The following is a 56,201-nucleotide window of genomic DNA, read 5'->3' on the forward strand; positions in this document are numbered from 1 at the left end:
GGGGGGCTGCATCGGTCTTGGTCACGGGCATGGCTCTTTCCATGGGAACGGTCATTGCCGGTTCAGTCTGGGGACGGCATGTGCGTTTGTCTACGCCATTGGGACAATTCGCCTCAGCTCGATCGGCGGGTGCAGGCCGCCCCGCGCCCGGGCCGAAAGGCCGCCACCCGGACCGGGGCGCCTGCCCGTTTGCACCGGCTGCGACCGGGCACGAAGCCCGTCGGGCGAAACGCGTGAAGGACCCGCATTTCAAAGGCCTGTCGGATCTTGCGACGATCGGTCGGATTTTCTTGATTTGCTCCTGCGACGCTGCGGCATTTTCGGGTATGCTTTCCCCAACGTCAGTCTCCATGCGGGGGTCGGGCGGTGTCACTCCATTTCACGAACCCGGGATGCTCACGAAATCAGAATATGCACCCGCATCGGGACCAGCGGCAGAGGGGACCAGCCGGATGACTCAGTCTGAACCCGTTTGCCTCGTCGTCGAGGACACAGCTTTCGACCGGATGATCATGGAGCGGAAGCTTGCCGCCTATGGCAAGTCGATTCAGGTGCGCTTTGCCGCCACCCTCGCCGAGGCACGGCGCTGCCTCGACAAGGAGCCGATCTCGATCATCTTCCTCGACAATTCCCTTCCGGACGGGAAAGGTGCGAATTTCGCACTCGAACTGTCCGCCCATCGCAGCTGGAGCCGAATCCCCGTGGTCATGGTCAGCGACTGGCCCTCGCCCTTCATGCGCGCCAAGGCCAAGGCGGCCAATGTCGTCGCGATCTGGACGAAGACGGAATTCACGACCCTGACCGTCGCCGAGGTGCTGCGCTCGCGCGGTCTGATGGTCTAGCTCTCCGGTCCGGGACGCCACGCCGCGGCTGTGCGCCCCCCTGCCCTGTCGGATGGCGCGAAAGCTCCGGGTCACCGTCAGGTCCGGCGTCCCGCGCCCGCCTCCCCAGGCCGGGCCGGAAGGACGTCCCCGAAAACCGGCGAAAAGAGTGCCTTCAACCTGCGCTTCGGTCATTGCGTCCTCTGCGGGGCCACGCTAAAAGACCCGACGACGCACCCGTAGCTCAGCTGGATAGAGTGTCGCCCTCCGAAGGCGAAGGTCACAGGTTCGAATCCTGTCGGGTGCGCCAGACGCCATTTGTTACATTTCGGAATTTGGCGATACGCCCCGCCAGCAACCACCTGGCATAGCAGCCTGTTCTCATTGGCTCCGGGCCTCAAGCCGGTCTTTCAGGGCCTCCGGGATCAGCCTGATGTTCCCGCGCTTGAAGGACGTGATGGCGGCCCCGGCCTCTTTCAGCCAGCGATGGAGGGTCGGTCGGCTCACGCCGAACATCGCCCCCTGCATCCCTCGCTCGGACGTGGATCGGTCGCTGGGTGCGCTCAGTCATCGCTTCGCCCCGGCATCCCGTCCCGCGTCCTGCCGTCGAGCATTCTGCCCGCGGTACGCTTGCCGACGCGGCGCATGACATGGACCCTATCACCATGAAAACCGCAAAGCCTCCTGCCAGGGTCTCCTGCCAGGTCGAGCCACCGCGATTTGCCACGGTCCACATCGTTTTGCTGTAGTCGACGCGAAAGTCTGGGGCGTCTCGCTCTCGATCGGGTGCCGCTTCCCATTCACCCCACTGCCTGAGAAAGAAGGCCGCGCCCGCCGCCTGCCATAGGCGTCGCGGTTGCGGACCGCGACGGAGCGCCTCCCGGCGCGATCCACGTCGCGGGGGCGCTGTCGGGATGGACGCCCGAGGCCTTCCTGCGCCATGCCGCACCGGTGGCGACCGAAGCCGCCCGGGCCATCAACGGCAGCCTCCAGCGGAACGCCCTGCAGCCCATCCCGGACCGTCTTGCGGACGCGAGGTCCCGGCGACCGCTCTGCCCAGCCATCCGCCTCGGCACCAGCGCCTGGAACGCCGCTGCCGGGGATCTGGCATTCGCGTCAGGCCTTGCGGATCACCCATTCGACACAGGCGCTTGGGACCGACTTCGTTCCGTCGCCCGCGCCACGCGATGCCGACGGCGGGCGAGGGCGAGGGTCGCCTTGCCATTTCCTGCGACCAGATCGAGAACGCGCGCCCGGGGGCAGGACCCTGCTCGATGCGGATCGCCGGCGGCGGCGGCGACGCATCCAGCGGGGGAGCGGGTCCGGCCTTCGCGGCGATGGACCCGCGGGGAAGCCGCGTGACGGCGCCCCCGCGGCCAAAGCGGCGCCGCGCCAGCCGGCCCCGGTCCGGCGGAAGGATCAGGTTCCCGCCCGGGGACCGGATCGAGCCCGGGCCCGCTGGCAAGACTGCGCCGGGCGTTGGTGGGCAGAGACATCACATCGCCGGGGCCTGCCGTGCAGACCTGACCGTTTTCAAGCCCGACGCGCATCGCGGCTTCGGTGACGATGTGATCCGCGATCGCGTGTTTCGGCCCCTCCGTGAACGGGCGGCAACCGGTCGGCGAGATCCGGGCGAGGATCGCCCCGGGCGCGGTCGGAGCGCCTTTCGGAAAGACGCCGTCCGCGAGATCGGCGGATCGGACAATCGCCGTCGGCGGATCGGATCCCATGCCTGCGGCTGCACCGGTCTGACCCCTCACCCCAGCGCTTTCCGACCTGCCGCGATGCCCCGCATCGGATGGCGTGGGACTGTCGCAGGACGCCGCAGCGGCCCCGGCGCCGCCTTGCCCCGGCGTGCTCCCGCTGGCGTGAGGCGCCTGTACCGGCCTAGCTGCGTCGGCCGCGCGGGCCGCCCCGACGGCGGGCGGAGGGTTCCTCGGCAAGGCCTGCGCGCAGCACGGCCGTCATCGGATGGTCGGGCGCATCGGGGCCGTATTCGGCCAGAAGCCTGCGCAGCGCGCGGCTTGTGTCGACCGTCTCGGGCAGCCCCAGCGCCCAGTCAAGAAAGATCGAGCGGCATTCCGAGGGGCCGATGCCCTCGATCCGGTAGGCTTCCCGGATCAGCCCGCGCGGGTCGGCCAGTTCAATCCGCATCCCCGTCCTCCTGCGGGCTGCGCCCGATCACCGCCTCGATCACCCTGGCCGCCGCAGCGCGCCGGTCGTCCAGCAGGGCCGCAAGCGCCCCGGCATCGGCCAGCCCCGTGCCCCGCAACAGGAAGGCCCGTCCGCTTTCGCCAAGGCTGCAAGGGTCGAGCGGCAGATCCGCGATCAGCTTGGCCGCGCCCTGCACCTGGCGCTGCAGCCGGTAGGAGGCAATCAGCGTCTGCGCCTCGGGGGCCTCGAGCCAGCCCGCATCGACCCCGGCATCGAGCTGGTCGGGCACCGAGGTCGCGGGGTGGGCGGCGATCAGCGCCGCGGCCGAGGCGATCAGTTCGATATCCTGGCCCCGGCCCGGCCCCTGCTTGCCGTCCCAGGCCGATTTCGCGGGCTTGGCCTCGGCCAGCCGCCGCCGCATGTCGACAACGCCCGCCACGGTGCGCGCCACATCGGCCTTGTCGCGCAGCAGCGCCTGACGAAATGCCTCGACCTCGGCGCCAAGCGCGCTGTCGCCCGCCACCGGCCGCGCGCGGGTCAGCGCCAGATGTTCCCAGGTCCAGGCCTCGTCGCGCTGATAGCTGCGAAAGCTCTGCAGCGAGGTCGCGACCGGCCCCTGATTGCCCGAGGGCCTGAGCCGCATGTCGACCTCGTAAAGCCGGCCCTCGGCCATCGGCGCGGTCAGCGCCGTCACCAGCGCTTGGGTCAGCTTGGCGTAATAGGCGCGCGAGGCCAGCGGGCGGCGGCCGTCCGAGGCCTCGACCCCGTCGGCATCGTAGATCACGATCAGGTCGAGATCGGACCGCGAGGTCAGCGCCCCTGCCCCCAGCGACCCCATGCCCAACACCGTGGCTCCCTTGCCGGGCGGCGCGCCATGCTTGGCGGCGAACTGCGCGACGACCTTCGGCCAGAGCGCGGCCAGAACCGCCTCGGCCAGATCGGCATATTCGGCGCCCGCGGTCTCGGCATCGATCAGGCCGCGCAGGAAATGGACCCCGATCCGGAAATGCCATTCCTTGGCCCAGGCCCGCGCGGCATCGAGCTGGGCCTCGTAATCGCCCAGCGTTCCGAGCCGGTCGGCCAGCGCCCCGGTCAGCGCCGCGCGTCCCGGCCAGGCCTCGAAGAAACTGCCGCCGATGACCGCGTCCAGCACCCGGGCGTTGCGCGACAGGTACTGCGCCAGTTCCGGCGAGACGCTGGTGATGTCGATCAAGAGGTCGATCAGATGCGGGTTGGCCTCGAACAGCGAGAACAGCTGCACCCCCGCTGGCAGGCCCGCGAGAAACCCGTCGAAGGCGGCGAAGGCCTCGTCGGGGCGCGGCGCCTTGGTCAGGCGCGAGAAGAGATCGGGTTTCAGCCGGTGGAAGATCTCGCGCGCCCGCGCGGTGCGCAGGCAGGGATAGCCGGGCCAGCGTTCGACGATCCCGGCCGCGGTCTCCGGGATCTCGGGCAGATCCTCGGCGGGCTTTCCGGGGGCGAAGAAGCCTTCGGTCAGGCCCGCGACCCGGCGCAGCCGCGCGGCCAGCGCGTCGCGCCAGGGCCCGGTCTCGGCCGCGCCGCAGAACCGCGCGATCCGCTCGATCCCTTCGGGCGAATTCGGCAGCAGATGGGTCTGGGCGTCGTTGACCATCTGCAGCCGGTGTTCGACCTCGCGATGGGCGCGGTAGTCCTCGCTCAGCGTCCCGGCGATCTCGCGCGGGACCCAGCCCTTGTCGGCCAGCCGCGCCAGCCCCTCGACCGTGCCCCGGGCCCGCAAGTCCGGGTCGCGCCCGCCCGCGATGATCTGCCGGGTCTGGGTAAAGAACTCGATCTCGCGGATGCCGCCCTGCCCCAGCTTCATGTCATGGCCTTCAAGGCACAGCGCCCCATGCAGGCCCTTGTGACTGCGGATCCTCAGCCGCATGTCATGGGCGTCCTGGATCGCCGCGAAATCGAGATGCTTGCGCCAGACGAAGGGTCTCAGCCGGTCGAGATAGGCCCAGCCGGCCTGAATATCGCCCGCGCAGGGCCGTGCCTTGATATGGGCCGCGCGTTCCCAGGTGCGCCCGAGCGCCTCGTAATAGCGTTCGGCCGCCTCCATCGACAGACAGACCGGCGTGACCGAGGCGTCGGGCCTCAGCCGCAGGTCGGTGCGGAAGACATAGCCCTCGCCCGTGGCCTCGGACAGGATCGCGGTCATCCGCCGGGTGATCTTGACGAAGGCGCTGCGCACCTCGTGGAAATCGGCCTCTTCGAACCGGTCCTGATCGAACAGGCAGATCAGGTCGATGTCTGACGAATAGTTCAGCTCATGCGCGCCCTGCTTGCCCATGGCCAGCGCCACCATGCCGCCCGCCGTCCCGGCATCGGCCTCGGTCAGACCTGGCAGCTTGCCGCGCGCGATCTCGGCCGCGACCAGCCGCCTTATCGTCACATCGACGCAAAGATCGGCGAAATCGGTCAGCGCGCCCGTCACCGCCTCGAGCGGCCAGAGCCCGCCCAGATCGGACAGCGCGATCAACAGCGCCGCGCGGCGCTTGGCCTGGCGCAGCCCGGGCTTGAGCGCGTCGAGCGTGAGGCCCCGGACCTCGTCCAAGAGCGCCGCGAAGACCGGTTCGGGCGTGCCCGCCAGCAGGTCCTCCAGCCAGTCGGCCTCGCGCGTCATCAGCCCCCAGAGATAGGGGCTGCACCCGGCCGTGCCCTCCAGCAGGGCGCGGATCTCGGGCGGCTGGGCGGCGAAGCGGTCGGCCGCCTCGGCGGCGCGGTCGGGCTCGTAGGCAAGGGGCGCGCGGGTCAGTCGGGATGCGAAGCTCATGGCCGAGTGATGCCGCGCGCGGGCGGCCCGGTCAACGGGGGTTGCACCGGGCGGCGGCGGTGCCGATAGTCCGCGCCGACCGAAGGAGGACGCGATGTCGAAAAGCCTGAACCGGGTGCGCGCGGCGCTGGAAGCGGCGGGGCTGCCCGCGGACATCCGCGAGCTGGGCCAGACCCGCACCGCCGAAGAGGCCGCGGCGGCGGTCGGCTGCGACCTCGACCAGATCGCCAAGTCGATCATCTTCCGGGGCGAGGACAGCGGCACCGCGATCCTGTTCCTGACCGCGGGCGGAAACCGGGTGTCGGACGCCAAGGCCTCGGCGCTGGCGGGCGAGCCGCTGGGCAAGGCCGATGCCGCGCTGATCCGCGCCCAGACCGGCTTTGCCATCGGCGGCGTCGCCCCGGTCGGCCATCTGACCCCGATCCGCGCCTTCCTCGACCCGCGCCTGCTCGAGTTCCAGACCGTCTGGGCCGCCGCCGGAACGCCCCGTCATGTCTTCCCGCTCGACCCCCATGTCCTGCCCGGGCTGACCGGCGCCGAGGCGGCCGACTTCACGCTTTAGGCGCTGCGACGCCGGATCATCGGCCCCGTGGCGAACAGCCGCTTGCGGGAGCCTGCCTTTCCGGCTGACACTCGTGCCGAGGACCGGGCGGAAGGGGGACCCATGGGCATCACGGCACCCGATTTCACCATCGGCATCGAGGAGGAATACCTGCTGGTGGACCGCGAGACCTGCGCGCTGGCGCAGGCGCCGAAAGGGCTGATGGAGGCCTGCGCCGCCGATCTGGGCGATCAGGTGACCCCGGAATTCCTGCAATGCCAGATCGAGGTCGGCACCCGGGTCTGCCGCACCGTGGCCGAGGCCCGCGAGGACCTCAGGCGGCTGCGCGCGACGGTGGCGCATCACGCCGCAAGCTACGGGCTGGCCCCGATCGCGGCCTCCTGCCATCCCTCGGCCGACTGGCTGGACCAGCATCATACCGACAAGGACCGCTATAACGATCTGGACCGGGCGCTGGCGGCGGTGGCGCGGCGGATGCTGATCTGCGGCATGCATGTGCATGTGGGCATCCCCGATCCCGACCAGCGCATCGACCTGATGGCGCAGTTTTCCTATTTCCTGCCGCATCTGCTGGCGATGTCGACCTCGTCGCCGTTCTGGAAGGGGGTCGATACCGGGCTCGCCTCCTACCGGCTGACGGTGTTCGACAACCTGCCCCGGACCGGGCTGCCGCCGCGCTTCGAAAGCTGGTCCGATTACGACCGCTCGGTCGGGGCGCTGACCCGGCTGGGGCTGATCGAGGACGCCACCAAGATCTGGTGGGACCTGCGCCCCTCGGCCCGGTTTCCGACGCTGGAGACCCGGATCTGCGACATGTGCCCCCGGCTCGATCACACGCTGTCGCTGGCCGCGCTGATCCAGTGCACGCTGAGGATGCTGTGGCGGCTTGCGGGCGAGAACCTGCGCTGGAGGGTCTATGAGCGCTTTCTGGTGGGCGAGAACCGCTGGCGGGCGCAGCGCTATGGCGTGTCCGAGGGGCTGGTCGATTTCGGCCGCAAGGAACTGGTGCCCTTTGCCGACCTGCTGGAAGAGCTGATCCAGCTGGTCGAGGCCGATGCCGCGGTGCTGGGCTGTCTCGACGAGGTGAATGCCGCGCGCGATGTCATTGCCCATGGCACCAGCGCCGAACGCCAGCGCGCGACCCACAAGGCGGCGCTCGCCGCGGGCCTCGACCGCGAGGGCGCGATGCGCGCCGTTGTCCAGGGGCTGATCGAGGAATTCGGCGCCGATCTCTGAGCGCATGCCGTGAAACGCCAGACGGGCACCCCTGACGGCGCCCGCCCGGGAATACGGCGCGCAGAAGACCGTAATGATCGATGCGACCTGTCTGAAGGCGCACCGCACAGCGACCAGCATGGCCGCGAAAAAGGGGTGTGTGCCCGCCTGATCGGGCGGAGGTCGAAGATCAGAAAACGATCCGGGGGATCGTTTTCCCGAGAACGGGCGGGCTGAACTCCACACTGCACGTCCTGGCCGATGCGAAGGGTCGCCCGATCCTGTTCCACTTGGCGGGCCGGACCTCGGACGCCATCGGGCGCGGGCGCTGCCGTCTTTCATCCCGCAGGCCGGGACGCTGCGCGGTGACCGGGGCTAAGATGCCGACTGGGTCCGCAACGCCCTGATCGACATGGGCATTTTGCCGTGTATCGCCTCCCGCATCGGTCGCAAGGTTCCGATCCCGCACGCCGCGAACCTCTGCCGCCTGCGCCACGGGATCGAGACCATGTTCGCTCGCCTGCAGGACTGGCGGCGCATCGCCACCCGCTGCGACCGCTGGCCAATCCTGTTCCTCTCGGCCTGCGCCCTGGCCGCGACCGCCATCTATCGGGTGTGAGACCTGACTCTGGCGGCTGCGAAATGGACGCCAAGGAAATCTCTGGCGCAGACGCTTGCATGACCCCCTCCCCGGTCGCTAACTAAACGGGTGTTCATTTCTTTCGCGACGGGGGAGCGGCGATCATGGATTTTGCGCTGAGCGAGGAACAGACGGCGATCTTTGACATGGCCTGCGATTTCGGCGCGGACCATGTCGCGCCCCATGCCCGGAAGTGGGAGGCCGAGGGCACGATCCCGAAGACGCTCTGGCCCGAGCTGGGCGCGCTGGGCTTCGGCGGGCTCTATGTCCGCGAAAGCTCTGGCGGCGCGGGGCTTTCCCGGCTGGACGCAACGCTGGTCTTCGAGGCGCTCAGCACGGCCTGTCCGGCGGTCGCGGCCTTCCTGTCGATCCACAACATGTGCGCCAAGATGATCGACGCCTTCGGGTCGGACGAGATGCGCGCGCGGGTGCTGCCCGAGGCGCTGTCGATGCAAACGGTGCTGTCTTACTGCCTGACCGAACCGGGCTCGGGCTCGGACGCCGCGGCGCTGAAGACCCGCGCGGTGCGCAGCACCGACGGCTGGGCGCTGACCGGCACCAAGGCCTTCATTTCGGGCGGCGGCTATTCCGACGCCTATGTCGTCATGGCCCGCACCGGCGAGGCCGGGCCGAAGGGCATTTCGGCCTTTCTGGTCGAGGACGGGCGGCCGGGGCTGTCTTTCGGCGGGCTCGAGGACAAGATGGGCTGGCGCGCCCAGCCGACCCGGCAGGTGCAGTTCGACAATTGCACCATTCCCGCGGCCAACCTGCTGGGCGAGGAGGGCAAGGGGTTTCGCTATGCCATGGCCGGGCTCGACGGCGGGCGGCTGAACATCGCGGCCTGTTCGCTGGGCGCGGCGCAGGCGGCGCTTGATGCGACGCTGGCCTATATGGGCGACCGGCAGGCCTTCGGGCAAAGCCTCGACCGGTTCCAGGCCCTGCAGTTCCGCCTGGCCGACATGGAGATCGAGCTGCAGGCCGCGCGCACCTTCCTGCGTCAGGCGGCCTGGAAGCTCGACCAGGGCGCGCCGGATGCCACCAAGTTCTGCGCCATGGCCAAGGCCTTCGTGACCGAGACCGGATCGAAGGTCGCCGATGCCTGCCTGCAACTGCATGGCGGCTACGGCTATCTGGCCGATTACGGCATCGAGAAGATCGTGCGCGACCTGCGCGTGCACCAGATCCTCGAGGGCACCAACGAGATCATGCGCCTGATCGTGGCGCGCCAGCTGCTGGAGGCGCGCGGATGAGCGAGATCGAGATCCGGAAAGAGGGCCGGATCGGCCGCATCACCCTGACCCGGCCGAAGGCGCTGAACGCGCTTGGCTACGACATGTGCCTGGCGATCGAGGCCGCGCTCGATGCCTGGGCGCCCGATCCCGAGGTCCGGATGATCCTGATCGACGCCGAGGGCGACAAGGCCTTCTGCGCGGGCGGCGACATCGCGGTGATGTACGAGACCGGCACCAAGGGCGATTACGCCTATGGCCAGACGTTCTGGCGCGACGAATACCGGATGAACGCCAAGCTCTTCGAGTTTCCCAAGCCCGTGGTCAGCCTGATGCAGGGCTTCGTGATGGGGGGCGGCGTCGGCGTCGGCTGTCACGGCTCGCACCGCGTGGTGGGCGAAAGCTCGCAGGTCGCCATGCCCGAATGCGGCATCGGCCTCGTCCCCGATGTCGGCGGCTCGCTGATCCTGGCCCGCGCGCCGGGGCGGATCGGCGAATATCTGGGCGTGACCGGCCGCCGGATGGGCCCGGCCGATGCGATCTTCGCGGGCTTTGCCGATTACTTCATCCCCGAGGCCGACTGGCCCGCGCTGACCGGGGCACTGGTCGAAACCGGCGACTGGGAGGCCGTCGACCGCGCGGCCCGGACCCCGCCGCCCGGCGAGCTGGCCGCGCTGCAACCCCGGATCGACGCGCTTTTCGCGGGCGAGCGGTTGCTGGACATCGCCAATGCGCTGACGGCCGACGGGTCCGACTTTGCGCTGTCGACGCTGAAGGTGATGGAACGCAACAGCCCGCTGGCCATGGCCTGCGCCATCGAGATGCAGCACCGGCTGAAGGGGTCGGACGACATCCGCCGGGCGCTGGCGCTGGAATACCGCTTTACCTATCGCGCGCCGGAGCATTCGGATTTCCTTGAAGGCATCCGTGCGGCCATCATCGACAAGGACCGCAGGCCGCGCTGGAAACATGCGGGGCTGGAGGCTGTGCCCGGCGCCGATGTGGCGCGCATGCTGATGCCGCTGGGCGAACACGGGCTGAAACTGGAGGAGGAACTGCAATGAAGATCGGGTTCATCGGGCTCGGCAACATGGGGGCGCCTATGGCGGCGAACCTCGTTCAGGCGGGCCATGAGGTGACGGGCTTCGACCTGACAGCCCCTGCCCCCGAGGGCGTCGCCATGGCCGAAAGCGCCGCCGCCGCCGCGACCGGCCGCGAGGTCGTCATCACCATGCTGCCGAACGGGCAGATCCTGCGCGCCGTCGCGGCCGAGATCCTGCCCGCGATGGCGTCGGGCGCGGTGCTGCTGGACTGTTCGACCGTCGATGTCGACAGCGCGCGGGCCGTGGCGGCCGAGGCCGGGGCAGCCGGGTTGATGGCCGTCGATGCGCCGGTCTCGGGGGGCGTCGGCGGCGCGACGGCGGGCACGCTGACCTTCATGGCGGGCGGCAGCGACGCGGCCTTCGCGACGGTGCGGCCGCTGTTCGACATCATGGGCCAGAAGGCGGTCCATTGCGGCCCCTCGGGCAACGGGCAGGCCGCCAAGATCTGCAACAACATGATCCTCGGCGTCACCATGATCGCGACCTGCGAGGCGTTCGCGCTGGCCGACAAGCTGGGGCTGGAGCGCGACAAGATGTTCGATGTGGTCTCGACCTCGTCGGGCTACAGCTGGTCCATGAACGCCTATTGCCCCGCCCCCGGGATCGGCCCGGCAAGCCCCGCCGATAACGGCTACAAGCCCGGCTTTGCCGCCGATCTGATGCTGAAGGACCTGCGCCTGTCGCAGCAGGCGGCCGAAGCCGCCGATGCCGACACGCCGATGGGCGCCCGCGCGACCGAGCTTTACGCAGCCTTCGTCGAGGCCGAGGACGGCGCCGGGCGCGATTTTTCGGCGATGCTGCCCCGCTTCGAGAAACGCGGCCGCGGATGAGCTGGCTTGCGCGCGCCGAGGGCCTCGCGGGCATCGAGCCGGGCATCGCCGCCCGGCTCGGGACGCTGCCGGTCAGTCCCCTGCCGAAGGGCAAGGTGCTGTTCTGCCCCGGCGAGGCGGCGCGCGGCTTCACCATCCTTCTGACCGGCCGGGTCGAGGTCTTTCTGATCGGTCCCACGGGCCGCGAGATCCTGCTTTACGCCATCGAGCCGGGGCAATCCTGCGTGCAGTCGACGCTGGGGCTTCTGGGCGGCGAGGACTATACCGGCGAGGCGGTCGCGGCCACCGGCTGCGAGGCGGTGCTGGTGCCGAAGGACATCTTCCTTGCGCTGATGGACGACAGCCCGGTCTTTCGCCGCTTCGTCTTCGGCGCCTTCGCGCAGCGGCTGCAATCGGTGATGGCGCTGCTGGAACGGGTGGCCTTCCAGAAGGTCGAAAGCCGCCTTGCCGCCGATCTGCTGGACCGCGCGGCGGATGGCGCGGTCCACGCCACCCATCAGGAGATCGCAACCCGGATCGGCACCGCGCGCGAGGTCGTCTCGCGCCGGCTCGACGCGCTGGCCCGGGCGGGGATGGTGCGGCTTGACCGTGGCTGCGTCACCATCGAGGACGCTGCGGGTCTGGCCCGGCTTGCCGCCGCCGACGGGGCCCGGTGATCCGTCAGACGTCTGGCGGCTGGGTGACACAGTCACAGACGGGCCGGGCGGGCCGGGGCAAACTGGGGCCATCCTGTCCGGGGCTGCCGGACGAGTCGGACCCACCCATCGGAGGACCCATCCATGACCACGCAATCCCTGCTTTCGAAGAATGTCGGCGGCATCGACCGCATCCTGCGCATCGTCATCGGCGCGCTGATGGTGATCGCCGCGCTGCTGGGCTACAGCAACTGGCTGCTGATCGGTATCGTGCCGCTTGCCACGGGGCTGATGTCGACCTGTCCGCTCTATTCGCTGATCGGGCTGAACACCTGCAAGAAAGACTGACAGGCCCGCAAAGACGACAGCGGCAGGGCGCCGGAGCGCCCTGCCCTTTGCCAGTCCGGTAGCGGTTCGGCGCCGAAGCGGCCGGAGTTTTGGGCACCGCTTTGACCCGTCTGCCCGCGCGGGTGTCTTGTCCCGAGACATAACCGGAGACCCCGCAGGCGTCCGATCCTGCTGGCGGCCCCGGCCGCCTTCGCCCTGGCCCGTGCCGTCGCCACCGCCTTGCCGGGGCATTGCACGCCGGGCCTCGCCAAGAAAAGCCCGACCTGCGTTCCCCATGGTCAGGCCCGCAAGGGCGCCGAGCCTGGCCATGGCATCGTTGCGGGTTCTCCGGTCGACGGTCGCTATCGCCATCTCGCCGATCCGCGCCGCCACCGGCTCGACCCGCAGGGCAGCTATTGCGTGCGCGACGACGGCTGGGTCGTGCGCGTCGATCCCGAGACCCGCAAGGCGCTGAACCTGATCGGCGCCACCGACGCTCTGGTCAACTGACCCCTGCCGTCCGACCTGTCGGCGGAAACCGGCGCATCGCCCAAGACCCGCCGACGGAGCCGGAACCGGGCGCCGTACCGTCCCCGGAACGCCGATCATGGAGGACAAGATGCGACTTCTGACGACCGGGCTCGCGGCGACGATCACCCTGACCGCCGGGCTGAGCCTGGCACAGGCCCAGCCGCAGGGCTGCCCGCCCGGGCAAGCGATGAAGACCGGTCAGTGCGCCCAGGACCAACCGCGGGGCCAACCGCGGGGCCAGCAGCCGCCCGGAAAGGGCGAACCGCAGGCCGGGGCACAGCAACAGACGGTTCCCGGCGGCCAGCCGCCCGGTCCGGGCAAACCGAACGCCAAGCCCCAGCAGGGCCAGCCGGCACCGCAAGGCAAGATGCAGATCGGCGGATCGCCCGCCATGGGCCAACCCGGCCCGCGCCCGGCCCAGGGCGCCGGGGACCCCGGACAAGCGCCGCAGGGCGGCGAGATCCGTCCGGCGCCGATGCCGCAGGGCGTGGCGGTCGGCCGTCATGTGCCGAAGGACTTCCGGCCGATGCCGCATCCCGAACGCCACGGGCTCGACCCGAACGCGCGCTACTATACCCGCAATGACGGGATCGTGCTGAAGGTGAACCCCGACACGCTGGCGGTGCTGGGCGTCGTCGGCATGATCGCCGCGATGTCGAACTGACCCATGCCCCGCGCGCCCGTCCGGTGGCGCGCGGGGCAAGGCGCGGGGCAAACGGTCATTCGGCCGCGACCTGGCGCGGCTTCAGCATGTCCTTGAGATAGCGCCCGGTATGGCTGGCCTCGCAGGCCGCGACCTCTTCGGGCGTGCCCTCGGCCACGATCCGGCCGCCGCCATCGCCGCCTTCGGGGCCGATATCGATGATCCAGTCGGCGGTCTTGATGACGTCGAGATTATGCTCGATCACCACGACCGTATTGCCCTGATCGACCAGCTCGTGCAGCACTTCGAGCAGTTTCCGCACATCCTCGAAATGCAACCCCGTGGTCGGTTCGTCGAGGATATACAGCGTCCGCCCCGTGGCGCGTTTCGACAGTTCCTTCGACAGCTTCACGCGCTGCGCCTCGCCGCCCGACAGCGTCGTCGCCTGCTGGCCGACCTTGATATAGCCCAGGCCCACATGCATCAGCGCATCCATCTTCTCGCGGATCGAGGGCACCGCCTTGAAGAAGTCCTGCGCATCCTCGACCGTCATGTCGAGAACGTCGGCAATACTTTTGCCCTTGAACCGGATCTCAAGGGTTTCGCGGTTATACCGTGCCCCATGGCACGTTTCGCAAGTCACATAGACATCGGGCAGGAAGTGCATCTCGATCTTGATGACCCCGTCGCCCTGGCAGGCCTCGCAGCGCCCGCCCTTGACGTTGAAGCTGAAGCGCCCTGGTTTATAGCCGCGCGCCTTGGCCTCGGGAAGCCCGGCGAACCAGTCGCGGATTGGCGTGAAGGCGCCGGTGTAAGTCGCGGGGTTTGACCGCGGGGTGCGGCCGATGGGCCGCTGGTCGATGTCGATCACCTTGTCCAGATGCTCGAGCCCCTTGATCGTTTCGCAGGGCGCGGGCGTCTGGCGCGCCCCGTTCAGCCGCATCGAGGCCGTCTTGAACAGCGTCTCGATGGTCAGGGTCGACTTGCCGCCGCCGGAAACGCCGGTGACGCAGACGAACTTGCCCAGCGGAAAGCGGGCCGTCACCTCATGCAGGTTGTTGCCCGTGGCCTTGACCACGGTCACCGCCTTGCCGTTGCCGGGGCGCCGTTCGGTCGGCACCGCAATCTCGCGCGTGCCCGACAGGTACTGCCCGGTGACCGAGGCCGGGTCGGCCGCGATTTCCTCGGGCGTGCCGCGGGCCACGATCTGCCCGCCATGCACCCCCGCGCCGGGCCCGAGGTCCAGCACGTAATCGGCCTCGCGGATCGCCTCTTCGTCATGCTCGACCACCAGCACCGAATTGCCCTGGTCGCGCAGGTTCTTCAGCGTGGTCAGAAGCCGCCCGTTATCGCGCTGATGCAGCCCGATCGAGGGTTCGTCGAGAACGTACAGCACGCCCGTCAGCCCCGACCCGATCTGGCTGGCCAGCCGGATCCGCTGGCTTTCGCCGCCCGACAGCGTGCCCGAGTTCCGCGCCAGCGTCAGGTAGTCGAGCCCCACATTGTTCAGGAATCCCAGCCGCTCGCGGATCTCCTTGAGGATCGCGCGGGCGATCTCGTTCTTCTGGTTGGTCAGATGCTCGGGCACCGTCTGCACCCAGGCATGGGCCTCGCGGATCGACATCTGCACCACCTGGCCCACATGCAGCCCGGCGATCTTGACCGCCAGCGCCTCGGGGCGCAGACGGTGGCCGCCGCAGCTCTGGCAGGGGCGGTTGTTCTGGTAGTTCTCGAATTCCTCGCGGACCCAGGCGCTGTCGGTTTCGCGGTAGCGGCGTTCCATGTTGGGGATCACCCCCTCGAAGGGGCGCGTGACCTGATAGACCCGCCCGCCCTCGTCATAGCGGAACGGGATTTCCTCGTCGCCCGAGCCGCGGAGGAAAACCTGCTGCACCTTCGCGGGCAGATCCTTCCACGGCGTGTCGCGCTCGAACCCGTAATGGCGGGCGATGGCCTCGATGGTCTGGCGGAAATAGGGCGACTTGCCCTTGCGCCAGGGCGCGATGGCGCCGTCATAAACGGTCAGCGCCGCATCGGGCACGACAAGGCGTTCGTCGAAGAACAGCTCGACCCCCAGCCCGTCGCAATCGGGGCAGGCGCCGAACGGCGCGTTGAAGGAAAACAGCCGAGGCTCGATCTCGGGGATGGTGAAGCCGCTGACCGGACAGGCGAAATTCTCGGAAAAGACGATCCGTTCGGGATCGCCCTCGGCGGGCGCGGTTTCCAGCACCGCGATCCCGTCGGCCAGATCCAGCGCGGTGCGGAAGCTGTCGGCGAGCCGGGTCCCGATGCCCTCCTTCACCACGATCCGGTCGACCACCACGTCGATGTCATGCCGGAATTTCTTGTCCAGCGCGGGCGGTTCGTCCAGCTCGTAGAACTGGCCGTCGACCTTGACCCGCTGGAACCCCTGCTTGCGCAGCTCGATGAATTCCTTGCGGTATTCGCCCTTCCGGTCGCGGATGACCGGGGCCAGAAGATGGGCCCGGGTGCCGGGCTCCATCGCCAGCACCCGGTCGACCATGTCCTGCACCTGCTGGGCCTCGATCGGCAGGCCGGTCGCGGGGCTGTAAGGCGTGCCCGCCCGCGCGAACAGGAGCCGCATGTAGTCGTAGATCTCGGTCACCGTGCCGACGGTCGAACGCGGGTTCTTCGAGGTCGTCTTCTGTTCGATGGAAATCGCCGGGCTCAGCCCGCTGATATGGTCGACATCGGGCTTTTCCATCATGTCGAGGAATTGCCGCGCATAGGCCGAGAGGCTCTCGACATAGCGCCGCTGGCCCTCGGCATAGATGGTGTCGAAGGCCAGGCTCGACTTGCCCGAGCCCGACAGCCCGGTGATCACCACCAGCGCGTCGCGCGGAATGTCGACATCGACATTCTTGAGATTGTGCTCGCGCGCGCCGCGCACCTCGATCCGTTTCAACTCGGCCATCGTCGCCCCCGGGAATGGTGGGTAAGAAATAGGTGACCTTGGGGCGATCTCCAACCGGAAAATGAGAACAGGTCAGGAACATGCGCCATCGGGTGCGCTGCGGCCCCGTGCGCGCTTAACATTCGGGCCGGTCCCCCTATAGTGCGGCCGAATCTTTCAGGACAGGAGGGCGCGATGCTCAAATGGTTCGACCTCATGGCAAAGGTCTACCCCTATATCGAGGAGATTCGCGCCAAGGATGCCAGTGTCCATGCCGAGAAGGGCGAACTGGTGCTGATCGACGTGCGCGAGATCCACGAGGTGGCACGGTTCGGCAAGGCCAAGGGCGCGCTGCATATCCCGCTGCAGATGATCCGGCACAAGGCCGATGCCAAGAGCCCGCATTTCGACCCGGCGCTCGACCCGGCCAAGAGCTTTGCGCTTTATTGCGAGAATGGCAGCCGGTCGCTGCTGGCGGCGCGGATGATGAAGAAGATGGGCTATGACGACGTCTACAACATGGGCACGTTCCGCGAATGGCTGAACGCCAAGCTGCCGGTCGAGAAATAGGCCCATCCGACAGAGCGGTGGCGCCCCCCGCAGGACGGAGGGCCTGCCGCGGCCGGGCCTAGAAATGGATCGCCCGGTCCCAGGCATCCAGCACGGATTCGTGCATCATCTCGCTCAGCGTCGGGTGCGGGAAGACCGTCTGCATCAGGTCGGCCTCGGTGGTTTCCAGCCCGCGCGCCACGACATAGCCCTGGATCAGCTCGGTCACCTCGGCGCCGACCATATGTGCGCCCAGCAGCTCGCCGGTCTTCGCGTCGAAGACGGTCTTGACCATACCCTCGGGCTCGCCAAGGGCGATGGCCTTGCCGTTGCCGATGAAGGGGAAGCGGCCGACCTTGACCTCATAGCCCTTCTCTTTGGCCCGGGCCTCGGTCAGCCCGACGCTTGCGACCTGCGGGTGGCAGTAGGTACAGCCCGCGATGGACCCCGGCCTGATCGGGTGCGGCTTGCCGCCGGCGATCAGCTCGGCCACCATCACCCCCTCGTGGCTGGCCTTGTGCGCGAGCCAGGGCGCGCCCGCCACGTCTCCGATGGCATAAAGCCCCTCGACCCCGGTCCGGCAATAATCGTCGGTGACGACATGGGTGCGGTCGATCGTGACCCCCAGATCCTCAAGCCCCAGCCCCTCGACATTGCCGACGATGCCGACGGCGGAAATCACGGTATCGACCTCGATCTTCTCGGTCTTGCCGTTCTGTTCGACATGAGCGCCGACCGTGTCGGCACCGCGATCCAGTTGTTTGACCGTTGCCTTTTCGCGGATCTTCATGCCCTGCTTTTCGAACTGTTTCTTCGCGAAGGCCGAGATCTCGGCATCCTCCACGGGCAGAATCCGGTCCATCACCTCGACAACCGTGGTTTCGGCGCCAAGCGTGTTGAAGAAGCTGGCGAACTCGATCCCGATGGCGCCCGAGCCGATGACCAGCAGCTTCTTCGGTTCGTGCGGCGGCTGCAGGGCGTGCTTGTAGGACCAGACCCGCTTGCCGTCGGCCTCGAGCCCCGGCAGGTTCCGCGCCCGGGCACCGGTCGCCAGAACGATGGCCCTGGCGGTCAGCTCTTCGGTGCCCTTGTCGGTCTTGACCGAAACGCGGCCCTTCTCGGGCAGCGTGGCCTCGCCCATCACCACGGTGACCTTGTTCTTCTTCAGCAGATGCCCGACGCCCGAGGCCAACTGCTTGGCCACCCCGCGCGAGCGCTTGACCACGGCGGGCAGGTCATAGCCGATGCCCTCGGCCTTCAGGCCGAATTCCCTGGCGCGGTGCATCAGGTGGAACACCTCGGCCGAGCGCAACAGCGCCTTGGTGGGGATGCAGCCCCAGTTGAGGCAGATGCCCCCCAGATGTTCGCGTTCGACCACGGCGACGCTGAGCCCCAGCTGGGCGCCGCGGATCGCCGCCACATAGCCCCCCGGCCCCGCGCCGATCACGATCATGTCGAAGTTACGCGCGGCCATGGCGCCCCCCTGTTCCGGTTCCCGTTTTCTCTTGCGCGCGTGCGGCTTTCCCGAACCGACGCGCAGGACCGCCGCACCCGCGGGCGGGGCGACGGTGTAACAACCTGCGACGGTCGCCTCAGGCCGAGGCGCGCAACTCGTCCAGACAGGCGCCGTAGCCACCCCGCTCGAGGAAGGCGACCTCTTCCTCGGACGAGCCGCGATGCAGTGCGGCATTGCGGAACGGGAAGCGGCCGAAGCGGCGGATCAGTTCGCGATGGGCCTTGGCATGCAGGAGGTTGTCGGCACCGGTCTCGGGCATGCGGGTCAGCATCAGGCGGACGCAGCGGTCCTGGTCCATCAGGCATTCCGAATGCATCAGCGGCATGTAGAAGAACTGCCGCTCGGGCTCGGGGTAGCGCATGTCGAAATTATGTTCGATCGCCTGCTTGGCAGCGGCCCGGGCCAGCGCGTCGGTGGCGAAGGCGCGCCAGTCGCCGCGGAACATGTTGCGCGGAAACTGGTCGGTCAGGATCAGGAAGGCGAAGGCGCCCGCCGGGTTGGTCACCCATTCGTGCAACTCGCCGGAATGGGCCGCTTCCCAGTCGCCCTTGAAGCGTTCGGTGATGGCGGCATCGACCTCGGGATCGGCCTTGTACCAGCCCTCGGGGCCGACGTCTTCCATCCAGAACCTGATGATCTGTTCGCGGCGCGGCATCTGATCCTCCTCGGCCGTAGGCTGCCTGTTCGTGCTGGCCCGGATCGTTTCAGATTTGGCCGGGCGGTTCAAGCCGTCGAACCGGTCAGCCCGGCGTTTGTGCGGGGCCGCCGGGCGGTGGTGTTGGCTGGTCGTCCTGCGCGGCCTCGATGGCGATTTCCTGCGCCAGCTCGACCGCGACCGGCGTGGCCGAGGGCAGGACCGGCGCGTAGCTGCCGGTCTCGTCCACCGGCACCGGCGCGCGCTGGGTCATCCGGAAGGCGGTGAAGACCGCCAGCGAGGCCATCAGCACCGCGATGAAGAGGAAAAAGCCCAAAGGGCCGATGGCGCCCATCGCCCAGCCGGTGACCAGCGGCCCGACGATCGCCCCGACGCCGTTGAGAAACAGCATCCCGCCCGAGGCGGCGGCCATGTCCTCGGGCTGAAGGTAGTCGTTGGTATAGGCGATCAGCAGCGAATAGAGCGGGTTCGACATGCCGCCGATGACGAAGGCCGCAACCAGCAGGGCGCTGTAGCTGCCGCCGACCAGCATCGCGGCGCCCGCGGCGGCGGCGCCGGTGGCGGCGGCCGCAAGGATCAGGGTGCGCCGGTCGATCCGGTCCGACAGCCAGCCGATCGGGTACTGAAAGAGCAGCCCGCCCAGATAGATCGCGGCGACGAAGGCCGAGATCTCGGCCACCGACAGCCCCGCCTCGGACCCGAAGACCGAGGCCATCCCGAACAGCGCCGAGAACACGCCCCCCATCAGGAACACCCCGACCGTCCCGGTGGGCGAGGTGCGGATCAGGTCGCGCAGCTTCATGGGTTTCGCGGTTTCGAAGGGCGGCGTCGGGCTGACCGACAGCAGGATCGGCGCGAACGAGATCGACACCAGCACCGAGGGGATGATGAACAGGATGAACCCGCCCGGATCCGCGGTCAGCAACAGCCCCTGCGCCGCGACGATGCCCGCCATCTGGGTGATCATGTAAAGCGACAGCGCCTGCCCCCGCGTCTCGTTCGTGGCGGAGTTGTTCAGCCAGCTTTCGGCGGTGACATAGACGCCCGAGAAACAGAACCCGATCAGGACGCGCCCGATGGTCCAGGCGACGGGATCGGTCCAGGCCGGGTAGAGGATCAGGACGGCCGATATGAACGAGCCGAGCGCCGCGAAGACCCGGATATGCCCGACCCGGCGGATCATTTCCGGCGCCAGCCGCGAGCCCCCGAGGAAGCCCAGGAAGTAGGCCGACATCACGATGGACATCTCGAAGGTCGAGAAGCCCTCGATCCCGCCGCGGATCCCCAGCAGCGTGCCCTGGATGCCGTTGCCCACCATGAGCAGAAGAATGCCCAGCAGCAGGGCCCAGGAGCTGGCCAACACCTTCAACACGGAAACGTCCTTTCGAGATCTTGCGGTCTTGCGGTCTTACGCGGTCGGGGCGGAGGGGGGATGCCCCGGGCGACCGCTGTCCGGCCGGTCCCGACCCGGCGGAATCAGAAGCGACGCGTCGCCATAGGAGAAGAAACGATATCCATGTTCAACCGCATGAAGGTAAATTTTCCGGATAGATCCGACCCCCATCAGCGCGGAAACCAGCATCAGGAGCGTCGAGCGCGGCAGATGGAAATTGGTGATCAGCGCATCGGTCAGCCGGAACCGGTACCCGGGCCGGATGAAGATGTCGGTCTCGCCCCGCCAGGGCGCGATCCGGCCGGTCTCGTCGGCGGCGGTCTCGATCAGCCGCAGCGCCGTGGTGCCGACCGGAATGATCCGCCCGCCCGCCGCACGGGTGGCGTTGATCTCGGCCGCGGCGGTCTCGGACACCTCGCCCCATTCGGCATGCATCCGGTGGTCGGACACATCGTCGACCTTGACCGGCAGAAAGGTCCCCGCCCCCACATGCAGCGTCACATGGCTGAAGGCCACGCCCTTCGCGGCCAGCGCCGCCAGCAGCGGCTCGTCGAAATGCAGCGACGCCGTGGGCGCCGCGACCGCGCCCGGCCGCGCGGCCCAGACCGTCTGGTAGTCCTCGCGGTCCTGCGCATCGGCCGGGCGGCGGGCGGCGATATAGGGCGGCAGCGGCATCGCGCCGGCCTCGGCCAGCGCCGCGTCGAAGGCAGCCCCCGTGCAGTCGAAGGCCAGCGTCACGTCCTCGTCCCCGCGCGCCGCGACCTCGGCCGAGAGCGCGTCGGAAAACCGGATGCGATCGCCGGGCTTCAGCTTTTTCAGCGGCCTGGCCATCGCCCGCCACTGCCCGCCCGCCGCCGGTTCCATCAGCGTGACCTCGACCCGCGCCTCGGCCGGGCCCTGACCCGTCTGGCGCAGCCGCTGGCCCGACAGCCGCGCCGGGATCACCCGCGTGTCGTTCAGGACCAGACGGTCGCCCGGCCCCAGCAGATCGGACAGATCGCGCATATGCAGATCGCGGATCGTATCGCCCTCGGCCACCAGCAGCCGGGCCGACGAACGGGGCCGGGCCGGGCGCGTGGCGATCAGCGCCTCGGGCAGGTCGAAATCGAAATCGGAAAGTTTCATGGCGTCTCTTTAAGGGTCGGCGCCGGGCGACGGAAGAGCTCGCGGAACATGCCGGGCGTCAGGATCGACAGCGGGTTCACCCCGACCTCGGGATCGGCGGGATTGCCCTTCAGCGAGAAGTTGAAGCCCAGAAGCCCCTCGCCCTTCCGGGTCAGGACCGACCCGATGCCGTTGAACATGTAGACCGGCGACAGCACGCCCCGGAAATCCATCCGCTTCGAGCCGGTCAGGTAGACCCCCTGCAGCGACACCCCCAGCGAGGGTCCGATGGCGCTGCCCTCGCGGATCTCGACGGCGCCCGGCACCAGACGGAACCGCGCCTCGACATTGGTGAAGGCCAGCCCCTCGCCATCCAGCAGTTCCAGCAGGCCCACCACCGAAATCGCGCTGAGAAGTTCGACCATCACCGGCGTGCCGCCGACCCTGAGATTCTCGACATGGGCGGTGCCGTCGTAATGGCCGGGCGTGCCGGTCGGGTTCAGCACCAGATCGAGCGTACCGCCACTGGCGCGCCGGTAGATCCCGGCCGCCCCCAGCACCGCACCGGCATCGGAGGCGCGCACCCGCACCGCCATGCCCGCGCGCGCCGGAACCAGCGTGACCTCGACGGGTGCGGCCCCGGCGACCAGTCCGGTGATCTGGCCCGCGGTTCCGTTCAGCCGGCCCCGCACCCGGGTCAGCTCGATCCCGTCGCCGACCCGCACCCGGTCGAGTGCCACGGCGATCGCGCCTGCCCCCGCCCCGGCACCCCCGCCGGCAGCCCCGCCGAGCGGCGCCCCGGCCAGATCGGCGGTGCCCCCGGTGATCGCCACCGCCGGAGGCTTGCCCGCCCCCTGCCCGGTCAGCGTCACCGCCGCGTCGAGCCAGCCGCCCAGCCGCACCCGCGAGAACCGCGCCGCATCGAGCCCGCCGCCGGGCTTGATCGCGACCGTGCCCTCGGCGGCCAGACCCGGCGCCTCGAAGCTGAGGCCCTCGACGGCGGGGGTGTCGCCAAGCGCCGCCGTAAGCTCCAGCCGCCCGGTCCGGTCCGCCGCCTTCGACCAACGAAGCGCGTCGAGCCGCAGCCCCAGCCCGGCCAGATCCGAGGTCAGCGTCAGCGCGGGCGGCGTGTCCGGGGCCAGCGTCAGCGCGAAAGCCCCGCGCGCGGCGCCGCTCAGGCTGTCTTCGGGCAGGCCGAGACCGAAGGCCGCGTTGGCGCGTTGCGAAAGCTCGACCGTGCCGGTCACCTGCGACGTGCCGTCAGCCCCGGCGCCGGTCGGCTGGGTCCAGACCGCGCGGAGCGGCACACCGTCAAGCGCTGCCTCGCCCGAGATCGACACCGCGTCCTCATCGGCCCGAAACTCGAGCGCGGCGGCCTCAAGGCGGCGGCCCGGGACCAGCGTCTCGGAGACCGCATCGCTCAGGACCCCCTCGACCCGGAAGCCGATCTCGGTCAGCGGAAGATCGCGGATCAGGGGCAGCCTCAGCTCGGTCGAGAGGCGCGCGTGGCCCTCGGCCGGGTTCGCGGGCAGGGTCACGCGGCTGCCCAGCCGCACCGGCGGCAACCCGGTCAGCGCCAGCGCCGCCGGAATCGTGCCGTCGGTTCTCAGCCGGAACACGGCTCGGGCCGGATCTTCGGTGACGTCCGGCACCTGCAGGGTCGAGCCCGCCACATCCACCGTTCCGCCCTCGGGGGCCTCGACCGTGCCGCCCTCGACCGCGACGGTCAGCGTCCGGTCGTCGATCGCCAGATAGCCGCGCCCGTCGCGCAAGGGCGGCATCTCGGGCAGGAAGGTCACCTCGGCGTCGCGGATGCGCGCCCCGAGCGCGGCCCGCAGCGTTCCGTCGGGCGGTCGCCGCAGCCCCAGATGGGCGTCGTAAAGCTCGCCCGCCGACAGCGCGCGGCCCAGCCAGCGCCGCGCGCCCTTGGCGACCGTCACCGGCCAGAGCGCCAGCAGACGCCGGTAATCGACCCGGTCGATATCCGCGCTCATCGCCACATCCCAGCCCTCGGGCAACGCCCGTACGCGCCCCGCGGCGCGATAGGCGGCCTCGCCATCGGTCAGCACCAGCTGCCCGATCCGCGCCTCGAACGGATCGAGTTCGAACTTGATGTCGAGCGCGCCGCCGGAAAACGCCGCCGGGCGTTCGAAGACGCCATCGGGGTCGAGCCCGACCTCGCTGAAGCGGACCTGCGCCACCACCGCCTCGGGCCAGCCGCCCTCGGGCGCAACCAGATCGGCATGGCCTTCGCCCGCGAGCCGCAGGGCCGAGGTGTCGAGCGACAGCCGCCCAAGCTCGATCCGGCCGCTTTGCGCGTTGTAGGTGAAATAGCTTTGGGCCGAGTCGAACCGGATCGGCACCGCGCCGCCCGGCGGGGTCAGCGCGCCCCGCCCGATTTCCAGCGAGGCGCTGAGATCGCCGATCCGCCCGTCGGCGTCGATCTGGCTGCGGATCGCCCCCGAGATCGGCGCCTCGATCAGCTTGAGCGGCGCCAGCGCGGGCGACTGGGTGGCGATGTCGGCGGAAGGCACGTCCGAGAAGCTGGCCGAGAACCGGGCCGCCGGGCTGCCCTTCGACGAGGTGAAACCGAAGGCGAATTCCGAGGCGACGGGGGCCGAGCCCCGCAGCGAGAAGAAGGCCTGCACCGCGACCGTCTCGGCGGTCTGGTCCAGCGTCATCAGCCCGTTCTCGACCCGCCAGGTGCGGCCCGCCCGGGCATCGACATAGGTCAGCGCCAGCCCCTCGACGCTGACCGCGCGCAACGGCGCGAGCGCGGGCGTGTCGAAGGCGCGGTCGATCTCGTCAAGCACCTCGGCCACGCTGCCGCCAAGGCTGAACGGCGCCCCGGTGCCGCCAAGCGCAAGGTCTATGACCCCGTCGGCGCCGCGGCGCAGGGTGAGATCGGCGCCCGTCAGCGCCAGGTTGGAGACCTCGAGCCGCCGTTGCAGCAGCGCGCCCCCGTCGAGCCGCGCATCGGCCCGGGGCAGGCGCAGCACCTCGCGCCCGGCGGCATCGGTCAGCGTCACCCCGCCCAGATGCACCTGCGGGGATTCGCGGCGCGACAGGCTGACCCCCACCCGGTCGAGCCGCAGCACCAGGGGCGACAGACCGGCATTGACCTGCGCCTCGATCCGCGCGGTCGCCCAGTCGGGCAGCGTCACCGTGCGTTCGCTCAGCACCAGCGCCAACAGCCCCAGTGCGCCGGCCAGCATGCCAAGGCTGATCAGCACCCAGAGCCCGAAGCGCTGATGCGGATGCAGCCCGGAAGGGTCCGAGGGGGTGCCTGTGTCGCTCATGCCTCCGGGCGCCCCGCCGCAACGCGGCCCGCCCGCTCCTGTCTTGCCCGCCCGCCCGCGGCGGCTATTCTTTGCCCCGTCGCGCCACACCGTCGCGCTACACCGATGGCGCCCATCTGCCAACCCGTCCCGCCCGTCCTATCCGGGCCCCGAGGAAAGAGTCGACAATGACCGAGACCGGCCAGACCGCCCCCGATTTCACCCTGCCCCAGGATGCGGGCGACCCCGTGACCCTGTCGGCGCAGCGCCCGGCGCCGGTGGTTCTGTATTTCTACCCGAAGGATGACACGTCGGGATGCACGAAGGAAGCCGTCGCCTTTTCCGGCCTGCTGACCGAATTCGAGGCGGCGGGCGCGCGCGTCTTCGGCATCTCGAAGGACAGCGTCGTCAAACATGGCAAGTTCCGCGGCAAGCACGATCTGAGCGTGCCGCTTCTGTCGGACGAGGCTGGCGATGTCTGCGAGCGCTACGGCGTCTGGGTCGAGAAGTCGATGTACGGCAAGACCTATATGGGCATCGAGCGCGCGACCTTCCTGATCGACGACGCGGGCCGCATCGCCCGGATCTGGCGCAAGGTGAAGGTGCCGGGCCATGCCGAAGAGGTGCTGGAGGCGGTTCGCGCGCTCTGACCGCGCCCTGGCGGCGGTCGGTCGCGGCCGCCCGGAACCCACGGCGGGGCGGTGGGCGCCCCGTCCGGCCGGCCGGACCGCCGCCCCTTGCTTTCGGCCCGCTGGCCTGAGCCTGTCAGCCCCTGTGGCACCGCGGCGACAGGTCCGGATTATCCGGATCGAACCTGCGGGGGTAATGCAACTCTTGCGTGTCTATCGGCAGAATTTCGCCACCTTCCGCCTAAGTTTCACCCAAATGCCTGAAAAGGGCTTAAGAACCTTGCGACGGCACAGGGCTCTCAGTAGTCACGGGACAAAGGCGTCCCGGCTGCGGAGCGTCTGAACCGGACCTGAAACGGGCAGATGAGGCAGACATTGACGGCGCGATTCCTTCACCGCATCGATGTGGCGCTCGGGCGCTACCTTCCCGAAAAACGACTGTTCCTCCGGTCCGACGACAGTACGCGTTTCGTCCGGTTGTCGCCTCTGACCCAGGCGGCGGCCCTCTCGGGCACGACGGCGCTTGTCGCCTGGACCATGGTAGCTAGCTCGATCCTGCTGATCGACCAGGTGGGATCGGGCAATCTGCGCGATCAGGCCCGCCGCGAACAGGCGCTTTACGACACCCGCCTGAATGCCATCGCCGCCGAGCGCGACCGCCGCGCCCAGGATGTGCGCGAGGCCCAGGACCGGTTCAACCTCGCGCTCGACGAGGTCTCGAAGATGCAATCGGCGCTTCTGGCCTCGGAGGAACGGCGCCGCGAGCTGGAAACCGGGATGGCCGTGATCCAGAAGACGCTGCGCCGCACGCTTGCCGAGCGCGACGCCGCCCAAGGCCGCAGCCAGGAGCTGGCCGCGCAACTGGCCGGCGAGACGGCGCCCGCCGAAGGGCCGCGCCCGGTCGATGTCCAGCAGACGCTGGCCTTCCTGACCGGCGCGCTCGACCAGACCGCCGAGGAACGCGACCGGATCGCCGCCGACGCGGCCTCGGCCTACGACATGGTCCGCACCATGTCCTACGAACGCGAGCTCGACGCCGAACGCAACGACCAGATCTTCACCTCGCTCGAAGAGGCGCTGACGGTCTCGATGGCGCCGCTCGACAAGATGTTCAAGGCGGCCGGGCTGAACACCAAGTCCATCATCAACCGCGTCCGCCAGGGCTATTCCGGCATCGGCGGCCCGCTGACGCCGCTGTCGGTCTCGACCAAGGGCGCCGCGGCCGACCTGACCCCCGACGAGATCCGCGCCCGGGCGATCATGGGGCGGCTCGACGAAATCAACATGTACCGTATCGCGGCCGAAAAGCTGCCCTTCGCCCAGCCCGTCAAGGCAGGCTACCGGCTGACCAGCCCGTTCGGCGTGCGCGAGCATCCGACGCTGGGCGGCCGGCGGATGCATGAAGGCGTCGACATGGCCTCGGCCTATGGCACGCCGATCCATGCCACCGCCGACGGGGTGGTGGTCCGGGCGCAATGGATGTCGGGCTATGGCCGGATGGTCGAGATCCGTCACGAATTCGGGATCGTCACCCGCTACGCTCACATGTCGAAGATCCGCGTCGAGGCCGGCCAAAGGGTCTCGCGCGGGGACCGGATCGGTGATATGGGAAGTTCCGGACGGTCGACCGGCACCCATGTTCACTATGAGGTGCGCGTCGACGGGAAACCCGTGAACCCGATGACCTATATCAAGGCAGCCAGAAATGTTTTCTAAGAGCAGGATCAACGAGCCCGGGCCCAAGGCCGGCGAGGCCGAGAAGGCAAAGGCGTTCGAGGCGCCCGCCGCTCCCCGCCCCGGCGACAGCCCCCTCCCCACGCCGCCGCGCGCCAAGCCGCCGGCCTCGATGCTGTCTTCCGATCTTGTCGTCACCGGCAATCTCAAGACCACCGGCGATATCCAGATCGAAGGTACCATCGACGGCGACATCTCGGCCCATCTGCTGACCGTCGGCGAGAACGCCACCGTGCGCGGCGAGGTCGTCGCCGATGACGTCGTCATCAACGGCCGGGTGATCGGCCGGGTGCGCGGGCTGAAGGTCCGCCTGACCTCGACCGCCCGGGTCGAGGGCGACATCATCCACAAGACCATCGCGATCGAGAGCGGCGCGCATTTCGAAGGCTCGGTGCAGCGCCAGGACGATCCGCTGAACACCGGCAAGCGGGTGCAATCCGCCCCGGCCGGGCAAGCCGCGCAACCGCAGGCCCGCCCGCAGGGGACTGCCCCCGGCAAGCCCGGCGAGGGCGCGCCCAAGGCCTGAGACGAACCACGAGCTCCGGGGGGGAGGCCACAAGACCCCGCACCGACCGGACAAACGGGCGGGTGGGGTCTTGATCTCCGCAGATCGTCCCGAACGCGTCGGGTCCGATGCCCCGGAACATGAAACAGGATCGAAGGCCGCCCCCGCACGGGCGGCCTTTTCGTTGCGCCGCGCCCTGTCGGCCCGAGACCGGTTTCGAGGGTCCGCTCATCGCCGCCCGGCCCGGCAAGCGTCAGCCGCAATCGCATTGCGCCGCGCTGCGGGAAAACCCTTCGCAGGCCCTGCACTTGCAAAACGGCGCGGTTTTCGCCTCGGGCCAGCGGCGACGTCCTGAACGGACCTCGTCAGTCTCGCGTCGGAGGACATCCAGGAGAGCGCCGAAATCCCGGCATGAGGGACGCGGTCCGCGGCCAGACCCGACCGGCCTGTGCCGCGCGCCAAAGCCGATCTGCCCGACAGCGCCCTGACCGAAGACAGCAACGGCGGCCCCCGCGATCCGGGAGCCGCCCTCCTGTCCTCTGGCGGGCGTCACGGCACCCGCGCGGCGGGTCCGCCGGGGCGGATCACCAGCTGGTCAGCACCGCGCCGTGATACTTCTCGTCGATGAAGGCCTTCACCTCGGGGCTGTGATAGGCCTCGACCAGGGTCTTGACCCAGGGCTGGTCCTGATCGCCGTTGCGCGCCACGATGATGTTCACGTAGGGGCTTTCGGCCTTTTCCATCGCGATGGAATCGTCCCTGGGGCTGAGACCCGCAGCGATGGCGTAATTGGTGTTGATCACCGCGATTTCGGCATCGGCCAGCGCGCGGGGCAGCTGGGCGGCGTCCAGTTCGAGGAATTTCAGCCCCTTGGGGTTGTCCTGCACGTCAAGCGGGCTGGGCACCAGACCGGTGCCCTCGGCCAGGGTAATCAGCCCCAGATCCTGCAGCAGCAGCAGCGCGCGGCCGCCATTGGTGGGATCGTTGGGGATTGCCACGCGGGCCTTTTCGGGCAGCGCGGCCAGATCCTCGATCTTGTCGGAATAGACCCCCATCGGCGTCGTGATGGTGGTCGCGATCTCGACCAGGTCGAAGCCGCGATCCTTGATCTGGTTTTCCAGATAGGGGCGGTGCTGGAAGCTGTTGGCGTCGAGATCGCCATCGGCCAGCGCCTGGTTCGGCACGACATAGTCGGAAAATTCGACCACGTCGATATTCAGCCCGGCACCGGCGGCGACCTTGGCCACCTCTTCCATGATCTCGGCATGTTCGCCGGGCGAGACGCCGACACGGATATCATCGGCCATCGCCGCGGCGGCCGACAGGGCCAGGGCGGAAACGAGAGGGATCAGACGCAGCATGGAACGGTTCCTTTCTTGTCTGCGAACATTCAGTGGCCGCGGTTGCGCGGCGCGCGGCGGTCGACCCGGGCGGCGATCCATTCGCCGGCCGATTGCACGATCTGCACCAGCACGATCAGGATGACGACGACGGCCAGCATCACGTCGGGCATGAAGCGCTGATAGCCATAGCGGATGCCAAGATCGCCCAGGCCCTCGCCGCCGACCGCGCCGACCATGGCCGAATAGCCGATCAGGCTGACCACGGCGAGCGTCAGGCCAAGCGCGATGCCGGGCAGCGCCTCGCGCAAGAGCACCTTGCGGATGATCTGCAAGGGCGTCGCCCCCATCGCACGCGCGGCCTCGATCAGGCCCGCATCGACCTCGCGGATCGCGTTCTCGACCAGCCGCGCGATGAAGGGCGTCGCCGCGATGGTCAGGGGCACGATGGCGGCATCGGTGCCGATCGAGGTGCCGACCAGCGCCCGGGTGAAGGGGATGATGGCCACGACGAGGATGATGAAGGGCACCGAGCGCGCGGCATTCACGACAAGCCCCAGCGCCTTGTTGACGAGCGGTGCCGACAGCAACTCGCCGCGTTGCGAGGTGGCCAGGAACACGCCCAGCGGCAGGCCGAAAACCGTGCCCAGCAGCGCCGACACCGACACCATGTAAAGCGTCTGCAGCGTGGCCTCGACCAACAGCCCGATCAGGTTAGCCGACATAGCCCAGCACCTCCGTCGAAAGCCCGTGGCGGTTGAGATAGTCGCGCGCCTCGGGCCCACGCGCCGCGTCGATGGCGACCAGCAGGTTGCCGAAGGGCCGGGGGCCGATCTCTTCGATGGCACCGGCCAGGATGTTGATGGCGATGCCGCGTTCGGCCGTCATCCGCGCCAGCATCGGATCGGTCGCATGCGCCCCGGCAAAGGTGATGCGGACGATCTCTTCGGCCGGGCCGTGGGGCCGGGCCTCGGTCAAGCGGCCCGCGATGAAGCCCGGCAGGGTGATCCCGGTCACGCCCGACAGGAAGGACCGCGTCGTCGGATGCTGCGGCGTGACGAAGATGTCATAGGTCGCGCCCGCCTCGACGATCCGGCCCTGGTCGATCACCGCCATATGGGTCGCGATGTCGCGGACGACGGCCATCTCATGGGTGATCAGCAGGATCGTCAGCCCCAGATCGCGGTTGATGTCGCGCAGAAGCTCCAGCACCGTCCGCGTGGTTTCGGGGTCGAGCGCCGAGGTCGCCTCGTCCGACAGCAGCACCTTGGGTTGCGTGGCCAGCGCCCGGGCGATGCCCACACGCTGTTTCTGCCCGCCCGACAGCTCGGCCGGATAGCGGTCGGCCTGCGCCTCGAGCCCGACCCGGGCGATCAGGTCGCGGACCCGGGGGCCGATCTCGGCCGAGGGCACACCCGCGATTTCCAGCGGCAGGGCGATATTGCCATGCACCGTGCGCGAGGACAGCAGATTGAAATGCTGGAAGATCATGCCCACGTCGCGGCGGATTGCCCGCAGGGCCGCGCCGCGCGCCCGGCCGACATCGCGCCCGCCCACGGTGACGGTCCCCGTGCTGGGGCGTTCGAGCCCGTTGACCATGCGCAGAAGCGTCGACTTGCCCGCGCCCGACCGGCCGATGATGCCGCAGATCTCGCCCGGCGCCACGCTGAGCGTGACATCGCTCAGGGCCGTGACCTGCCCCTTCCCTCCACCGGCATAGGATTTGCCCACGCCTTCAAAGCTGATCGTCGCCCCGGTCATGCCGTCCCGTTCCGCTGTCACTGTCCGGGCTGTCGGGTGCCCCAAAGCCGCAGCGGACGCAACCCCACAGAGCCCCGGGCGCGCGAGAAAGCGGCCCCGAATGGCCGAATAAGAACCGCCTCCCGACGCGCCGTTGCCCGGGCCAAGACCATTCCGCCCGCCCCGGGGCCACAGGACGATCCGTTCCGCCCTGCCCGCCCCGCCCCGGACAAACGGCCCTGGCCCCCGGTCGGGCGCAGGCCCCGCCGCATCGTCACCCTGCCGGTTGCGGCCCTCGCTCCGCCCCCGAAGAACGCGGCAGGAACGCGGTTGAAATGCGCCGCCGGATCGTGTCCTTTGGCGCCGACCCTAAAGGAGAGACCCCGTGACCCTTCGGATGACGCGCCGTTCCGCGCTTGCCTGCGCCGTGGCTCTGACCGCCCTTCCCACCGCTGCCGCCGCCGAGGACGCCTGGCCCGCCGCGCCGCTTCATGTCTATGTGGGCTTCCCCGCCGGGTCCTCGCCCGACACGCTGACCCGGATCGTCACCGAGCCCCTGGCCCAGCGGCTGGGACAGCCCGTCGTGGTCGAGAACAAGCCCGGCGCGGGCGGGGTCATCGGCATCCAGCAGATGCTGGCCAATGCCGGCGACGGCCTCAGCTTTGCCACCACCATCAACGGCCCGCTGACCACGGCCGCGCGGCTGATGAAATCGACGGGTTATGACGTCGCCACCGACATCGCCCCGGTCACGCTGATTGCGACCTCGCCGCTGGTGCTGGCGGTCTCGGCCGGGTCGGACTTCACCGATGTGGAAAGCTTCGTCGCGGCGGCCGGGACCGAGCCCGAGTTTCTCAGCTACGGGTCGGTCGGCCAGGGGTCGGGTGCGCATCTGACGGCGGAGCTGTTCGCCGATGCCGCGGGCGTCAGCCTGCTGCACATTCCCTTTACCAGCTATGCCGAAGTGACCACCTCGATCGTCGGCGGCGAGATCGATGCGGGCTTCATGGCGCCCTCGGCCGCGCTGCCGCAGGTCGAGGCGGGGCGGATGCGGATGCTGGGCATCACCTCGGCCAAGCCCTTCCCGCAGGCCCCCGACGTGCCGGTTCTGGCCGGCCGGGCCGGACTGTCCGACGATTTCCGGGCCGAGCTCTGGAACGCCTTCATCGCGCCCGCCGGGACCGACCCGGCCATCATCGCGCGGCTGAACACCGAGATTGGCGCGATCCTTGCCGACCCCGAGGTGCAACAGAAGCTGCTGGCCATCGGCTGGCAGGCCGCGCCCGGCACGCCCGGGGATCTGGCCGACCGGATCGCGGCCGACACCGCCATGTGGGGCGCGGTGATCGACCGGGTCGTGGCCAAGCCCTGAGACGCGCGCGCCGATGCACAGGGACCCGATGCACAGGGACTGGCCCGATATCCTGGGCGGTCTCGCCCTCGCCGCGATTGGCGCGGCGGCGGCGGGCTGGGCGCTTGCGCAGTATGACATCGGCACCCTGCGCCGGATGGGGCCTGGGTTCTTTCCCGCCGTCCTCGGCGGGCTTCTGACCGTGCTTGGCCTTGTTGTCGCCCTGCCCGCGCTGCGCCGCCGGTCGGACGCGCCCGGCATCGAGCCGCTGGCAGCCCTTGCCGTGCTGGCCGCGATCCTCGTCTTCGGGCTCGGGCTTTTCCGGATCGGTCTTGTGGCCGCGACGGCGGCGGCGGTGCTGGTCGCCTCGCTTGCGGCGCCGCGTCCGGGCTGGGGCTGGCGGCTGGCGCTGGCGGCGGCCATCGCGCTGCTGACGGTGCTGGTCTTCGGGCTCGGGCTTCGGATGAGCCTGCCCCTCTGGCCGCGCCTGCCATGACGACCTGGGAGGGGCTGCTTTACGGCATCGGGTTCGCGTTGCAGCCCGCGGTGCTGATCTATTGCGTGATTGGCGTGGTGCTGGGCACCTTCGTCGGCGTGCTGCCCGGCATCGGGGCGATGGCGGCGATTTCGCTGCTGCTGCCGATCACCTATTACATCACCCCCGAAGCGGCGCTGATCATGCTGGCGGGGGTCTATTACGGCGCGCAATATGGCGGGTCGGTCGCCTCGATCCTGATGCGCCTGCCCGGAACGCCGCAATCGGCGGTGACCTCGCTTGACGGCTATCCGCTGGCGCGGCAGGGCCGGGCGGGCGTCGCGCTGTTCACGGCCATGGCCTCGTCCTTTGCGGGGTCGATGATCGGCATCGCGGTGCTGGTGACGCTGGCGGGGTGGCTGTCGCACGCGGCCACGGCTTTCGGCGCGGCGGACTATGCCGCGATGATGATCCTCGGGCTGGTCGCCGCCTCGACCATCGGGTCGTCCAGCCCGGCCAAGGGCTTTGCCATGGTGGTGCTGGGCCTGCTGCTGGGCTGCGTCGGCACCGATGTCAATTCGGGGGTGCAGCGGTTCACCTTCGGCCGGACCGAGCTTCTGGACGGCATCAATCTGGTGGCGCTGGCGATGGGTCTTTTCGGCGTGGCCGAGGTGATCGCGAATGTGCGCGACCCGGACCGGCAGGGCGTGACCGGAAAGATCGGCGGCCGCCAGCTTCTGCCCCGGCGCGACGACCTGAAACGGCTGCCGGGGCCGATGCTGCGCGGCAGCGCGCTTGGCAGCTTCTTCGGCGCCCTGCCCGGCACCGGTTCGACGCTGTCGTCCTTTCTGGCCTATGCGCTGGAACGCCGGGTGTCGCGTCGCCCCGAACGGTTTGGCGAGGGCGCCATCGAGGGCGTCTCGGCGCCTGAATCGGCCAATAACGCCGCCGCGATCTCGGCCTTCGTGCCGACGCTGACGCTGGGCATTCCGGGCGATCCGATCATGGCGCTGATGCTGGGGGCGCTGGTCATTCACGGGGTGCAGCCGGGGCCGATGATGCTGGAGGCCCGCCCCGAGATGTTCTGGGGGCTGGTCGCGAGCTTCGGCATCGGCAATCTGCTGCTGCTGGTGCTGAACCTGCCCCTGATCGGGATCTGGGTGGCGATGCTGCGCATCCCGTTCCGCTGGCTTTACCCCGCGATCCTGATCTTCCTGTGCCTCGGGGTCTATTCGGTGCGGGGCCTCTCGTTCGACATCCTGGCGGTCGCGGCCATCGGGCTTGCGGGCTACCTGCTGGCGCTGGCGCGCTTCAGCCCGGCGCTTCTGCTGCTGGGCTTCGTTCTCGGCCCGCTGATCGAGACCAACCTGCGCCGCGCCCTGCTGATCGGGCGGGGCGATCCGATGATCTTTCTCGACCGCCCCATCGCCGCGGGCTTCGTGCTGGCGACGGTCGGGCTGCTGGCCCTGTCGCTGGTGCAGGCCTGGCGGCGGCGGCGCGCCCGCTGAGCCCGAGCCGCGCCGCAAAACCGCTCTTTTTCAAACCCTTGCCCGCGCCGCCCGCTGCTCTTAACGGCATGATAAGGTTTCAGGCGCAGAAATCGGGGGCACGAGGCCGGGCTGTTCCCCCACCCCGACCGGCCCGAAGAGCCATCAGAAGGAGGCGACATGGACCGGGCTGCACGTCTGGAACAGTGGTATCGCAGGGTCTATCTCGAAGGCGACCTCGACGCCGTCGGGACGCTGTTCACCCCCGATCTTCAGGAACAGGGCCTGCTCCCGGGCCTTGCCGTCACCCCGGGCGATCTCAGCGTCTTCGCCCAGGCGATGATGCATCTGGTCGACGAGCCGTCCTTCCGTCTGGCCAAGGTGATCGAATCGGGCGACTGGCTGTCCGCGCTGATCGAGCTCGAGGCCCGGCGCCCGAGTGACGGGCAGCCGATCCGGCTGATCGGCCAGGTCATGCTGCGCTTTGAGGGCGACAAGGTGGCCGAGGCCTACAACTCTCTGGATTTCCTCGGGCTTTTCCTGCAGCTCGGGCTTTTGCCGAAGGACGCGCTGGAACTGGGCATGACCGGTCAGCGGCTGGTCTGAGGCCCGCCCCGGCCGGCCACCGCACGGCCTGCGCCGGGACAGTCTTGCCCGGACGTCCCGGCCACCTGACAGGGCCGCACCCGCGCCGCTCTGCGACTCTCCGGGGCTCTCCGGGGCGCGGGTTCCAGGGCAATTGCATCCGCCCCCTTCCCCTGCCCGTCGAATCCCCTATGCTGGGCGCAACACAACCCAGAGGTATCACCGCGATGTCCGACCGGATCGAGTATGGCAATCTGATGCATGCCGCCATGCGGGGTCTGATCCGCACGGTGCTGTCGGATGTCGCTGCCGACGGTCTGCCCGGAGACCACCATTTCTTCATCACCTTCGACACGACTCATCCCGAGGCGCAGATGGCCGACTGGCTGCGCCAGCGCTATCCGACGGAAATCACCGTCGTGCTGCAGCACTGGTACGACCATCTGTCGGTCGACGAGGACGGGTTCTCGGTCACGCTGAATTTCGGCGACAGCCCCGAGCCGCTTTACATTCCCTTCGATGCGATCCGCACCTTCGTCGATCCCTCGGTCGAGTTCGGACTGAGGTTCGAGACCCAGGACAGCGACGAGGATGAGGACGAGGACGACGACGGCCCCGAACAGCCGAGCCCCGCACCCCATGACGGCACTGCCGGTCCCGGCGAGGCGCAGGTGGTCAGCCTCGACAAGTTCCGCAAATAGGCCCGCCCGGATGATCCTGCCGGGTCGGGGGCATTGCTCCGGAGCCCGGCCCGGCCTATTAGCTGGACCGAATTCGACCGGAGGATTGCGATGACCGAAACCCGCACCGAGACCGACAGCTTCGGCCCCCTCGACGTGCCCGCCGACAAGTACTGGGGCGCCCAGACCCAGCGTTCGATCCAGAATTTCCCGATCGGCTGGGAACGCCAGCCGGTCGCGATCATTCGCGCGCTCGGCGTCATCAAGAAGGCCTGCGCGCGGGTCAACATGGCCCAGGGCGGGCTCGACCCCAAGCTGGGCGAGGCCATCGTTGCCGCCGCGCAGGAGGTGATCGACGGCAGGTTCGACGACAACTTCCCGCTGGTCGTGTGGCAGACCGGGTCCGGCACCCAGTCGAACATGAACGCCAACGAGGTGATCTCGAACCGCGCGATCGAGATGCTGGGCGGCGTCAAGGGCTCGAAGGACCCGGTGCACCCGAACGATCACTGCAACATGGGGCAGTCCTCGAACGACACCTTCCCGACCGCGATGCATGTGGCCATCGGCATGACCGCCCGCGACGTGCTGCTGCCGGGGCTGGAAAAGCTGCATGAGGCGCTGACCGCCAAGTCGGACGAATTCGCCGCGATCATCAAGATCGGCCGAACCCATACCCAGGATGCGACGCCGCTGACGCTGGGCCAGGAATTCTCGGGCTATGCCCGGCAGGTCGAGAAGGGCATCGCCCGGATCAAGGCCTGCCTGCCCGACATCTATGAACTCGCCCAGGGCGGCACCGCCGTCGGCACCGGGCTGAACACGAAGAAGGGCTGGGACACCCGCGTCGCGGCCGAGATCGCCGAGATCACCGGCCTGCCCTTCGTCACCGCCGAGAACAAGTTCGAGGCGCTGGCCGCGCATGACGCCATGGTGATGTTCTCGGGCGCGCTGAAGACGGTGGCGGCGTCGCTCTTCAAGATCGCCAACGACATGCGGCTGCTGGGCTCTGGCCCGCGCTCTGGTCTGGGCGAGCTGATCCTGCCGGAAAACGAGCCCGGGTCCTCGATCATGCCGGGCAAGGTCAACCCGACCCAGGCCGAGGCGCTGACCATGGTCTGCGCCCATGTCATGGGCAATGACGCGGCGGTGGGCTTTGCCGGCAGCCAGGGCCATTTCGAGCTGAACGTCTACAACCCGATGATGTCCTACAACGTGTTGCAGTCGATGCAGCTTCTGGGCGACGCGGCGGGGTCCTTCACCGACAACATGGTGGTGGGCACCAAGGCCAATACCGCGCGGATCGAGAAGCTGATGAAGGAAAGCCTGATGCTGGTGACGGCGCTGGCACCGACCATCGGCTATGACAACGCCACCAAGGTCGCCAAGACCGCGCACAAGAACGGCACGACGCTGCGCGAAGAGGCCATCGCGCTGGGCTTCGTCGATGGCGAGACCTTCGACCGGATCGTCCGGCCCGAAGACATGATCGGTCCGAAGGACTGACCCGATGACGGGCGGCGTGGTCAACCTGCGTCAGGCGCGCAAGGCCCGCGAGCGGGCGGCGAAGAAGGCAGAGGCCGACGAGAACGCCGCCCGGTTCGGCCGGACCAAGGGGCAGAAGGCGCGGGAAGAGCTTGATGCCGCCCGCGCCCGCGCCGCCCTTGACGGCCACAAGCGGACCCCGGACGACGAGGCATGAGCGGGCGGCCGGTCAAGCGGTCGCTGACGCTGAAGGGGCACCGGACCTCGGTGTCGCTGGAGGATGAATTCTGGCGCGCGCTGCGCGAGATCGCGGCCGAACGCGGGATCGCCATCAACGCGCTCGCCGCCGAGATCGACGAAAGCCGGGGGCTCGATGTCGGGCTGGCCTCGGCGCTGCGCGTGCATGTGCTGACCCATTTCCGCCGCGCCCTGGATCGGGATCGCGACCGGGATCGCGACCGCTAGGGCAACTGGCGCGGCACGTCTCTGGCGCAAGCAGGTCTGGGGGCCGAGCCCGACCCGGCGCCGGGCGCCGACCTGCGGCTCAGCTTTCGTCCTCGAACATGTCGCCCTGCGCGTCGTCGGTGTCGTCCTCCTCGGTGCCGGGCATCGGGCGGCTGTCCAGAAGGCCCGCGGCGCGCAGATCGCGCAGCCCCGGCAGGTCGCGGGCGCTTTCCAGCCCGAAATGATCGAGGAAGGTCTCGGTCACCACATAGGTCACCGGGCGGCCGGGCGACATCCGGCGGCGGCCGAAGCGGATCCATTCCAGCTCCAGCAACTGGTCGACCGTGCCCCGGCTGACCGAAACGCCCCGGATCTCCTCGATCTCGGCACGGGTGACTGGCTGATGATAGGCGATGATCGCCAGGGTCTCGATGGCCGCGCGCGACAGCTTGCGCAGCTCGACCGTTTCCTTCTGCATCAGGAAGCCCAGATCGGGCGCGGTGCGGAAGGCCCAGGACTCGCCCACCCGCACCAGATGCACCCCCCGCCCCTCATAGCGGCGGCGCAGCGCCTCCAGCGCTCGGGCGGCATCGCAGCCATGGGGCATGCGGGCGTTCATGTCGGCCACCCGCACCGGCTCGGCCGAGGCAAAAAGGATCGCCTCGACCATGCGTTCCTGCTCGCCGAGCGGCGGCGCCTCGAAGAGGCTGCCCTCTTCGTCGTCTTCCGGGCCGTCGGGCTGGGGCATCAGTGCGGTTTCCGCCGGATCTGGATCGGCTCGAAGGTGCCCGACTGGCGCAGTTCCAGCTGGCCCTGCTTGACCAGTTCGAGCGAGGCCGCGAAATGCGCGGCGGTCGCGGACCGGCGGCGGGCCGGATCGGCGTGCCAGCCTTCCGGCAGCCAGGTGACAAGGTCCACCCAGTCGCCCGCATAGCCGATCAGCCCCCGCATCCGCTCCAGCGCCTCTTCCATGGTGTAGATCGCGTCCCGGTCCAGCACATAGGGCCGGAAGTCGTCCTTGGTGCGGATCCGGGCATAGGCCTGCATCAGATCCAGCAGCGTCGCAGTGTATTGCACCCGCCGCACCCGTTCCACCCCTTCGGGGATGCCGCGCCCGAAGAAGTCGCGCCCCTTCCGGTCGCGCGCCATCAGCCGGGCGGCAACGCCCCGCATCGCCTCGAGCCGTTCCAGCTGGAAGGCGAGGTGCGCGGCCAGATCCTCGGCCGAGGGGCCGTCCTCGGTCGGGTCGGGCGGCAGCAGCAGCCGCGATTTCAGGAAGGCCAGCCAGGCCGCCATCACCAGATAATCGGCGGCAAGCTCGATCCGCAGGCTTTTCGCGGTCTCGACAAAGGCCAGATACTGTTCGGCCAGATGCAGCACCGAAATCCTGCGAAGGTCGACCTTCTGGGTCCGGGCCAGCATCAGCAGCATGTCAAGCGGCCCCTCGAAGCCGTCGACATCGACGATCAGCGCCTCGGCGGCCTGCCGCGCGGCGATGGCGTCGGGCGTGTCGGCGGTTTCGGGATCATGGCCCTCAGCCATGGGCGGCCTTTCCCAGAATCCCGTAAAGCTCCCCGGCGACAGCGGTCACGTCGATCGGCTGGGGCGGGCGACGGCGGGCCAGCGCGCGGGCCGCCCGGTCGGCGGCGGCGCCCGTCAGCGTGCCGCTGGCCTCGGCCACCTCTTCCATCTCGGCCAGATCGCCATTGCAGTGCAGCACCGCGTCGCAGCCCGCCTGGATCGAGGCGCGGGAGCGTTCGGCGATGGTGCCGCTCAGCGCCTTCATCGACACGTCGTCCGACATCAGGAAGCCGCCGAAGCCGATGCCGCGCCGGATCATCGCGATGGCCCTGGGCGAGATCGTGGCAGGCAGATCGGGGTCGATGGCGTCATAGACCACATGCGCGGTCATCGCCATCGGCATCCCCGCCAGCGCCTGGAAGACGGCGAAGTCGGTCACTTCCAGCGCGGTCCAGTTGGCCTTCACCCGCGGCAGGTGCAGATGGCTGTCGGCGGTGGCGCGGCCATGGCCGGGGATATGCTTGATCACGGGCAGCACGCCGCCCTCCAGCAGCCCCTCTGCCGTCGCCTTGGCACAGGCGATCACCGATTTGGGCTCGGTCCCGTAACAGCGGTTCTTCAGGATGTCATGGGTTTCGGGCCGGGCGATATCGGCAACCGGGGCACAGTCGACGTCAATGCCCAGCATCGACAGCTCGAAGGCAATCAGCCGCGCGCGCAGATACATCGACCGCGCCGCATGGGCCGGGCCCGCAACGGCGATCTGGTCCAGCGCGGGCGCCCAGGGACGCCAGTGGGGCGGGCGCAGCCGCTGCACCCGGCCGCCTTCCTGGTCGATCAGGATCGGCGCCTTGCGGCCCACCGCCTGCCGCAGATCGCGGGTCAGGCTGCGGACCTGCTCGGGCTCGTCGATATTGCGGGCGAAGAGGATGAACCCGAAGGGCCGGGTCCGGGCAAAGAAGGCCCGTTCGGTCGGGGTCAGAGAAGGGCCGGAACAGCCGGCGATGAAGGCCCCGACCCCGTGATTCACCGGGCCACCACCGGGATGCAATCCGCGCCCTCGGCCGAGACCGCCGCGCAGAACCGCCGGGCTGCCGCCATGTCGGCAAAGCCAGAGGCGCGCAGCCGGAAGAAGGTCTTGCCGCCGCGGTCGACGGTCTGGATCACCCGGGTCTTGTCGGTGAAGAAGCCCGAGAACCGGCGCTGGCTCGCGAGGCTGTCCCAGACCGCGCGCGCCTCGTCGCCGCTGTCGAAAGCACCCAGCTGGACCAGAGCTGTCCCCACCGCGACGCTCTCGGCGGCGATCTCGGTCGCGACAGGCGCGGTCATCGCGGCCCGGGCGGCGGCAATGGCGGCGCGGGCGGCAAAGTCCTCCTGCGGGCGGGTCCTCGGGCGCGGAGACTGGCGCAACGCCCCCGCGGGCAGCGGCAGAGCGGCCTCGGTCGCCCCCTCGACATCGTCCGCAGCCAGCGTTTCGGCGGCCGGACCGGCCGCGGCGGACAGGTCGTCGCCCTCAAAGAGCGCGCCGCCATCGGCATCGGGCACCGGCGTCGCGGCCCCCCCGACCGAGGCGAGGATCGGCGCGGCCTCGTCGGCCGCAGCATAGGCGGCCGCCTCGGCGGGCGGCGGCGCGATCACCGGGCGGTCGTCGCCCGCCAGATCGACCGGCGCCGGGGCCAGTTGCAGCATGTCGGCCGGCGGTCCGGCCTCGCCCAAGGCGGCCACGCGGTTGACCGCAAGCCCCTGATGTTCGGCCTGCCGCCCGCCCGGATCGTCGGGCGCGATCCGCATCGGCCCTTCGAGGGCGCGGATCACCGGCACCCCGCTGACATCGCGCATGACGACCTGGTAGCCCCAGGTCACAAGCCCCGCCATCAGGGTCAGCGAGACAAGACCGCCGGCCCAGTTCAGGATCGTTTTCGGAGAGGGCGGGGCATCATGCCCCCCCGACCCGCGCATTGCGTTGAAATCGATTTCCGCCATTGCCGCCTCGTTTCCAGGCGCGCTTGGCTGCCCGGTTCTGGTTCTTGCCTGTGCCGCTCCGGACGGATTGCGCCTTGTTTTTCAGCGCATTTCCTCGACCGGAGTAACGCCAAGAATACCAAGACCGGCGGAAATGACAACGGCCACGGATCGGGCCAATGCGATTTTGGCTTGACTTGTGGCCGCGTCGCCCTCCTGCAGGAAGCGCAATTCGGGCAGTTCGTTACCGCGGTTCCAGAGCGCGTGCAGATCCGAGGCCAGTTCGTACAGGTAGAACGCGACCCGGTGCGGTTCGTTGGTGCGCGCGGCGATCTCGATCAGGCGCGGCCATTCCGCGAGCTTCTTCGCCACCGCGATCTCGGCCTCGTGGTCGAGCTTCGTCAGATCGGCGGCAGCCAGCGTCGCGTCGTCTGTGGCAATGCCCGCCTCGGCGGCCTTGCGCAGCACCGAACACACCCGGGCATGGGCGTATTGCACGTAGAAGACCGGGTTGTCCTTGGACTGTTCCAGCACCTTGTCGAAATCGAAATCCAGCGGCGCGTCGTTCTTGCGGGTCAGCATGACGAAGCGGGTCACGTCGCGGCCCACCTGCTCGACCACGTCGCGCAGCGTGACATAGGTGCCCGCGCGCTTGGACATCTTGAAGGGTTCGCCGTTCTTCCAGAGCTTGACCAGCTGGATCAGCTTGATGTCGAGCGGCACCCGGCCCCCGGACAGAGCCGCGACGGCCGCTTTCATCCGCTTGACATAGCCGCCATGATCGGCGCCGAAGATGTCGATCAGCTGGTCGAAGCCGCGCTCGACCTTGTCGAAGTGATAGGCGATGTCGGGGGCGAAATAGGTCCAGGAGCCGTCCGACTTCATCACCGGCCGGTCCACGTCGTCGCCATGGGCGGTCGAACGGAACAGCGTCTGTTCGCGCGGTTCCCAGTCTTCGGGGGTCTTGCCCTTCGGCGGTTCCAGAACGCCCTCGTAGATCAGGCCCATGCCTTTCAGCCGGTCCAGCGCCGCCTCGATCTTGCCGGTGCCGTACAGTGCCTTTTCCGACGAGAAGACGTCCATCGTGACGCCGAGGGCGGCCAGATCCTCGCGGATCATGTCCATCATCATGCCGGTGGCAAACTCGCGGATCTCGGCCAGCCAGTCCTCTTCTCCCTTGTCGAGAAGGCTCGCCCCGTATTTTTCCTTCAGCGCCGCGCCGACCGGGATCAGGTAATCGCCCGGATACAGCCCCTCGCGGATCTCGGGTTCAAGCCCGTTGGCCTCGCGGTAACGCTCATAGGCCGAGCGCGCCAGCACATCGACCTGCGCGCCGCCGTCGTTGATGTAATATTCGCGGGTGACCTCCCAGCCGGCAAAGTCGAGCAGGCTCGCCAGCGCATCGCCCACCACGGCGCCCCGGACATGGCCCACATGCATCGGGCCGGTGGGGTTGGCCGAGACGAATTCGACATTGACCTTCTGGCCCTGACCGATGTCCGAACGGCCGAAATCGGCCCCCTGCCCCAGCACCGTCGCGACCAGCCCCTGCCAGACCGCAGGTGCAAGCCGCAGGTTCAGGAACCCCGGGCCCGCCACTTCGGCGGTGGCGATGCGTGGGTCGGCGGCCAGCCGCGCGGCCAGTTTCTCGGCGATGTCGCGCGGCTTCTGTCCGGCGGGTTTGGCCAGCACCATCGCGGCATTGGTCGCCATGTCGCCATGGGCGGCATCGCGCGGCGGCTCGACCGCGACGTTGGAGGTGTCGAGCCCCGCGGGCAGCTCGCCCGCGGCGGCCATCGCGTCCAGACAGTCGATCACCAGCGCGCGCAGATCGTTGAAGAGGTTCATGGTCGGTCCCTTTCCGGCTGGCGAGCGGTTTATCACGGACGCGCGCGGGGTCAACGGGCGCGGCCGCTCACGCGTGCTCGTGCCCGGGCGGGACCGGGCCGGACTTGACGGTCGGGCCGATCAGCCGCGCATGTTCTTCCATCGCGAAACGGTCGGTCATGCCCGCGATGTAATCGGCCACGATCCGCGCCAGCGTCGTCTCGTCGGGCGCGGCCGCCACATCCTCGCGCCACTTGGCAGGCAAGAGCGCCGGATCGCCCAGATAAAGCGGAAACAGGTCCTGCACGATCTTCGTGACCTCGGCCCGCATCTTCACCACCGGGGGCGCGCGATACATGCGGTGGAACAGGAAGGTGCGGATCTCGCGCAGCGCGGCGAAAAGCGCGGGCGAGAAGCCGATCACCGGACGCCCCAGCGCGCGCACCTCGGCGGCCGAACCGGGCGCGGCCCCGGCCAGCGTGGCCCGCGCGCCGTCGATCACGTCGCTGACCAGCACCCCGAAGAACCGCCGCAGCGCCTCGTGCCGCCGCCGCTTGGGATCGAGCGAGGGATAGGCCGCGTCGACCTCGGCGAAGCAGTCGGCAAGGATCGGCAGCCCCGCGAGTTCCTCGTCGGTGAACAGCCCCGCCCGCAACCCGTCATGCAGGTCGTGATTGTTGTAGGCCACGTCGTCGGCAATGGCCGCGACCTGGGCCTCGGCGCTGGCATGGGTGTGAAGTTCCAGGTCGTGGCGCGCGTCGTATTCGGCCAGCGCATAGGGCAGCGGGCGCGGCACCGGCCCGTTATGCTTGGCGATGCCTTCCAGCGTCTCCCAGGTCAGGTTCAGCCCGTCGAAATCGGCGTAATGCCGTTCCAGCCGGGTGACGATGCGGATCGCCTGCGCATTGTGATCGAAGCCGCCATAGGGCGCCATCAGCGCGGCCAGCGCGTCCTCGCCGGTATGGCCGAAGGGGGTGTGGCCCAGATCGTGGGCCAGCGCCACCGCCTCGGCCAGTTCCACGTTCAGCCCCAGCGCGTTCGCCATGGTCCGCGCCACCTGCCCCACCTCGATCGTATGGGTCAGCCGGGTGCGGAAGCTGTCGCCCTCATGGACCACGAAAACCTGGGTCTTGTGCATCAGCCGCCGGAAGGCGGAACAGTGGATGATCCGGTCGCGGTCGCGCTGAAAGCAGGACCGGAAGGCGCTTTCCTCCTCGGGGGAAAGCCGGCCGCGGCTTTCGGAAGGTCTGCATGCAAAAGGCGCCAGCATCTCTGCTCCGTCGCTTGTTCCCGTCAGGTGGGGTCATATATTCACTGGGGACCGGAATTGACATGAGGGAATTCGCGCAAGATGGACCTGACGCTTCCGCCCACGGTTACCGAGCGCGCCTATGCGCGCCTGTCCGAAATCGGCGCCGCCAGACAGGGCAAGGCGCTCCGGATCGCCGTCGAGGGGGGCGGCTGTTCGGGTTTCCAATATTCAATCACGCTGGATGCGCCCGCCGAGGACGATCTGGTGCTGGAGGGCGCGGGCGAAAAGGTCGTGGTCGATTCGGTATCGCTGCCGTTTCTGCAGAACGCGACCATCGACTTTACCCGCGAGCTGATCGGCGCCAAATTCGTGATCGACAATCCGAACGCCACCAGCTCCTGCGGCTGCGGCACCTCGTTCTCGATCTGACCCGTCCCGCGCGTCGGGGTCTGATCCGGCGCGCCCGGCAGGCTGGGACTTGACTTGAGGCGCCCGGCAGGTCGGGACTTGACTTGAGGCGCCCGGCAGGCCGGGACTTGACTTGGGGCGCCCGGCAGGCCGGGACTTGACTTGAGGCGCCCGGCAGGCCGGGACTTGACTTGGGGCGCCCGGCAGGCCGGGACTTGACTTGAGGCGCCCGGCAGGTCGGGACGACACCGAAAGGCGGATATGGACGGCATCACCCAACTTGTGCCGCGCGACAGGTTCCTGCCGCTCTGCCCGCGCGAGACCCGCGTCGGGCAGGCGCGGCGGGCCGGGATCGAGATCGAGTTCGGCGGGCTGACCGAGGCCGAGGCCGCCGAGGTCGTTTCGCGCACGCTGGGCGGCAAGGTGCGCGAGATCGCCGCCCATGACCTCGAGGTCGACACCACCGGCTGGGGCGCGGTCTCGATCTGCCTCGACACCGCCTTCCGCGACAAGGCCGGCAGCGCCCTGGCCGATCTGGGGTTGCAGCTTGGCCGCGCCGTGGTCCCGGTCGAGGTGGTGACCCCGCCCCTGTCGCCCGAGCAGCTGCCCGAGGCGGACCGGCTGCGCGGGGCGCTGCGCGCGGCGGGTGCGCAGGGCAGCCGCGAGGGGATGTTTCTCGGGTTCGGGCTGCATCTGAACCCCGAGATCGCCAGCCCCGAAGCCGCCGATCTGGTGCCCGTCGTCCGGGCCTTCGCGCTGATCGAGGACTGGCTGCGCAAGGCCGACCCGATCGACCCGTCGCGGCGGCTTCTGCCCTTTGTCGATCCCTATCCGCGCAGCTTCGTCGACCGGCTGGCCGCAGCCGGGCGCGGCTGGTCGCGGGACGACTTCGTCGACGCCTATCTGGCCGAGACGCCGACCCGCAACCGCGGGCTCGACATGCTGCCCTGCCTTGCCCATCTCGCGGGCGACCGGGTGGCCCAGGCGCTTGGCCCCGGCGCCGACGCGGTCGGGGCGCGGCCCACCTTCCATTACCGCCTGCCCGATTGCCGGATCGACGAACCCGGCTGGCGGCTGGCCTATGAATGGAACCGCTGGGTGATGGTCGAGCGGCTGGCCGCCGACACCGCCGCGCTGGAAGGGCTGGCCGCCGACTGGCTCGACTACCGGGCGGCGCTGACCACCACCCGGTCGGACTGGTTCGACCATCTCGACCGGGTTCTCTGCGGGCTGGAGCTTTGGGACGGCGCATGCGGTTCGGACGCCACGACCGGCCGCTGATCGCGGTGACCACCTCGTCCCGCTCGGGATGGCGTGTGTTCCCGCTGGTGGCCTTCAACCTCTGGCTTGCGGGCGGGCGCGGGGTGCGCTGGGGCACCGGGCGCAGCGCCGATATCGACGGGGTCGACGGGCTGATCATCGGCGGCGGCGACGACATCTCGCCCGATCTCTACGGCATGCAGCTGGTGACCTCGGCCCGGCTCGACCCGGCGCGGGACGCGCTGGAACGGCGCCTGGTCGAGGCCGCCATCGCCCGCGGCAAGCCGGTTCTGGGGATCTGCCGCGGCGCGCAGATGCTGAACGTCGCGCTCGGCGGCACGCTCGACCAGGACGCCTATGGCACCTATACCGCCTCGAAACGGGTCTGGACCGTCCTGCCGCGCAAGGCGGTGACCGTCCTGCCCGGCACCCGGCTGGCGCAGATCGCAGGCCCCCGCCCGATGCGGGTCAACGCGCTGCATTCACAAGCCGTGGCGCGGCTCGGCGAGCATCTCGAGGTCGCGGCGCGCGACCGGGGCGGCATGATCCAGGCGGTCGAGCGGCGCCGCGATCCCTTTGCCCTGGGGGTCCAGTGGCACCCCGAACATCTGTTCTATGCCCGCCGTCAGCGCGCGATCTTCGCGGCCCTGGTCGCGGCGGCGTCGGCGATGCGCGGCGCCCGCGGCCAATGGAAGGCCGTCGACAGGTTTCTGGAACAGGCGAGACTGGACTAGATCGGCCAGAAAAGCGACCGTCCGGGCGACACTGGACGCGGCGGTGCAGCGGTGCAGGAAGAGACCTGGCGAGAAAAGACAACTTGGTGATATATGTTCTGAGGCCCGCAGCGCAATACCGCATTCCGGCACAGGGCCTCTGTGAAAAATGACGTGGTTTTGGCAACGGAAAATCCGCGGCTCCACGTTATAGAGACCGGCGCGCGAACATGAGCCAAACCCGCAACCCAGGACGGAGACCTGCAATGCACAAGATTCTTCTGACCGCCGCTCTGGCCGCGCTGCCGCTGGCGGCCTCGGCGGCCGACGTGAAGGACGACGTCGTCGAGGCCCGCCAAGGCTATTACAGTCTGCTCGGCGCCAACATGGGCACCCTCGTGTCGATGGTCAAAGGCGAGACCGACTATGACGGGGCCAAGGCGCAGACCGCGGCCGACAACATGCTGACCCTCACCCGCTACAATGTCGGCCATCTCTACATGCCCGGCACCTCGAATGCCGACATGCCCGGCCGCACCGATGCGCTGCCGAAGATCTGGGAAGACATGGCCGGCGTTCAGGAAAAAGGCATGGCCTTCGTGAAGGCGGTCGAAAACCTCAACGAGGTCGCCGGGCTCGACAAGGGCGAACTGGCCAAGGGCGTGCAGCAAGTCGGCGGCACCTGCAAGGGCTGCCACGACGACTACCGCGCCAAGCACTGAGACTGACCTGAGGATCGCACCATGAAGGATACAAGCACCGCCCCCGCCGACACCGAAACCCTGCAGACCGTCCGGATCTGGGACCCGCTCCTGCGCCTCTTCAAATGGGCCTTGACGATCTCTGTCATCGCGGCCTGGGGCCTGGGGCATTTCGGCCCCGACCAGATGACCCTGCATTTCTGGTTCGGCTATGCGGTGCTTGGCCTTCTGGCGTTCCGGCTGCTCTGGGGCCTCTGGGGCCCCGAGCATGCCCGGTTCTCAAGCTTCGCCTACGGTCCCTTCTCCATCCTGAAATACGTCTTCGGGATGTTCCGCCGGAAACCGTCCTACTGGCCGGGGCATAACCCGGTGGGCGGGCTTTTCGTCTTCATCCTGCTGGGCGCGCTGCTGCTGCAGGCGGGATCGGGCCTTTTCGTCGACCCCGACGACTACATCAATGTCGGCCCGCTGGCGAAATACGTCGGTTCCGAAACCACCCGCGCCGCGCTGAAATTCCACATCCAGATGGGCTGGGTGGTGCTGGGGCTCGTGGCGCTGCACGTCGCGGCCATCGCCTTCTATTCCAAGTGGAAGGGCGAAAACCTGGTGACGCCCATGATCACCGGCAAGAAGACCGTCCGCAAGGATCTCTGAACGACAGCTACGCGCCCGGGGCCTCGCCGAGGCCCCGGAGCGGCGCGCTTTCCGCCGTCCCCGGATCGACCGTCCCGCAAGCCCGGCATCCGCCCCAAGGTCGCCCCAAGGCCGCCCCCGCCCCCTTCATTTCGTCCTTTTCCCCTCCGGCCGGGCGGCTTAGAGGACCGGCATGACTTACGATGCGATCATCCTCGGAGCCGGGGCTGCCGGCCTTCTGGCGGCGGCCACCGCCGGACAGGCGGGGGCGCGCGTGCTTCTGCTCGACCACGCCGAGGCGGCCGGAAAGAAGATCCTGATCTCGGGCGGCGGGCGCTGCAATTTCACCAATACCGGCGCGGGCCCCGGCAATTACCTGGCAGAGAACCCGCATTTCGCCAAATCGGCCCTGGCCCGCTATACCCAATGGGATTTCCTCGCGCTGGTCGAGCGCCACAGGATCGCCTGGCACGAAAAGACCCTGGGGCAGCTGTTCTGCGACGGCTCGGCCCGGCAGATCGTGACCATGCTGCTGGACGAATGCGCCCGCGGCGGGGTCGAGATCCGGCTCTCGACCCCGATCGGCGAGATCGGCCATGGCGACGGGCTCTTTCGCGTGGCGGGCGCCACGGCGCCGCAGCTGGTTCTGGCCACCGGCGGCCCCTCGATCCCCAAGATGGGCGCGACCGGCATCGCCTATGACATCGCCCGGCGCTTCGGGCTGGGGATCGTGCCGCCCAGACCCGCGCTGGTGCCGCTGACGCTGGGCCCCGATGCGCAGGACCTGACGGGCATTTCGGGGCTGTCCTGTCCCGTGACGGCGCGGGTCGGCACGGCCAGTTTTACCGAGGCCGCGCTTTTCACCCATCGCGGCCTGTCCGGCCCGGCCATCCTGCAGGTCTCGTCCTACTGGACACCCGGCGCGCCGGTGACGCTGACGCTGGTCGAGAACGCGGCCGGGCGCCTGCGCGCGGCACGGCACAAGGCCCCCCGCGCCCGGCTCCGCGCCGCGCTGAGCGAGATGCTTCCGAACCGGCTGGCCGAGGCGATGGCCGCCCGGATCGGGTTCGGGACCGAGCTTGGAAACACCTCCGATGCCGAGATCGACCGCGCCGCCGCCGCACTTGGCGGTCTTACGCTCTTCCCGACCGGCACCGAGGGCTATGCCAAGGCCGAGGTGACCGCGGGCGGCATTTCGACCGCCGGGCTGTCCTCGCGCACCATGGAGGCCACGGCCGTTCCCGGGCTTTACGCCATCGGCGAGGCGGTCGATGTCACGGGCTGGCTGGGCGGCTACAATTTCCAATGGGCCTGGTCCTCGGCCCGGGCCGCAGGCGAGGCCATCGCCGCCCGGTGCCGAAGCTGATCGCGGCGCCGGGCCGGGTCGTCGGCTGACGCCCGGAGACGCCCGGCCGACCTGAGGAACCGGCGGGCTAGTCGAGCCCGTCGATCCCCAGCCGCTCGCGCATGAAGGCCAGCGCGACCGACAGCCCGTCGGGGGCGATGCCGTGGCCCGTGCCCTTCATCACATGGGCATAGACCTCGAAGCCCGCGCCGCTCAGCGCATTGCCGGCTTCGGGCAGGGATTCGACGGGCACCACGTCATCCGCATCGCCATGCACCAGCAGAACCGGCGGGCGCGAGACGGCTTCGTCCTCCAGCGTCTCGGGCGCCAGCAACCGGCCCGAAAAGCCCACCACGCCCGCGACGGGCGCGGGACGGCGCGGGGCGACATGCAGCGCCATCATCGTGCCCTGGGAAAAGCCGAAGAGAATGACGTTTTCGGGCGCGACGCCTTCTTCTTCCAGCACCGCGTCGAGCCAGGCATTGAGGTCGTCGACCGCGCGCCGCATGCCCGCTTCGCTTTGTTCCTCGGACGAGCCGTCGATCCAGGGGATCGGGAACCACTGAAAGCCGAAGGGCACACCTTCGCAGCGCTCGGGCGCATCGGGGGCCAGAAAGGCCGTGCCCGGCATATGCGGCCCCAGCGGCTGTGCGAGCCCCAGCAGATCGGCCCCGTTCGCGCCATAGCCGTGCAGGAAGATCACCAGACGGTCGGTCCGGCCCCTGGCCGCACCCGCGCGCCCCGATTCAAGCACCCGTGTCACCTGATCCCCTCCCTGTCCTTGGCCACCCGGTAGTAGGCCCAAAGCGCCCGCGCCGCAACGGCCCGCCACGGCGCCCAGGGCTCGGCCAACTGACGCAGGGCGCGTTCGCCGGGCCGGTCGGGCAGGTCGAACAGAAGCCGCGCCGATTCCTGCAGCGCGAGATCGGCGGGCGCGAAGACATCGGCCCGGCCAAGCGAGAACATCGCGTAGATCTCGGCGGTCCAGCGACCGATGCCGGGAACCGCGACCAGCGTGGCGATGACCTCTTCGGTGGGTTCGGTGCGCAGCGCGACAAAGTCGATGCCCGCCCCCGCCAGCGCGCGCGCATAACGGATCTTCTGGCGCGAGAGCCCGCAGGCGCGCAGATCCTCGTCGCTGGCCCACAGGATCTTGCGCGGGCCGGTCAGCCGCGCGGTCTTCATCCGGGTCCAGATCGCATCGGCCGCCGCGACCGAGACCTGCTGGCTGACGATGGCCGACAACAGCGCCTCGAACCCGTCCTTGCGGCGGCGCAAGGGCAGCGGCCCGGTCAGCGCCAGCGCCTGGGCAAAGCGCGGCTCGACCGCCACAAGATGCGCCGCGCCTTCGGCCACGCAGGCCTCGGTTTCGATGATCCGTCCCACCATGGACCGGACGATAGGCCCGCGCGCCGCGCCCGCCAAGAGCCATCCCGTCCGCGCCCCGGCACGTCGCCGAAATAGCGGCTTCCCCCCTTTACGCCGCCGCGCTAGGTCAGAGGCCATGACCATGGATATCGCCCCCTCCCGCGAAAGCAGGCGCGCCCGGCGCAATGTGACCGTTCTGGTGCTGGCCCAGGCGTTTCTGGGGGCGCAGATGTCGATGATCTTCACCGTGGGCGGGCTGGCCGGGCAGACGCTTGCGCCCAATCCCTGTCTCGCGACACTGCCGATTTCGCTGATCGTGCTGGGGTCCATGCTGTCGGCGGGGCCGCTGTCGGGCTTCATGCAGCGCGCCGGGCGGCGGGCCGGGTTCCTGCTGGGCATCGCCGGTGGGGCGGCTGGCGCGGGCATCGCGGCACTGGGGCTGTATCAGGGGTCCTTCGGGCTTTTCCTCGCCGGGTCGTTGCTGACCGGGCTTTATATGTCGGCGCAGGGCTTTTACCGCTTCGCCGCCGCCGACACCGCCGAGGGCACGTTCCAGCCCAAGGCAATTTCCTACGTGCTGGCGGGCGGGCTGGTGGCCGCGATCCTCGGGCCGCAACTGGTGAAGGTGACGGCCGAGGCGATGGTGATCCCGTTTCTCGGGACCTATCTGGTCGCCATCGGCATCAACCTGTCGGGCGTCCTGCTGTTTGCCTTTCTCGACATCCCGCGCCCGCCGCCGCACGATCCGGCGCATCACCGGGGCCGGAGCCGGGCCGATCTGCTGCGCGATCCCGCCATCGCCGTCGCCATCATCTGCGGGATGGTGTCCTATGCGCTGATGAACCTGGTGATGACCTCGACCCCGCTGGCGGTCGTGGGCTGCGGCTTCGACACCGGCACCGCCGCCGATATCGTCACCGCCCATGTGCTGGCGATGTATGTGCCCAGCTTCTTCACCGGCCATCTGATCGCCCGCTTCGGCGCCCGGCCCATTGTGGCGCTGGGGCTTGCGATCCTCGCCGCTGCGGGTGCCGTGGCGCTGACCGGCGTCGAGATCGAGAGCTTTCTGATGACGCTGATCCTTCTGGGGATCGGCTGGAATTTCGGCTTTATCGGCGCGACCGCGATGCTGGCGCAGTCCCACGGACCCGAAGAGCGCGGCGCCGTGCAGGGGATGAACGATATCCTCGTCTTCGGCGGCGTCACCCTGGCCTCGCTGGCCTCGGGCGGGCTGATGAACTGTTCGGCCAGCTCGGCGCAAGAGGGCTGGATGGCCGTCAACATGGCCATGGTGCCGTTCCTGGCGCTTGCGGGCGGCGCGCTGATCTGGCTGACCCTGCGCCCGAAGGACGAGACCTGAGGCCGCCCGCATCCGGCCCCCTTGGCGGGACCGGATGTGGGCATCGAAAGTGGACTACCCCAGGACCGAGGCGACGGCGCGCGCGGTCACGTCGACCACCCGGTCGGCCTCGTCGCGGGTCAGGCACAGCGGCGGGGCAAAGCCGACGATGTCGCCCTGCGGCATCGCCCGGGCGATCACGCCCTCTTTCAGCATCGCGGCCACCACGGCGCCCGCGACCTTGCCCGGCGGGTCGTAGAAGGTCCGCGAGCCCTTGTCCTCGACCAGCTCGACCGCACACAGCATCCCCTCGCCGCGAATGTCGCCGACATGGGCGTGCTCGCTCAGCGCGGTCTGCATCGCAGTGACGAAATAGCCGCCCGTCTCGGCCGCGTTCTTCACCAGCCCCAGATCGTCGATCAGCTTGAGGTTGGCGACACCGGCCGCGGCGCCGATGGGATGGGCGGAATAGGTCCAGCCATGGCCGATGGGGCCGAATTCATCGGTGCCCTGTTCCAGAACCGTCCACATCCGGTCCGACACGATCGACCCCGACAGCGGCGCATAGGCCGAGGTCAGGCCCTTGGCGATGGTGATGAGATCCGGTTTCAGCCCGTATTTCAGTGACCCGAACATCTCGCCCAGACGGCCGAAGCCGGTGACGACCTCATCGACGATCAGCAGGATGTCGTGCTTTTGCAGGATCGGCTGGATCGCGTCCCAATAGCCTGCGGGCGGCGGCACGATGCCGCCCGTGCCCAGCACCGGCTCGCCGATGAAGGCGGCGATGGTGTCAGCGCCTTCACGCGCGATCAGCGCCTCCAGCTCGGCCGCGCAATGGGCGACGAAATCGGCCTCGGTCATGTCGAGATCGGGGCGGCGGAAGTAATAGGGCGCCTCGGTATGCAGGATCGGCGCCAGCGGCAGGTCGAACTTGTTGTGGAAGCCCGCAAGCCCCGTCAGCGACCCCGTCATCAGCCCCGAGCCGTGATAGCCCCGCCAGCGGCTGACGATCTTCTTCTTTTCGGGCCGGCCGAGCACGTTGTTGTAATACCAGACAAGCTTGATGTTGGTCTCGTTGGCATCCGATCCGCCAAGCCCGAAATAGACCTTGGACATGTGGTCGGGCGCGCGGTCCATGACCATCTTGGCCAGCGTGATCGAGGCCTCGGTGCCGTGGCCCACATAGGCGTGGTAGTAGGACAGCTGGCGCGCCTGTTCGGCGATGGCCTCGGCGATCTCGGTTCGCCCGTAGCCCACATTCACGCAGTAAAGCCCGGCGAAGGCGTCCAGCAGGCGCGTGCCGTCGCGATCCTCGATGAAGACGCCCTGCCCGCCTGCGATCACCCGTTCCGGGGCCTCGCCGCGCGCGAACTGCGCCAGATGGGTGGAGGGGTGGAAAAAGCTCTCCCGATCCCACTGTTCGAGCATGTCGTTTTTCAGCATACGCGGTGTCCTTTCTTCCGGCACCGGCGCCGCAGGCGCGGACGGCCGATGCGTTTCGGTCCGGGGCATGCGTGGCCCCCACTCGTCCCATCCCTACCCCAAGCGGGACCGGGTCTCTACCCCGCCGCCCGGAAAGGCGGCAGAACGCGCCGTCGGTCATGTGTTGCCGGGGGGCGCCAAGGCTCGGCCCTTGACGGGGAAAACCGGCTTCTGTCTGATCGGGCGCATCGCCCCCCTTCCCCTCTCCGCCCCGGCCCGTCCGGCGGCGGCCTGCCGCGAGGAGCCATCCGCCCATGACCGAAGAAATCGTCCAGTTCGGCTATGCCGCCGAGGGCCGCGCGCCCTTTTCCCTGCCCGAATACGGGCGGCGGCTGGGGCTGGTGCGCCGGGCGATGGCGGAAAAGGGCATCGACATCCTCTTTGTCGAGGACCCCTCGAACATGGCCTGGCTGACGGGTTATGACGGCTGGTCGTTCTATGTGCATCAGGGGGTTCTGGTCTTTCACGACGCCGACCCGATGTGGTGGGGCCGCCAGATGGACGCGAACGGCGCGGTGCGCACGGTCTGGATGGCGGGCGCGCATATCACCCATTATTCCGACGCCTATGTGCAGTCGACCGAACGCCACCCGATGCAGAACCTGGCCGAGCTTCTGCGCGATCTGGGCTATGGCGCCCGGCGGATCGGGGTCGAGATGGAGAATTACTATTTCTCGGCCAAGGCTTATGTGACGCTGCGCGATGCCCTGCCCGAGGCGTATCTGGTCGATGCAACCGCTCTGGTGAACTGGCAGCGCACGGTCAAGTCCGACGAGGAACTCGACTTCATGCGCCGCGCCGCCTCGATTTCCGAACGGATGATCGACGGGGTTCTGGACCGGATCGAGCCGGGCCTGCCCAAGAACGAACTGGTGGCCGATCTTTACCGCGACGCGCTGGCGGGCAATGGCGACTGGGGCGACTATCCGGCCATCGTGCCGCTTCTGCCCTCGGGCAAGGATGCCTCGGCCTCGCATCTGACCTGGGACGGACGGCCCTTCGAAAGCGGCGAGGCCACCTTCTTCGAAATCTCGGGCTGTTACCGGCGCTATCACGCGCCCTTCTGCCGGACGATCTTCCTGGGCGAGCCGCCCGATTACATGCGCGCCGCCGAAGCCGCGCTGATCGAGGGGATCGAGGCCGGGCTCTGGGCCGCGAAGGCCGGCAACCGCGCCTGCGACATCGCCAATGCGCTGGCCGCGCCCTTGGAACGGGCGGGCATCCGGCGCGGCGCGCGCTGCGGCTATCCGGTGGGGCTCAGCTATCCGCCCGACTGGGGCGAGCGCACGATCTCGCTGCGCGAGGAGGACGACACCCTGCTGGAGCCGGGCATGACCTTCCATTTCATGCCGGGCCTCTGGATGGAGAACTGGGGGCTCGAGATCACCGAGTCGATCCTGATCCGCGAGGACGGCCCGGCCGAGACCCTGTGCAACCGCCCGCGCAAGCTCTATGTGAAACCCTGATGACCCGGCTTGACGATACCTGCGCGATCCTCGCCGATCTGGTGGCCTTCCCCACCGTCTCGTCGGACTCGAACCTTGAAATGATCGTCCATATCGCCGCGCTTCTGGGCGATCTGGGCGCGCGGGTGGACCTTTTTCACGACGCGACCGGGCACAAGGCGAACCTCTTCGCAACGCTGGGGCCGCGCAACACCGATGGCGGCATCGTGTTGTCGGGCCATACCGACGTGGTGCCGGTCGCCGATCAGGACTGGTCGACAGACCCGTTCACCCTGCACGAGGCCAGTGGGCGGCTTTACGGGCGCGGCACCTGCGACATGAAGGGGTTCATCGCCGCCTGCCTGGCCATGGCGCCGGTGTATGCCGGGCTCGACCTGAAACGGCCGCTGCATTTCGCCTTTACCCATGACGAGGAGGTCGGCTGTCTGGGCGGCCAGGCGCTGGTGGCCGAGCTGGCCGCGCGCGACCTGCGCCCGGGCATCGCCATCGTCGGCGAGCCGACCGAGATGCGCATCGTCGAGGCGCACAAGGGCTGCTGCGAATACACGGTCGAATTTCACGGCCGCGAGGGGCACGGGTCGAACCCGCCCGCGGGCGTCAACGCGGCCGAGGCGGCGGTGCGCTATGCCGCGCGGCTGCTGGCACTGGCCGACGAGCTGAAGGCCCGCGCCCCCGAGGACAGCCCGTTCGAGCCGCCCTGGACCACGATCAATCTGGGCCGGATCTCGGGCGGGCATGTGCATAACGTCATCCCCGGCCGGGCCGAGATCGCCTGGGAGATGCGGCCCGTGCAGGCCGACGACATCGCCCATGCCAAGGCGGCCATGGCCTGCGAGGTGGCGTCGCTTCTGCCCGCGATGCGCGCCGTCGCCCCAGAGGCCGATATCCGGACCCATGTGGTGGGCGAGGTGGTCGGGCTCGAGCCGATGCCCCACAGCGCGGCGCGCGCGCTTCTGGCCGGGCTGACCGGCCAGAGCCGGGCCGAGGCGGTGCCCTTCTCGACCGAGGCGGGGCTTTTCCAGAGCCTTGGCTGCGCCGCCGCGGTCTGCGGCCCGGGGTCCATCGCCCAGGCGCACAAGCCCGACGAATATGTCAGCCGCAAGCAGCTGGCCCAATGCCTGGCGATGCTGGAAGGTCTTGCAGGCGTGCTGACCGCCTGACCACGCCCGGCCTTACTGGATCGCCTTCAGCCCGGGATAGGCCGCGCGGAAGCCTCGATAGGCCTCGTCGAAAGCGTCGGCCAGCGCGGGCTCGGGCGCCACGGTGCGGGCAATGGCAGGCGGGGTCATCTCGGTTTCGGGCGCGGCCCCGCTGGCCGCCACCCGGCCCAGACGCGCGGCCCCGAGGGCTGCGCCAAGCTCGCCCCCGGCCGGCACCTGCAAGGGCACGCCCAGCACCGTCGCGATCAGCCGCAGCCAGTAGTCCGACCGCGCCCCGCCGCCGATCGCCAGCAGATGGCCCAGATCCGCCCCCGCACCCCGCAGCGCCTCGGCGCAGTCGCGCAGCGCGAAGGCCACGCCCTCCAGCACCGCGCGCGTGAGATCCGGCAGCCCGGTCTCGGCCCCGAGCCCGG

At 69.1% G+C, this 56,201-nt stretch carries 54 protein-coding genes and 1 tRNA gene (2 of these 55 running past the window's edge); 32 read left to right on the top strand and 23 right to left on the bottom strand.

Annotated features, from left to right (window positions below):
• On the bottom strand, positions 1–31 hold the start of the coding sequence (locus EV657_RS01565) for an ABC transporter substrate-binding protein (protein ID WP_134076915.1). Its footprint begins 1,271 nt before the window's first position; 31 of the gene's 1,302 nt are visible here — the first part of the coding sequence; the start codon lies at positions 29–31; the stop codon falls past the left edge of the window.
• A 421-nt stretch (positions 32–452) separates the two neighbouring features.
• Here EV657_RS01565 and EV657_RS01570 point away from each other — a divergent pair, with 421 nt between their 5' ends.
• Positions 453–842, top strand: coding sequence for a response regulator (locus EV657_RS01570; protein WP_134076916.1), 390 nt, complete (start codon positions 453–455; stop codon positions 840–842).
• Between the two features lie 212 nt (positions 843–1,054).
• Positions 1,055–1,131: transfer RNA gene (locus tag EV657_RS01575), tRNA-Arg, on the top strand.
• 71 nt (positions 1,132–1,202) lie between these two features.
• On the opposite strand, the gene EV657_RS22460 is transcribed toward EV657_RS01575, so the two are convergent.
• The 3 genes from EV657_RS22460 to EV657_RS01590 all read right to left on the bottom strand — a co-directional run bounded on the left by EV657_RS22460 (position 1,203) and on the right by EV657_RS01590 (position 5,769).
• A complete protein-coding gene (locus EV657_RS22460; protein ID WP_256359771.1) occupies positions 1,203–1,328 on the bottom strand; it encodes a hypothetical protein in 126 nt (41 codons plus the stop codon).
• A gap of 1,380 nt (positions 1,329–2,708) precedes the next feature.
• The gene (locus tag EV657_RS01585) at positions 2,709–2,975 is read right to left on the bottom strand and encodes a hypothetical protein (protein WP_075786335.1); all 267 of its coding nucleotides are present in this window, start codon (positions 2,973–2,975) and stop codon (positions 2,709–2,711) included.
• A complete protein-coding gene (locus EV657_RS01590; RefSeq protein ID WP_134076917.1) occupies positions 2,965–5,769 on the bottom strand; it encodes a [protein-PII] uridylyltransferase family protein in 2,805 nt (934 codons plus the stop codon). The genes EV657_RS01585 and EV657_RS01590 overlap by 11 nt, the downstream gene beginning before the upstream one ends.
• Before the next feature lie 94 nt (positions 5,770–5,863).
• Here EV657_RS01590 and EV657_RS01595 point away from each other — a divergent pair, with 94 nt between their 5' ends.
• The 9 genes from EV657_RS01595 (at position 5,864) to EV657_RS01635 (ending at position 13,505) form a co-directional block, all read left to right on the top strand.
• Entirely contained in the window at positions 5,864–6,331 is a 468-nt protein-coding gene (locus EV657_RS01595) for a YbaK/EbsC family protein (protein WP_134076918.1), read from the top strand.
• A gap of 108 nt (positions 6,332–6,439) precedes the next feature.
• Complete coding sequence (locus EV657_RS01600) at positions 6,440–7,567, top strand: carboxylate-amine ligase (protein ID WP_113669910.1); 1,128 nt, start codon at positions 6,440–6,442, stop codon at positions 7,565–7,567.
• 723 nt (positions 7,568–8,290) lie between these two features.
• Positions 8,291–9,436 (top strand): acyl-CoA dehydrogenase family protein, encoded by a 1,146-nt coding sequence (locus EV657_RS01605; protein WP_075786331.1) that lies wholly within the window; start codon positions 8,291–8,293, stop codon positions 9,434–9,436.
• Positions 9,433–10,479, top strand: coding sequence for an enoyl-CoA hydratase/isomerase family protein (locus tag EV657_RS01610; RefSeq protein WP_134076919.1), 1,047 nt, complete (start codon positions 9,433–9,435; stop codon positions 10,477–10,479). The genes EV657_RS01605 and EV657_RS01610 overlap by 4 nt, the downstream gene beginning before the upstream one ends.
• Positions 10,476–11,348, top strand: coding sequence for a 3-hydroxyisobutyrate dehydrogenase (gene mmsB / locus EV657_RS01615; protein ID WP_134076920.1), 873 nt, complete (start codon positions 10,476–10,478; stop codon positions 11,346–11,348). Before EV657_RS01610 ends, mmsB begins: the two co-directional genes overlap by 4 nt.
• A complete protein-coding gene (locus EV657_RS01620) occupies positions 11,345–12,004 on the top strand; it encodes a Crp/Fnr family transcriptional regulator (protein ID WP_134076921.1) in 660 nt (219 codons plus the stop codon). The genes mmsB and EV657_RS01620 overlap by 4 nt, the downstream gene beginning before the upstream one ends.
• A gap of 138 nt (positions 12,005–12,142) precedes the next feature.
• A complete protein-coding gene (locus EV657_RS01625; RefSeq protein ID WP_165828126.1) occupies positions 12,143–12,331 on the top strand; it encodes a YgaP family membrane protein in 189 nt (62 codons plus the stop codon).
• Between the two features lie 219 nt (positions 12,332–12,550).
• Positions 12,551–12,820 carry an excinuclease ABC subunit A gene (locus EV657_RS01630; protein WP_134076922.1) on the top strand — a complete coding sequence of 90 codons (270 nt, stop codon included), beginning with the start codon at positions 12,551–12,553 and terminating at the stop codon, positions 12,818–12,820.
• Positions 12,821–12,929: 109 nt separating this feature from the next.
• Entirely contained in the window at positions 12,930–13,505 is a 576-nt protein-coding gene (locus tag EV657_RS01635; RefSeq protein ID WP_134076923.1) for a hypothetical protein, read from the top strand.
• Between the two features lie 55 nt (positions 13,506–13,560).
• Here the strand turns inward: EV657_RS01635 and uvrA are convergent, their stop codons facing one another.
• On the bottom strand, positions 13,561–16,419 hold the full coding sequence (gene uvrA / locus EV657_RS01640) for an excinuclease ABC subunit UvrA (RefSeq protein ID WP_113669786.1): 2,859 nt from the start codon (positions 16,417–16,419) through the stop codon (positions 13,561–13,563).
• Positions 16,420–16,593: 174 nt separating this feature from the next.
• Between uvrA and EV657_RS01645 the strand changes: the two genes are divergently transcribed.
• Positions 16,594–16,968 carry a rhodanese-like domain-containing protein gene (locus tag EV657_RS01645; RefSeq protein ID WP_113669787.1) on the top strand — a complete coding sequence of 125 codons (375 nt, stop codon included), beginning with the start codon at positions 16,594–16,596 and terminating at the stop codon, positions 16,966–16,968.
• Positions 16,969–17,026: 58 nt separating this feature from the next.
• Here the strand turns inward: EV657_RS01645 and lpdA are convergent, their stop codons facing one another.
• From lpdA to EV657_RS01670, 5 genes are all read right to left on the bottom strand, one after another.
• A complete protein-coding gene (gene lpdA, locus EV657_RS01650; protein ID WP_113669788.1) occupies positions 17,027–18,421 on the bottom strand; it encodes a dihydrolipoyl dehydrogenase in 1,395 nt (464 codons plus the stop codon).
• Between the two features lie 118 nt (positions 18,422–18,539).
• A complete protein-coding gene (locus tag EV657_RS01655) occupies positions 18,540–19,118 on the bottom strand; it encodes a DUF924 family protein (protein ID WP_075786322.1) in 579 nt (192 codons plus the stop codon).
• Between the two features lie 85 nt (positions 19,119–19,203).
• A complete protein-coding gene (locus EV657_RS01660) occupies positions 19,204–20,490 on the bottom strand; it encodes an MFS transporter (RefSeq protein ID WP_075786321.1) in 1,287 nt (428 codons plus the stop codon).
• 36 nt (positions 20,491–20,526) lie between these two features.
• Positions 20,527–21,636, bottom strand: a complete 1,110-nt coding sequence (gene queA, locus EV657_RS01665; protein ID WP_134076924.1) for a tRNA preQ1(34) S-adenosylmethionine ribosyltransferase-isomerase QueA — start codon at positions 21,634–21,636, stop codon at positions 20,527–20,529.
• The gene (locus tag EV657_RS01670) at positions 21,633–24,914 is read right to left on the bottom strand and encodes a YhdP family protein (protein ID WP_134076925.1); all 3,282 of its coding nucleotides are present in this window, start codon (positions 24,912–24,914) and stop codon (positions 21,633–21,635) included. The genes queA and EV657_RS01670 overlap by 4 nt, the downstream gene beginning before the upstream one ends.
• A 167-nt stretch (positions 24,915–25,081) precedes the next feature.
• Between EV657_RS01670 and EV657_RS01675 the strand changes: the two genes are divergently transcribed.
• From EV657_RS01675 to EV657_RS01685, 3 genes are all read left to right on the top strand, one after another.
• Positions 25,082–25,543, top strand: coding sequence for a peroxiredoxin (locus tag EV657_RS01675; RefSeq protein WP_134076926.1), 462 nt, complete (start codon positions 25,082–25,084; stop codon positions 25,541–25,543).
• Between the two features lie 354 nt (positions 25,544–25,897).
• Complete coding sequence (locus EV657_RS01680; protein WP_425057243.1) at positions 25,898–27,238, top strand: M23 family metallopeptidase; 1,341 nt, start codon at positions 25,898–25,900, stop codon at positions 27,236–27,238.
• The gene (locus EV657_RS01685) at positions 27,228–27,782 is read left to right on the top strand and encodes a bactofilin family protein (protein ID WP_075786316.1); all 555 of its coding nucleotides are present in this window, start codon (positions 27,228–27,230) and stop codon (positions 27,780–27,782) included. Before EV657_RS01680 ends, EV657_RS01685 begins: the two co-directional genes overlap by 11 nt.
• 563 nt (positions 27,783–28,345) lie before the next feature.
• Here the strand turns inward: EV657_RS01685 and EV657_RS01690 are convergent.
• Genes EV657_RS01690 through EV657_RS01700 form a run of 3 tightly spaced genes read right to left on the bottom strand, consistent with a single transcriptional unit; the run spans position 28,346 to position 30,862 of the window.
• Positions 28,346–29,122, bottom strand: a complete 777-nt coding sequence (locus EV657_RS01690; protein WP_134076928.1) for a MetQ/NlpA family ABC transporter substrate-binding protein — start codon at positions 29,120–29,122, stop codon at positions 28,346–28,348.
• Positions 29,123–29,151: 29 nt separating this feature from the next.
• Positions 29,152–29,826, bottom strand: coding sequence for a methionine ABC transporter permease (locus EV657_RS01695; protein WP_075786314.1), 675 nt, complete (start codon positions 29,824–29,826; stop codon positions 29,152–29,154).
• A complete protein-coding gene (locus tag EV657_RS01700) occupies positions 29,816–30,862 on the bottom strand; it encodes a methionine ABC transporter ATP-binding protein (RefSeq protein WP_075786313.1) in 1,047 nt (348 codons plus the stop codon). Before EV657_RS01700 ends, EV657_RS01695 begins: the two co-directional genes overlap by 11 nt.
• A gap of 364 nt (positions 30,863–31,226) precedes the next feature.
• Between EV657_RS01700 and EV657_RS01705 the strand changes: the two genes are divergently transcribed.
• The 8 genes from EV657_RS01705 to EV657_RS01740 all read left to right on the top strand — a co-directional run bounded on the left by EV657_RS01705 (position 31,227) and on the right by EV657_RS01740 (position 37,369).
• Positions 31,227–32,213 carry a Bug family tripartite tricarboxylate transporter substrate binding protein gene (locus tag EV657_RS01705; protein WP_134076929.1) on the top strand — a complete coding sequence of 329 codons (987 nt, stop codon included), beginning with the start codon at positions 31,227–31,229 and terminating at the stop codon, positions 32,211–32,213.
• 28 nt (positions 32,214–32,241) lie between these two features.
• Complete coding sequence (locus EV657_RS01710; protein ID WP_166673619.1) at positions 32,242–32,688, top strand: tripartite tricarboxylate transporter TctB family protein; 447 nt, start codon at positions 32,242–32,244, stop codon at positions 32,686–32,688.
• Complete coding sequence (locus tag EV657_RS01715) at positions 32,685–34,175, top strand: tripartite tricarboxylate transporter permease (protein ID WP_134076931.1); 1,491 nt, start codon at positions 32,685–32,687, stop codon at positions 34,173–34,175. Before EV657_RS01710 ends, EV657_RS01715 begins: the two co-directional genes overlap by 4 nt.
• Before the next feature lie 159 nt (positions 34,176–34,334).
• A complete protein-coding gene (locus EV657_RS01720; RefSeq protein WP_134076932.1) occupies positions 34,335–34,760 on the top strand; it encodes a nuclear transport factor 2 family protein in 426 nt (141 codons plus the stop codon).
• Between the two features lie 206 nt (positions 34,761–34,966).
• On the top strand, positions 34,967–35,440 hold the full coding sequence (locus tag EV657_RS01725; protein WP_075786308.1) for an SspB family protein: 474 nt from the start codon (positions 34,967–34,969) through the stop codon (positions 35,438–35,440).
• Between the two features lie 90 nt (positions 35,441–35,530).
• Positions 35,531–36,925, top strand: coding sequence for a class II fumarate hydratase (gene fumC / locus EV657_RS01730; RefSeq protein ID WP_075786307.1), 1,395 nt, complete (start codon positions 35,531–35,533; stop codon positions 36,923–36,925).
• A 4-nt stretch (positions 36,926–36,929) separates the two neighbouring features.
• Positions 36,930–37,121, top strand: coding sequence for a DUF4169 family protein (locus tag EV657_RS01735; protein WP_134076933.1), 192 nt, complete (start codon positions 36,930–36,932; stop codon positions 37,119–37,121).
• Complete coding sequence (locus EV657_RS01740) at positions 37,118–37,369, top strand: ribbon-helix-helix domain-containing protein (RefSeq protein WP_134076934.1); 252 nt, start codon at positions 37,118–37,120, stop codon at positions 37,367–37,369. The genes EV657_RS01735 and EV657_RS01740 overlap by 4 nt, the downstream gene beginning before the upstream one ends.
• 79 nt (positions 37,370–37,448) lie before the next feature.
• Here the strand turns inward: EV657_RS01740 and scpB are convergent, their stop codons facing one another.
• The 6 genes from scpB to EV657_RS01770 all read right to left on the bottom strand — a co-directional run bounded on the left by scpB (position 37,449) and on the right by EV657_RS01770 (position 43,928).
• A complete protein-coding gene (scpB, locus tag EV657_RS01745; RefSeq protein WP_075786304.1) occupies positions 37,449–38,096 on the bottom strand; it encodes an SMC-Scp complex subunit ScpB in 648 nt (215 codons plus the stop codon).
• Positions 38,096–38,890, bottom strand: a complete 795-nt coding sequence (locus EV657_RS01750) for a segregation and condensation protein A (RefSeq protein WP_113669802.1) — start codon at positions 38,888–38,890, stop codon at positions 38,096–38,098. The genes scpB and EV657_RS01750 overlap by 1 nt, the downstream gene beginning before the upstream one ends.
• Positions 38,883–39,899, bottom strand: coding sequence for a beta-N-acetylhexosaminidase (nagZ, locus tag EV657_RS01755; protein WP_243837456.1), 1,017 nt, complete (start codon positions 39,897–39,899; stop codon positions 38,883–38,885). The genes EV657_RS01750 and nagZ overlap by 8 nt, the downstream gene beginning before the upstream one ends.
• Entirely contained in the window at positions 39,896–40,852 is a 957-nt protein-coding gene (locus EV657_RS01760; RefSeq protein WP_134076936.1) for an SPOR domain-containing protein, read from the bottom strand. The genes nagZ and EV657_RS01760 overlap by 4 nt, the downstream gene beginning before the upstream one ends.
• Positions 40,853–40,933: 81 nt before the next feature.
• Positions 40,934–42,679 carry an arginine--tRNA ligase gene (gene argS / locus EV657_RS01765; protein ID WP_134076937.1) on the bottom strand — a complete coding sequence of 582 codons (1,746 nt, stop codon included), beginning with the start codon at positions 42,677–42,679 and terminating at the stop codon, positions 40,934–40,936.
• 67 nt (positions 42,680–42,746) lie between these two features.
• Positions 42,747–43,928, bottom strand: coding sequence for a deoxyguanosinetriphosphate triphosphohydrolase (locus EV657_RS01770; RefSeq protein ID WP_113669806.1), 1,182 nt, complete (start codon positions 43,926–43,928; stop codon positions 42,747–42,749).
• Between the two features lie 87 nt (positions 43,929–44,015).
• Here EV657_RS01770 and EV657_RS01775 point away from each other — a divergent pair, with 87 nt between their 5' ends.
• The 6 genes from EV657_RS01775 (at position 44,016) to EV657_RS01800 (ending at position 48,991) form a co-directional block, all read left to right on the top strand.
• Positions 44,016–44,339 (top strand): HesB/IscA family protein, encoded by a 324-nt coding sequence (locus tag EV657_RS01775; RefSeq protein ID WP_165828127.1) that lies wholly within the window; start codon positions 44,016–44,018, stop codon positions 44,337–44,339.
• A gap of 240 nt (positions 44,340–44,579) precedes the next feature.
• Positions 44,580–45,599: an amidoligase family protein gene (locus tag EV657_RS01780; RefSeq protein WP_134076938.1), complete on the top strand. Its 1,020-nt coding sequence runs from the start codon at positions 44,580–44,582 to the stop codon at positions 45,597–45,599.
• Entirely contained in the window at positions 45,569–46,312 is a 744-nt protein-coding gene (locus tag EV657_RS01785; protein WP_134076939.1) for a gamma-glutamyl-gamma-aminobutyrate hydrolase family protein, read from the top strand. Before EV657_RS01780 ends, EV657_RS01785 begins: the two co-directional genes overlap by 31 nt.
• A 245-nt stretch (positions 46,313–46,557) precedes the next feature.
• The gene (locus EV657_RS01790) at positions 46,558–47,013 is read left to right on the top strand and encodes a c-type cytochrome (RefSeq protein WP_075786297.1); all 456 of its coding nucleotides are present in this window, start codon (positions 46,558–46,560) and stop codon (positions 47,011–47,013) included.
• Between the two features lie 21 nt (positions 47,014–47,034).
• Entirely contained in the window at positions 47,035–47,646 is a 612-nt protein-coding gene (locus EV657_RS01795; protein ID WP_134076940.1) for a cytochrome b/b6 domain-containing protein, read from the top strand.
• Between the two features lie 172 nt (positions 47,647–47,818).
• Positions 47,819–48,991 (top strand): BaiN/RdsA family NAD(P)/FAD-dependent oxidoreductase, encoded by a 1,173-nt coding sequence (locus EV657_RS01800; RefSeq protein ID WP_134076941.1) that lies wholly within the window; start codon positions 47,819–47,821, stop codon positions 48,989–48,991.
• Positions 48,992–49,058: 67 nt separating this feature from the next.
• Here the strand turns inward: EV657_RS01800 and EV657_RS01805 are convergent, their stop codons facing one another.
• Both EV657_RS01805 and EV657_RS01810 read right to left on the bottom strand, forming a co-directional pair.
• Entirely contained in the window at positions 49,059–49,733 is a 675-nt protein-coding gene (locus tag EV657_RS01805) for an alpha/beta hydrolase (RefSeq protein WP_075786294.1), read from the bottom strand.
• A complete protein-coding gene (locus tag EV657_RS01810; protein ID WP_134076942.1) occupies positions 49,730–50,359 on the bottom strand; it encodes a DNA-3-methyladenine glycosylase family protein in 630 nt (209 codons plus the stop codon). The genes EV657_RS01805 and EV657_RS01810 overlap by 4 nt, the downstream gene beginning before the upstream one ends.
• 115 nt (positions 50,360–50,474) lie before the next feature.
• Between EV657_RS01810 and EV657_RS01815 the strand changes: the two genes are divergently transcribed.
• Positions 50,475–51,698, top strand: coding sequence for an MFS transporter (locus EV657_RS01815; protein WP_134076943.1), 1,224 nt, complete (start codon positions 50,475–50,477; stop codon positions 51,696–51,698).
• A gap of 54 nt (positions 51,699–51,752) precedes the next feature.
• On the opposite strand, the gene EV657_RS01820 is transcribed toward EV657_RS01815, so the two are convergent.
• Positions 51,753–53,123, bottom strand: a complete 1,371-nt coding sequence (locus EV657_RS01820) for an aspartate aminotransferase family protein (RefSeq protein ID WP_134076944.1) — start codon at positions 53,121–53,123, stop codon at positions 51,753–51,755.
• Between the two features lie 293 nt (positions 53,124–53,416).
• Here EV657_RS01820 and EV657_RS01825 point away from each other — a divergent pair, with 293 nt between their 5' ends.
• Both EV657_RS01825 and argE read left to right on the top strand, forming a co-directional pair.
• On the top strand, positions 53,417–54,628 hold the full coding sequence (locus EV657_RS01825) for a M24 family metallopeptidase (protein WP_134076945.1): 1,212 nt from the start codon (positions 53,417–53,419) through the stop codon (positions 54,626–54,628).
• Positions 54,628–55,788: an acetylornithine deacetylase gene (gene argE, locus EV657_RS01830; protein WP_134076946.1), complete on the top strand. Its 1,161-nt coding sequence runs from the start codon at positions 54,628–54,630 to the stop codon at positions 55,786–55,788. The genes EV657_RS01825 and argE overlap by 1 nt, the downstream gene beginning before the upstream one ends.
• A gap of 12 nt (positions 55,789–55,800) precedes the next feature.
• On the opposite strand, the gene xylB is transcribed toward argE, so the two are convergent.
• Positions 55,801–56,201, bottom strand: partial view of a xylulokinase gene (gene xylB, locus EV657_RS01835; protein WP_134076947.1) — the 3' portion only. It continues 1,057 nt past the right edge of the window; 401 of the gene's 1,458 nt are visible here — the last part of the coding sequence; its start codon lies off the right edge, out of view; the stop codon is at positions 55,801–55,803.

Source organism: Rhodovulum visakhapatnamense, assembly GCF_004365965.1.
Taxonomy (GTDB): domain Bacteria; phylum Pseudomonadota; class Alphaproteobacteria; order Rhodobacterales; family Rhodobacteraceae; genus Rhodovulum; species Rhodovulum visakhapatnamense.

Bases quoted from the DNA above. Each gene is read 5' to 3' on its own strand.
- EV657_RS01725 (WP_075786308.1), top strand. From the start codon at position 34,967: ATGTCCGACCGGATCGAGTATGGCAATCTGATGCATGCCGCCATGCGG.
- EV657_RS01715 (WP_134076931.1), top strand. From the start codon at position 32,685: ATGACGACCTGGGAGGGGCTGCTTTACGGCATCGGGTTCGCGTTGCAG.
- EV657_RS01590 (WP_134076917.1), bottom strand. From the start codon at position 5,769: ATGAGCTTCGCATCCCGACTGACCCGCGCGCCCCTTGCCTACGAGCCC.
- mmsB (WP_134076920.1), top strand. From the start codon at position 10,476: ATGAAGATCGGGTTCATCGGGCTCGGCAACATGGGGGCGCCTATGGCG.
- fumC (WP_075786307.1), top strand. From the start codon at position 35,531: ATGACCGAAACCCGCACCGAGACCGACAGCTTCGGCCCCCTCGACGTG.
- EV657_RS01740 (WP_134076934.1), top strand. From the start codon at position 37,118: ATGAGCGGGCGGCCGGTCAAGCGGTCGCTGACGCTGAAGGGGCACCGG.
- EV657_RS01690 (WP_134076928.1), bottom strand. From the start codon at position 29,122: ATGCTGCGTCTGATCCCTCTCGTTTCCGCCCTGGCCCTGTCGGCCGCC.
- EV657_RS01735 (WP_134076933.1), top strand. From the start codon at position 36,930: ATGACGGGCGGCGTGGTCAACCTGCGTCAGGCGCGCAAGGCCCGCGAG.
- EV657_RS01645 (WP_113669787.1), top strand. From the start codon at position 16,594: ATGCTCAAATGGTTCGACCTCATGGCAAAGGTCTACCCCTATATCGAG.
- EV657_RS01820 (WP_134076944.1), bottom strand. From the start codon at position 53,123: ATGCTGAAAAACGACATGCTCGAACAGTGGGATCGGGAGAGCTTTTTC.
- EV657_RS01635 (WP_134076923.1), top strand. From the start codon at position 12,930: ATGCGACTTCTGACGACCGGGCTCGCGGCGACGATCACCCTGACCGCC.
- EV657_RS01570 (WP_134076916.1), top strand. From the start codon at position 453: ATGACTCAGTCTGAACCCGTTTGCCTCGTCGTCGAGGACACAGCTTTC.
- EV657_RS01620 (WP_134076921.1), top strand. From the start codon at position 11,345: ATGAGCTGGCTTGCGCGCGCCGAGGGCCTCGCGGGCATCGAGCCGGGC.
- argE (WP_134076946.1), top strand. From the start codon at position 54,628: ATGACCCGGCTTGACGATACCTGCGCGATCCTCGCCGATCTGGTGGCC.
- EV657_RS01825 (WP_134076945.1), top strand. From the start codon at position 53,417: ATGACCGAAGAAATCGTCCAGTTCGGCTATGCCGCCGAGGGCCGCGCG.
- EV657_RS01800 (WP_134076941.1), top strand. From the start codon at position 47,819: ATGACTTACGATGCGATCATCCTCGGAGCCGGGGCTGCCGGCCTTCTG.
- EV657_RS01670 (WP_134076925.1), bottom strand. From the start codon at position 24,914: ATGAGCGACACAGGCACCCCCTCGGACCCTTCCGGGCTGCATCCGCAT.
- lpdA (WP_113669788.1), bottom strand. From the start codon at position 18,421: ATGGCCGCGCGTAACTTCGACATGATCGTGATCGGCGCGGGGCCGGGG.
- EV657_RS01700 (WP_075786313.1), bottom strand. From the start codon at position 30,862: ATGACCGGGGCGACGATCAGCTTTGAAGGCGTGGGCAAATCCTATGCC.
- EV657_RS01605 (WP_075786331.1), top strand. From the start codon at position 8,291: ATGGATTTTGCGCTGAGCGAGGAACAGACGGCGATCTTTGACATGGCC.
- EV657_RS01595 (WP_134076918.1), top strand. From the start codon at position 5,864: ATGTCGAAAAGCCTGAACCGGGTGCGCGCGGCGCTGGAAGCGGCGGGG.
- EV657_RS01750 (WP_113669802.1), bottom strand. From the start codon at position 38,890: ATGGCTGAGGGCCATGATCCCGAAACCGCCGACACGCCCGACGCCATC.
- EV657_RS01610 (WP_134076919.1), top strand. From the start codon at position 9,433: ATGAGCGAGATCGAGATCCGGAAAGAGGGCCGGATCGGCCGCATCACC.
- EV657_RS01585 (WP_075786335.1), bottom strand. From the start codon at position 2,975: ATGCGGATTGAACTGGCCGACCCGCGCGGGCTGATCCGGGAAGCCTAC.
- EV657_RS01655 (WP_075786322.1), bottom strand. From the start codon at position 19,118: ATGCCGCGCCGCGAACAGATCATCAGGTTCTGGATGGAAGACGTCGGC.
- EV657_RS01675 (WP_134076926.1), top strand. From the start codon at position 25,082: ATGACCGAGACCGGCCAGACCGCCCCCGATTTCACCCTGCCCCAGGAT.
- uvrA (WP_113669786.1), bottom strand. From the start codon at position 16,419: ATGGCCGAGTTGAAACGGATCGAGGTGCGCGGCGCGCGCGAGCACAAT.
- EV657_RS01695 (WP_075786314.1), bottom strand. From the start codon at position 29,826: ATGTCGGCTAACCTGATCGGGCTGTTGGTCGAGGCCACGCTGCAGACG.
- EV657_RS01780 (WP_134076938.1), top strand. From the start codon at position 44,580: ATGGACGGCATCACCCAACTTGTGCCGCGCGACAGGTTCCTGCCGCTC.
- EV657_RS01785 (WP_134076939.1), top strand. From the start codon at position 45,569: ATGCGGTTCGGACGCCACGACCGGCCGCTGATCGCGGTGACCACCTCG.
- queA (WP_134076924.1), bottom strand. From the start codon at position 21,636: ATGAAACTTTCCGATTTCGATTTCGACCTGCCCGAGGCGCTGATCGCC.
- EV657_RS01795 (WP_134076940.1), top strand. From the start codon at position 47,035: ATGAAGGATACAAGCACCGCCCCCGCCGACACCGAAACCCTGCAGACC.
- EV657_RS01720 (WP_134076932.1), top strand. From the start codon at position 34,335: ATGGACCGGGCTGCACGTCTGGAACAGTGGTATCGCAGGGTCTATCTC.
- EV657_RS01760 (WP_134076936.1), bottom strand. From the start codon at position 40,852: ATGGCGGAAATCGATTTCAACGCAATGCGCGGGTCGGGGGGGCATGAT.
- scpB (WP_075786304.1), bottom strand. From the start codon at position 38,096: ATGCCCCAGCCCGACGGCCCGGAAGACGACGAAGAGGGCAGCCTCTTC.
- EV657_RS01770 (WP_113669806.1), bottom strand. From the start codon at position 43,928: ATGCTGGCGCCTTTTGCATGCAGACCTTCCGAAAGCCGCGGCCGGCTT.
- EV657_RS01710 (WP_166673619.1), top strand. From the start codon at position 32,242: ATGCACAGGGACTGGCCCGATATCCTGGGCGGTCTCGCCCTCGCCGCG.
- argS (WP_134076937.1), bottom strand. From the start codon at position 42,679: ATGAACCTCTTCAACGATCTGCGCGCGCTGGTGATCGACTGTCTGGAC.
- EV657_RS01790 (WP_075786297.1), top strand. From the start codon at position 46,558: ATGCACAAGATTCTTCTGACCGCCGCTCTGGCCGCGCTGCCGCTGGCG.
- EV657_RS01810 (WP_134076942.1), bottom strand. From the start codon at position 50,359: ATGGTGGGACGGATCATCGAAACCGAGGCCTGCGTGGCCGAAGGCGCG.
- EV657_RS01685 (WP_075786316.1), top strand. From the start codon at position 27,228: ATGTTTTCTAAGAGCAGGATCAACGAGCCCGGGCCCAAGGCCGGCGAG.
- EV657_RS01815 (WP_134076943.1), top strand. From the start codon at position 50,475: ATGACCATGGATATCGCCCCCTCCCGCGAAAGCAGGCGCGCCCGGCGC.